At 60.1% G+C, this 57,119-nt stretch carries 45 protein-coding genes, 2 tRNA genes and 1 other RNA gene (1 of these 48 cut by a window edge); 22 read left to right on the top strand and 26 right to left on the bottom strand.

Annotated elements, in window-relative coordinates; all coding sequences use genetic code 11:
- Window positions 1-414: 414 nt before the first annotated feature.
- The 9 genes from rlmB to ROTMU0001_RS08860 form a co-directional block, all read right to left on the bottom strand.
- Entirely contained in the window at window positions 415-1,401 is a 987-nt protein-coding gene (rlmB, locus tag ROTMU0001_RS08900; protein WP_005509305.1) for a 23S rRNA (guanosine(2251)-2'-O)-methyltransferase RlmB, read from the bottom strand.
- 95 nt (window positions 1,402-1,496) lie between these two features.
- Window positions 1,497-2,915 carry a cysteine--tRNA ligase gene (cysS, locus tag ROTMU0001_RS08895; protein ID WP_005509303.1) on the bottom strand — a complete coding sequence of 473 codons (1,419 nt, stop codon included), beginning with the start codon at window positions 2,913-2,915 and terminating at the stop codon, window positions 1,497-1,499.
- Window positions 2,916-2,997: 82 nt separating this feature from the next.
- Window positions 2,998-3,480 (bottom strand): 2-C-methyl-D-erythritol 2,4-cyclodiphosphate synthase, encoded by a 483-nt coding sequence (ispF, locus tag ROTMU0001_RS08890; RefSeq protein WP_005509302.1) that lies wholly within the window; start codon window positions 3,478-3,480, stop codon window positions 2,998-3,000.
- Between the two features lie 73 nt (window positions 3,481-3,553).
- Window positions 3,554-4,297, bottom strand: coding sequence for a 2-C-methyl-D-erythritol 4-phosphate cytidylyltransferase (gene ispD / locus ROTMU0001_RS08885; RefSeq protein ID WP_005509301.1), 744 nt, complete (start codon window positions 4,295-4,297; stop codon window positions 3,554-3,556).
- A 15-nt stretch (window positions 4,298-4,312) separates the two neighbouring features.
- The gene (locus tag ROTMU0001_RS08880) at window positions 4,313-4,996 is read right to left on the bottom strand and encodes a response regulator transcription factor (protein WP_005507150.1); all 684 of its coding nucleotides are present in this window, start codon (window positions 4,994-4,996) and stop codon (window positions 4,313-4,315) included.
- A 41-nt stretch (window positions 4,997-5,037) separates the two neighbouring features.
- Window positions 5,038-6,180 carry a sensor histidine kinase gene (locus tag ROTMU0001_RS08875; protein ID WP_245534305.1) on the bottom strand — a complete coding sequence of 381 codons (1,143 nt, stop codon included), beginning with the start codon at window positions 6,178-6,180 and terminating at the stop codon, window positions 5,038-5,040.
- Window positions 6,181-6,347: 167 nt separating this feature from the next.
- Entirely contained in the window at window positions 6,348-7,085 is a 738-nt protein-coding gene (locus ROTMU0001_RS08870; protein ID WP_005507152.1) for a phosphoglyceromutase, read from the bottom strand.
- Window positions 7,086-7,306: 221 nt separating this feature from the next.
- Window positions 7,307-7,624, bottom strand: coding sequence for a DUF2516 family protein (locus ROTMU0001_RS08865; protein WP_005509299.1), 318 nt, complete (start codon window positions 7,622-7,624; stop codon window positions 7,307-7,309).
- 48 nt (window positions 7,625-7,672) lie between these two features.
- A complete protein-coding gene (locus tag ROTMU0001_RS08860; RefSeq protein ID WP_005509298.1) occupies window positions 7,673-8,875 on the bottom strand; it encodes a trans-sulfuration enzyme family protein in 1,203 nt (400 codons plus the stop codon).
- Between the two features lie 160 nt (window positions 8,876-9,035).
- Here ROTMU0001_RS08860 and tmk point away from each other — a divergent pair, with 160 nt between their 5' ends.
- Complete coding sequence (tmk, locus tag ROTMU0001_RS08855; protein ID WP_005509297.1) at window positions 9,036-9,752, top strand: dTMP kinase; 717 nt, start codon at window positions 9,036-9,038, stop codon at window positions 9,750-9,752.
- The gene (locus ROTMU0001_RS08850; protein WP_005509296.1) at window positions 9,749-10,891 is read left to right on the top strand and encodes a DNA polymerase III subunit delta'; all 1,143 of its coding nucleotides are present in this window, start codon (window positions 9,749-9,751) and stop codon (window positions 10,889-10,891) included. The genes tmk and ROTMU0001_RS08850 overlap by 4 nt, the downstream gene beginning before the upstream one ends.
- 148 nt (window positions 10,892-11,039) lie before the next feature.
- Here ROTMU0001_RS08850 and ROTMU0001_RS08845 read toward each other — a convergent pair whose 3' ends face one another.
- The 3 genes from ROTMU0001_RS08845 to manA form a co-directional block, all read right to left on the bottom strand.
- Complete coding sequence (locus ROTMU0001_RS08845) at window positions 11,040-12,395, bottom strand: PFL family protein (protein ID WP_005509295.1); 1,356 nt, start codon at window positions 12,393-12,395, stop codon at window positions 11,040-11,042.
- 9 nt (window positions 12,396-12,404) lie between these two features.
- Window positions 12,405-12,674 (bottom strand): ACT domain-containing protein, encoded by a 270-nt coding sequence (locus ROTMU0001_RS08840; protein WP_005509294.1) that lies wholly within the window; start codon window positions 12,672-12,674, stop codon window positions 12,405-12,407.
- Window positions 12,675-12,972: 298 nt separating this feature from the next.
- The gene (gene manA / locus ROTMU0001_RS08835; protein WP_005509293.1) at window positions 12,973-14,160 is read right to left on the bottom strand and encodes a mannose-6-phosphate isomerase, class I; all 1,188 of its coding nucleotides are present in this window, start codon (window positions 14,158-14,160) and stop codon (window positions 12,973-12,975) included.
- A 137-nt stretch (window positions 14,161-14,297) separates the two neighbouring features.
- On the opposite strand from manA, the gene ROTMU0001_RS08830 reads away from it, so the two are divergent.
- Window positions 14,298-15,704: a phosphomannomutase/phosphoglucomutase gene (locus ROTMU0001_RS08830; protein WP_005507160.1), complete on the top strand. Its 1,407-nt coding sequence runs from the start codon at window positions 14,298-14,300 to the stop codon at window positions 15,702-15,704.
- 154 nt (window positions 15,705-15,858) lie between these two features.
- Here ROTMU0001_RS08830 and ROTMU0001_RS08825 read toward each other — a convergent pair whose 3' ends face one another.
- From ROTMU0001_RS08825 to ROTMU0001_RS08810, 3 genes are all read right to left on the bottom strand, one after another.
- Window positions 15,859-17,040, bottom strand: a complete 1,182-nt coding sequence (locus ROTMU0001_RS08825; RefSeq protein WP_005509290.1) for an FAD-binding oxidoreductase — start codon at window positions 17,038-17,040, stop codon at window positions 15,859-15,861.
- A 657-nt stretch (window positions 17,041-17,697) separates the two neighbouring features.
- Entirely contained in the window at window positions 17,698-18,168 is a 471-nt protein-coding gene (locus tag ROTMU0001_RS08815; RefSeq protein WP_005509289.1) for an RrF2 family transcriptional regulator, read from the bottom strand.
- A 359-nt stretch (window positions 18,169-18,527) separates the two neighbouring features.
- Window positions 18,528-20,378, bottom strand: a complete 1,851-nt coding sequence (locus ROTMU0001_RS08810) for a phosphoenolpyruvate carboxykinase (GTP) (RefSeq protein WP_005509288.1) — start codon at window positions 20,376-20,378, stop codon at window positions 18,528-18,530.
- A 500-nt stretch (window positions 20,379-20,878) separates the two neighbouring features.
- On the opposite strand from ROTMU0001_RS08810, the gene ROTMU0001_RS08805 reads away from it, so the two are divergent.
- The 5 genes from ROTMU0001_RS08805 (at window position 20,879) to ROTMU0001_RS08785 (ending at window position 25,702) form a co-directional block, all read left to right on the top strand.
- Window positions 20,879-20,954, top strand: a tRNA-Arg gene (locus ROTMU0001_RS08805).
- Window positions 20,955-21,321: 367 nt separating this feature from the next.
- Window positions 21,322-22,917 (top strand): hypothetical protein, encoded by a 1,596-nt coding sequence (locus ROTMU0001_RS08800; RefSeq protein ID WP_005509287.1) that lies wholly within the window; start codon window positions 21,322-21,324, stop codon window positions 22,915-22,917.
- Window positions 22,917-24,170 (top strand): hypothetical protein, encoded by a 1,254-nt coding sequence (locus ROTMU0001_RS08795; RefSeq protein ID WP_005509286.1) that lies wholly within the window; start codon window positions 22,917-22,919, stop codon window positions 24,168-24,170. The genes ROTMU0001_RS08800 and ROTMU0001_RS08795 overlap by 1 nt, the downstream gene beginning before the upstream one ends.
- A 279-nt stretch (window positions 24,171-24,449) precedes the next feature.
- Entirely contained in the window at window positions 24,450-24,770 is a 321-nt protein-coding gene (locus tag ROTMU0001_RS08790; RefSeq protein ID WP_005509285.1) for a 2Fe-2S iron-sulfur cluster-binding protein, read from the top strand.
- A 2-nt stretch (window positions 24,771-24,772) separates the two neighbouring features.
- Window positions 24,773-25,702 carry a DUF4232 domain-containing protein gene (locus ROTMU0001_RS08785; protein WP_005509284.1) on the top strand — a complete coding sequence of 310 codons (930 nt, stop codon included), beginning with the start codon at window positions 24,773-24,775 and terminating at the stop codon, window positions 25,700-25,702.
- 142 nt (window positions 25,703-25,844) lie between these two features.
- Here the strand turns inward: ROTMU0001_RS08785 and ROTMU0001_RS08780 are convergent, their stop codons facing one another.
- Window positions 25,845-26,432 (bottom strand): malonic semialdehyde reductase, encoded by a 588-nt coding sequence (locus ROTMU0001_RS08780; protein ID WP_005509283.1) that lies wholly within the window; start codon window positions 26,430-26,432, stop codon window positions 25,845-25,847.
- A gap of 147 nt (window positions 26,433-26,579) precedes the next feature.
- On the opposite strand from ROTMU0001_RS08780, the gene ROTMU0001_RS08775 reads away from it, so the two are divergent.
- Window positions 26,580-32,165, top strand: coding sequence for a DEAD/DEAH box helicase (locus ROTMU0001_RS08775; protein WP_005509282.1), 5,586 nt, complete (start codon window positions 26,580-26,582; stop codon window positions 32,163-32,165).
- 281 nt (window positions 32,166-32,446) lie between these two features.
- On the opposite strand, the gene ROTMU0001_RS08770 is transcribed toward ROTMU0001_RS08775, so the two are convergent.
- Window positions 32,447-33,031, bottom strand: coding sequence for a TetR/AcrR family transcriptional regulator (locus tag ROTMU0001_RS08770; RefSeq protein ID WP_005507171.1), 585 nt, complete (start codon window positions 33,029-33,031; stop codon window positions 32,447-32,449).
- A gap of 570 nt (window positions 33,032-33,601) precedes the next feature.
- On the opposite strand from ROTMU0001_RS08770, the gene ROTMU0001_RS08765 reads away from it, so the two are divergent.
- The 5 genes from ROTMU0001_RS08765 (at window position 33,602) to ROTMU0001_RS08745 (ending at window position 39,187) form a co-directional block, all read left to right on the top strand.
- Window positions 33,602-34,753, top strand: coding sequence for a pseudouridine synthase (locus ROTMU0001_RS08765; RefSeq protein WP_005509281.1), 1,152 nt, complete (start codon window positions 33,602-33,604; stop codon window positions 34,751-34,753).
- A gap of 163 nt (window positions 34,754-34,916) precedes the next feature.
- Window positions 34,917-36,179 carry a glycoside hydrolase family 76 protein gene (locus ROTMU0001_RS08760; protein WP_005509280.1) on the top strand — a complete coding sequence of 421 codons (1,263 nt, stop codon included), beginning with the start codon at window positions 34,917-34,919 and terminating at the stop codon, window positions 36,177-36,179.
- A 102-nt stretch (window positions 36,180-36,281) separates the two neighbouring features.
- Complete coding sequence (locus ROTMU0001_RS08755; protein WP_005509279.1) at window positions 36,282-37,220, top strand: Dyp-type peroxidase; 939 nt, start codon at window positions 36,282-36,284, stop codon at window positions 37,218-37,220.
- A gap of 114 nt (window positions 37,221-37,334) precedes the next feature.
- Entirely contained in the window at window positions 37,335-38,645 is a 1,311-nt protein-coding gene (gene tgt / locus ROTMU0001_RS08750; protein WP_005509278.1) for a tRNA guanosine(34) transglycosylase Tgt, read from the top strand.
- A 32-nt stretch (window positions 38,646-38,677) separates the two neighbouring features.
- Window positions 38,678-39,187 carry an SRPBCC family protein gene (locus ROTMU0001_RS08745; RefSeq protein ID WP_005509277.1) on the top strand — a complete coding sequence of 170 codons (510 nt, stop codon included), beginning with the start codon at window positions 38,678-38,680 and terminating at the stop codon, window positions 39,185-39,187.
- A 149-nt stretch (window positions 39,188-39,336) separates the two neighbouring features.
- Here ROTMU0001_RS08745 and ROTMU0001_RS08740 read toward each other — a convergent pair whose 3' ends face one another.
- The 6 genes from ROTMU0001_RS08740 to ROTMU0001_RS08710 form a co-directional block, all read right to left on the bottom strand.
- Window positions 39,337-40,056, bottom strand: coding sequence for a hypothetical protein (locus tag ROTMU0001_RS08740; RefSeq protein WP_005509272.1), 720 nt, complete (start codon window positions 40,054-40,056; stop codon window positions 39,337-39,339).
- A 229-nt stretch (window positions 40,057-40,285) separates the two neighbouring features.
- Window positions 40,286-41,407, bottom strand: coding sequence for a hypothetical protein (locus ROTMU0001_RS08980; protein WP_005509270.1), 1,122 nt, complete (start codon window positions 41,405-41,407; stop codon window positions 40,286-40,288).
- Between the two features lie 112 nt (window positions 41,408-41,519).
- Window positions 41,520-42,044, bottom strand: coding sequence for an acyl-CoA thioesterase (locus ROTMU0001_RS08730; RefSeq protein WP_005509268.1), 525 nt, complete (start codon window positions 42,042-42,044; stop codon window positions 41,520-41,522).
- Between the two features lie 346 nt (window positions 42,045-42,390).
- Window positions 42,391-43,896 (bottom strand): amino acid permease, encoded by a 1,506-nt coding sequence (locus ROTMU0001_RS08720; RefSeq protein ID WP_005509266.1) that lies wholly within the window; start codon window positions 43,894-43,896, stop codon window positions 42,391-42,393.
- A gap of 233 nt (window positions 43,897-44,129) precedes the next feature.
- Complete coding sequence (locus tag ROTMU0001_RS08715; protein ID WP_005509265.1) at window positions 44,130-45,584, bottom strand: amino acid permease; 1,455 nt, start codon at window positions 45,582-45,584, stop codon at window positions 44,130-44,132.
- A 107-nt stretch (window positions 45,585-45,691) separates the two neighbouring features.
- The gene (locus tag ROTMU0001_RS08710) at window positions 45,692-46,420 is read right to left on the bottom strand and encodes a queuosine precursor transporter (protein WP_044143872.1); all 729 of its coding nucleotides are present in this window, start codon (window positions 46,418-46,420) and stop codon (window positions 45,692-45,694) included.
- Between the two features lie 234 nt (window positions 46,421-46,654).
- Here ROTMU0001_RS08710 and ROTMU0001_RS08705 point away from each other — a divergent pair, with 234 nt between their 5' ends.
- Window positions 46,655-47,707, top strand: a complete 1,053-nt coding sequence (locus tag ROTMU0001_RS08705; protein ID WP_005509263.1) for an alpha/beta hydrolase family protein — start codon at window positions 46,655-46,657, stop codon at window positions 47,705-47,707.
- A gap of 109 nt (window positions 47,708-47,816) precedes the next feature.
- Entirely contained in the window at window positions 47,817-48,512 is a 696-nt protein-coding gene (locus ROTMU0001_RS08700; RefSeq protein WP_005509262.1) for a TetR/AcrR family transcriptional regulator, read from the top strand.
- A 125-nt stretch (window positions 48,513-48,637) separates the two neighbouring features.
- On the opposite strand, the gene ROTMU0001_RS08695 is transcribed toward ROTMU0001_RS08700, so the two are convergent.
- From ROTMU0001_RS08695 to ffs, 3 genes are all read right to left on the bottom strand, one after another.
- Window positions 48,638-48,961, bottom strand: a complete 324-nt coding sequence (locus ROTMU0001_RS08695) for a type II toxin-antitoxin system VapB family antitoxin (RefSeq protein WP_005509261.1) — start codon at window positions 48,959-48,961, stop codon at window positions 48,638-48,640.
- Window positions 48,962-49,081: 120 nt separating this feature from the next.
- Window positions 49,082-49,170 (bottom strand) — tRNA-Ser (locus ROTMU0001_RS08690).
- A 396-nt stretch (window positions 49,171-49,566) separates the two neighbouring features.
- Window positions 49,567-49,663: signal recognition particle sRNA small type (ffs, locus tag ROTMU0001_RS08985), an RNA gene on the bottom strand.
- Between the two features lie 191 nt (window positions 49,664-49,854).
- On the opposite strand from ffs, the gene ROTMU0001_RS08685 reads away from it, so the two are divergent.
- From ROTMU0001_RS08685 to ROTMU0001_RS08660, 6 genes are all read left to right on the top strand, one after another.
- Window positions 49,855-52,728 carry a DNA polymerase III subunit gamma and tau gene (locus ROTMU0001_RS08685; RefSeq protein WP_005509260.1) on the top strand — a complete coding sequence of 958 codons (2,874 nt, stop codon included), beginning with the start codon at window positions 49,855-49,857 and terminating at the stop codon, window positions 52,726-52,728.
- Window positions 52,729-52,906: 178 nt separating this feature from the next.
- A complete protein-coding gene (gene recR / locus ROTMU0001_RS09255; protein WP_005509259.1) occupies window positions 52,907-54,049 on the top strand; it encodes a recombination mediator RecR in 1,143 nt (380 codons plus the stop codon).
- Between the two features lie 201 nt (window positions 54,050-54,250).
- The gene (locus tag ROTMU0001_RS08675) at window positions 54,251-55,546 is read left to right on the top strand and encodes an aspartate kinase (protein WP_005509257.1); all 1,296 of its coding nucleotides are present in this window, start codon (window positions 54,251-54,253) and stop codon (window positions 55,544-55,546) included.
- Between the two features lie 233 nt (window positions 55,547-55,779).
- A complete protein-coding gene (locus ROTMU0001_RS08670; protein ID WP_005509256.1) occupies window positions 55,780-56,250 on the top strand; it encodes an excisionase family DNA-binding protein in 471 nt (156 codons plus the stop codon).
- Entirely contained in the window at window positions 56,244-56,888 is a 645-nt protein-coding gene (locus tag ROTMU0001_RS08665) for a PIN domain-containing protein (RefSeq protein WP_005509255.1), read from the top strand. Before ROTMU0001_RS08670 ends, ROTMU0001_RS08665 begins: the two co-directional genes overlap by 7 nt.
- A gap of 52 nt (window positions 56,889-56,940) precedes the next feature.
- Window positions 56,941-57,119 carry the 5' portion of a hypothetical protein gene (locus tag ROTMU0001_RS08660; RefSeq protein ID WP_005509254.1) on the top strand. It continues 775 nt past the right edge of the window, so 179 of the gene's 954 nt are visible here — the first part of the coding sequence; the start codon lies at window positions 56,941-56,943; the stop codon falls past the right edge of the window.

Below are 57,119 nucleotides of genomic sequence, written 5' to 3'. Positions count from 1 at the left end.
CACAGGATAAGCTCCTCAAAAGTTCTTTGAAAAAAGTTTAAAAACCTTCAAAAGACCCCGAAAAATCTGCAGAAGCTCCCTATAGAGCCCATATAGAAGGGCAGAAGAGCCCCTCAGCATCAAGAAGATAGGAAGAGAAGACGGGAAGAAAAGATGGGAAGAAAAGATGGGAAGAGGGGCTCCGCCCCTCCCCCATCTCTGTATCACCGCATCTCTGTATTTCATACCGCCGTATTTCTGTACCGCTGCACTCCCCCGTTCTGCACCTCCCCCTCCTCTGCAGCCTCCCTATATATGAGCACCTACATATGGGGAGAGCGCAGAAGAGCACAGAAAAGGAGGGCACCCCTCACGGGGGCGCCCTCCTTATTCAAACTACAGAGCTACAGGCTGTAGCTCGCTAGCTTCAAAACTTTAGTTCGCGGAAGCGCGACGACGAGAAACATCGTACAGAGTAATGCCCACAGCCATCGCCGCATTCAAAGACTCCATCGCAGAATCAATCGGAATCGACACAATCTGATCGCAGTTCTCAGTCACCAGGCGGGACAGACCCTTACCCTCAGAACCAACCACCACGCACAGCGGCTCATTCGCAAGCTCCAGAGCCGGTAGCTCAATATCGCCACCGCCATCCAGACCAATCACGAAAATACCCTGCTCCTTGGCCTGCTGAATCACGCGAGTCAGATTAGTCGCCATCGCAACAGGAATACGAGCAGCCGCACCAGCACTAGTCTTCCACGCACCAGCAGTCACAGCAGCCGAACGACGCTCAGGAATAATCACGCCATCACCGCTAAACGCGGACACGCTACGAATAATCGCACCCAAGTTACGCGGATCAGTAATACCGTCCAAAGCAACAAACAGCGGCGGAGTCGACAGCTTACCCGAGTGCCAACGCTCCATAGTATCCAGCACCAGGTCAGTAGCGTCCGGGTACTTGTACGGCGGAATCTGCATCGCAACACCCTGATGCACAGAACCATCAGTCAAACGATCCAGCTCGCTACGCGGAATCTCCAGCATCGGAATATTGCGCTTATTCGCAATAGTCATAATCTCGCGAACGCGGTCATCAACCTCAACACGGCTCATGATGTACAAGTGCTTCGAGGGAATCTCAGTACGCAGAGCCTCAAGCACCGCATTACGACCAGTCACCAGCTCATCGCTAGCACGCTTACCGCCCAGACGAGTCTGGAACTTACGGTTCGTACCGGTAGCAGCACGACGCTCAGCCGCACGCTTCATCTTATGCGCCTTGTGATAAACGCGGTCCTCAGCCTTCGGAGTAGGACCCTTACCCTCAAGCGCCTTACGACCGTGACCGCCAGTGCCCTTAGTAGCACCCTTCTTCTTGGTGGTAGCGCCCGGGCGCGAACCTGCCTTAGCCATTCTTCTCTTCCTTCGTCAAAGTAATGAATACGAGTCTACGCGAGAGAAACCCGCGCGACCTAAGCCTTACGCACAAACGCGGGGCACATCACCCTCTAGCCAACGCTCCAGCTCGAACCATTCGCGCCATCCTTCACCTGCACACCAGCAGACGCCAACAGATCACGCATCGCATCAGCCTTCGCCCAATCCTTCTGAGCACGAGCATCAGCACGCTCCGCCAACACAGCCTGAATCAGCGCATCCAGAGCCTCATGCTCAGCACCCGAAGTGCCCTCAGCATTAAAGCTCATCAGCTGCGCCAGGCCCAGAACCTCAGCCATAGCCATCACAGCGTTCGCCGCCTCCGAAGCATCCTCACCGGCAGCAAGCGCCGCATTACCCGCACGAGTCTGCTCATGCAGAACCGCCAGAGCACGCGGAATATTCACGTCATCATCCATAGCCTCTGCAAAAGCCTGCGGAACCTCACGACCCGGCTTCAGCACATCCTGAGTTGCAGCAAGGAACGCCTCAACACGCTCAATAGCGGTTGCCGCCTCCTGCAGAGACGACGGACGGTAATCAAGAATCGAACGATAATGCGCACTACCCAGGTAATAACGAACCACCAGCGGACGGGCCATCTGCAGCATCTGCGCCGGCGAAATCGTATTACCGATAGACTTCGACATCTTCTCACCCTCATAGGTGACCATGCCGTTATGCATCCAGAAATTCGCGAAATCATCGCCAGCTGCAGTCGACTGCGCCAGCTCATTCTCATGGTGCGGGAAACGCAAATCCAAACCGCCACCGTGAATATCGAAACGCGAACCCAAATACTTACCAGCCATCGCCGAGCACTCCAGGTGCCAGCCCGGACGGCCGCGACCCCACGGAGACTCCCACGAAGCAGTCAGCGGCTCACCCTCCTTATAGCCCTTCCACAGGGCAAAATCGCGAGGGTCACGCTTACCGCGCGGATCAGCATCCGCAGAATCCTGCATATCCTCAACGCTCTGATTCGTCAGCGCACCATACTTATCCCACGAACGCACATCAAAATACACGTCACCAGAATCATCCAGTGCAGGATACGCGTGGCCACGATCAATCAGATGCTGAATCAGAGCAAACATCTCCGGAATATGACCGGTCGCGCGCGGCTCATACGTCGGCGGATCAATACCCAACGCCGCATACGCCTGAGCAAAAACCTTCTCAAAACGATACGCGAGCGCCCACCACTGCTCATTCGGGAACTCACCCTCAAAACCGGGCTCCATAGAATCAGCAGACTTCGCCAAAATCTTGTCATCAATATCAGTGACATTGCGGACCGTCGTCACCTTCAAACCGCGGTAACGCATCCAACGGCTCAACTGGTCAAAAACCAACGCCGAACGGATATGGCCCAGGTGCGGTTCACCCTGCACCGTAGCACCGCAATAATAGATACGCGCCTCACCGGGCACGACGGGCTCAAACTCGCGAATAGTCGCGGAAGCTGAATCATAAAAACGCATAGTCACACTCTCATTCTACGGGGTCGGCTCAGACGCCGGGTCGGTAAATCAGCGATAGGTTACAGAATGGCTCGAAGCAGCCAAACACCTACGAACGCGGGTACACCAGCGCCGTCGCAATAGCAGCCACACCCTCGCCGCGGCCCGTCAAACCCAGACCGTCAGTAGTCGTCGCAATCACCGTCACCGGAGCACCCGCCGCCTCGCTCAGCACACGGTTCGCCTCATCACGGCGCGGAGAGAACTTCGGGCGGTTACCCACCAGCTGAACACTCACATTACCAATCTCAAAACCAGCAGCACGCACAATCGCCGCAGCCTCAGAAAGAATACGAACACCAGAAGCGCCCTTCATATCCGGGCGGTCCACACCAAAATTAGAGCCCAAATCCCCCGTGCCGGAGGCGGCAAAAAGAGCATCCGCGGCAGCATGAGCCACAACATCACCATCAGAATGGCCGCTCAAACCACGCTCACCCGGCCAATGCAGACCAGCAATATACAGAGGAGTGCCCTCCTCACCAAAAGCGTGGACATCAACACCGGTACCAACACGAGGAATAACAGTCATCACAGGACCCTTCAATCGATCAAACATCTTCTCAGCAGCAACACCTCGGCAAAAGAGGCATTAGGCGGCAGGGTTAGGCAACAGAAACACCAAACAGCGCGCGAGCAACCCGCAAATCCATCGGAGTCGTCACCTTAAACGCATCCGCATCACCGGCAACCGTCAACACCGGCTCGCCCGCCGCCTCCATCGCCATCGCATCATCAGTCAGCAGCTCAGCCTCCTCAGCAGGCAGGGAACGGCTACGCTCATGCGCCGCCAACAAGGCAGCCACCTCAAAACCCTGAGGAGTCTGCACCGCACGCATCTGCGCACGCGAAGGAGTACCCGTCACCAAACCAGCAGAATCCACAGTCTTCACCGTGTCCACCACCGGCAACACAGGAATCACCGCACGCACAACACCCTGCGGGCTCTCAGAACCCAAACCCTCAAGCACACGGTGATACACCTGCGGCGGAGTAAAAGCACGAGCGCAATCATGAATCAGCACATAATCCACCGGAACCTGCGCATCCTTCAAAGCATCCAACGCCGCAACCACCGAAGCCGTACGCGTATCACCGCCGGCAGTAATCAACGCACCGGCACGGCGGGCATCCTCCAAAAGCTCCGGGCAACTCACCGAACAATCAGCAGGAACAGTCACCACCACATGCTCAGCAACACCCGAAGCGAGCACACCCTCCAACGCATAATCCAGCAAAGTACGACCATGAACACGCACAGCAGCCTTCGGGATTGGCTCACCCAGGCGAGTACCCGAACCAGCCGCCAAAACAATCACAGCAGTATTCGCCGCAGAAGCAGAACTCATCAGTCTCAAGCCCGCCTACGCCTCGAACTTATAGCCCAAGCCGCGAACCGTCACCACATACTGCGGGGCAGAAGAATCCGGCTCAATCTTCGAACGCAGACGCTTAATGTGCACGTCCAGGGTCTTCGTATCACCCACATAGTCAGCGCCCCACACGCGCTCAATCAGTTGGCCACGAGTCATCACACGACCCACATTGCGCAGCAGAATCTCCAGGAGCTCAAACTCCTTCAGCGGCATAGAAATCTCTTCACCATTAACCGTCACCACATGGCGGTCAATGTCCATACGCACCGGGCCGCCCTGCAGCACCGACTCAGTAGCAGAATCAGTCTCCGCCGAACGACGACGCAACACCGCGCGGATACGAGCAATCAGCTCACGCGCAGAATACGGCTTCGTCACATAGTCATCAGCGCCCAGTTCCAGACCGAGCACCTTATCCAGCTCAGAATCCTTAGCGGTCAGCATGATAATCGGGACCGAAGACACCTCACGCAGCTTGCGGCACACCTCCATGCCGGACATGCCCGGAAGCATCACATCCAGCAGCACCAAATCCGCGCCCTCGCGGTCAAACACCGGCAGAGCATCCAGACCGTTGTCCACAACAATCGTCTGGAAACCCTCACGACCCAGCAAAAACGCAAGGGGATCCGAGAGGGCCTCTTCGTCCTCAACAATCAGAATTTTAGACATCAATAACTTCCTTCGATTCCATAAAACCTATACCGCTAACACTACACTGCGGCCGGAGCCTCATTCAGCGGCAACGCCAACGTAAACGTCGAGCCCTCCTGCGGCATCGACCGAACCGTCACGCTGCCACCGTGCTGAGTCATCACGTGCTTCACAATGCTCAAGCCCAAACCGGTACCGCCCGTCTGACGCGAACGAGCCGGATCAACCCGGTAAAAGCGCTCAAAAATACGCTTCTGCTCGTCCTCCGGAATACCCACGCCCTGATCAGCAACCTCAACCAGCAGCTGATCCGCCACACGGTGCACCCAAATATCCACCTTTGTATGCTCCGGCGAATAACGCACCGCGTTCTCCACCAGGTTCTGCACAGCAATACCGAGCAGCTCGGCGTCACCGTACACCTCGGGAACCTCCTCAATGCGGGTAGAAATCTGAATGTCCTTCTCCTCCGCCACAATATGCGAACGGTCCACCGCATCAGTAACCAAAGAAGGCACCGACACCGGACCACCACGCGCAATCACGTCGGTCGACTGCAAACGCGAAAGCTCAATAATGTCACGCACCAGCGCAGAGAGGCGGCGAGTCTCCTTATGTAGACGACCCACAAAATACTCGATAGCCTCCGGGTCATCACTCGCCTGCTCAATAGCCTCCGCAAGCAGACTCACCGCACCCACCGGAGTCTTCAACTCATGCGACACATTCGCCACAAAATCATTACGCATACGCTGCACACGAGAAATTTCAGTGCGGTCATCCGCGAGCACCAGAATGTACTCGTCCCCCAGCGAAGCAACACGCACATCCAAGACCAGCGCCTCACCCTCGCCGCGGTCAATCTCAAAAGTACGCTCCGCAAAAATACCGCGATGACGCACCGTGCGAATCATATCCGCCAACTCATCAGATGCCACAGTATGACCACGCACCAGACCCATCGCATACGCACCCGGAGAAGCCTGAACCACGCCGCCCACCTCATCAATCACCAGGTAGGCGCGACCAATCACAGCAAGCACCTGAGCGGCACCATCACGCAGCGCCGGCGCCGACACCAAGCTACGCTCCTGCTCCCGCTCACTACGCGCCACCGCATTCATGCTCAGGACGCCCACCAGCAGACCTATCATGCCCGCAATAAAGGCGATCAGACCGGCATCCATGTACTTCCCTTCCATTCGGGTACCCCATAAGTATAAATGTGGCGGATACCCAGTACTCAGGCGAATGCTCTTCTTCTCAGGCACGCTCCCCGTACAGAAACCTTGCAGACAACGCAATGAGCCGCCCACCTTACCGGTGAACGGCTCATCACAATGACAGGGGTGAAACCCTGCCGGAGGTATTACTTACCCTGGTTTGCTACGGCAGCAATAGCGTCCTTAGCAGCCTCGGGGTCCAGGTACTCGCCGGGCTTGACGGGCTGGAAGTTCTCATCCAGTTCGTAGTACAGCGGAATACCGGTGGGGATGTTCAGGCCAGCAATGTCCTCGTCGGAAATGCCCTCGAGGTGCTTGACCAGCGAACGCAGGGAGTTACCGTGTGCAGCAACCAGAACGGTCTTGCCTGCTGCGAGGTCGGGCTTGATGTCCGACTCCCAGTAGGGAAGCATACGGCCCAGAACGTCCTTCAGGCACTCGGTGCGAGGAGCGTTCTCGACATCCGCGTAGCGGGGGTCGTGTGCCTGCGAGTAGGGGTCGTTGTCATCCAGCGGGGGCGGCGGAACGTCGTAGGAACGACGCCAAGTCATGAACTTCTCGTCGCCGTATTCCTCGCGAATCTCGGACTTGTTCTTACCCTGCAGAGCGCCGTAGTGACGCTCGTTCAGGCGCCAGGTGCGCTTGACAGGAATCCACAGACGGTCTGCTGCATCCAGTGCAAGGTTTGCGGTGTTGATTGCGCGACGCTGCAGGGAGGTGTGAACAACATCGGGGAGGATGTTGCGCTCTGCCAGCAGCTCGCCGCCGCGCTTAGCCTCAGCGCGGCCCTTATCGGTCAGGTTAACGTCCACCCAGCCGGTGAACAGGTTCTTCTCGTTCCACTCGGACTGGCCGTGGCGCAGGAGTACTAGTTTGTAAGTCATACCTCTATTTTTTCATTTACCCGCCGGTTTGTCATGCCTTAGAGCCTAGAAAATATGCATTCTCCCAAAAATTTATAAGGGTCTTTTCTACCAGAACGAAAGGCTCAAAAACCCCGCCAGAAATAGGGAAAAGCCCCGCACACCATCCGACCGGGACAAACCCGTCAGACAGCGCACGAGGCTTCACCATCTATCGCACAAAGCGAGCGCACAAGCTAACGCTAGAAACGGCGGCGACCCACCGAAGGCCACACACCAGCCAAGAACACACAGCTAATCACAGCAGCAATCAGCTGAAGAATCAGTACAGTATTACCGCCGCCAGTCACCGCAGCAAAAACGCTAAACAGCGACACCGCAGCAGAACCACCGGTCAAAGCCAGCCACGTGTTCTTCGGGCGCTTACCGGCAAAATCGTACGCGTTCGCCGGAGACATCCACGCACGCACAAAAGCCAGCACACCAACCACAGCGCCGGCAACAGCCAGTAGCACATCGATAAGAGTGGTCACATAGATGACCAACAGAATAGGAGACATAGTATTCCTTAGAATCAGCAGCTTCTCTAGACAACCCTAGCAAAGTGCCTAGCGGACAACCTTAAAGGCCTCAACCAAGTCATTGTAAAGGTCATCCACGTTCTCAATACCCACCGACAGGCGCAGCAGAGACTCCGGAATCGAATCCGGCTCGTTACCGTGGCGACGACGACGCTCCACGAGAGACTCCACGCCGCCCAGAGAGGTTGCCGGGGTCCACAGCTTCAACGCCTCCACGACGTTACGGGCACCAGCCGCATCGGTATCCAGGGTGACGCACAAAATCGCACCGAAACCGTCCATCTGCTTCTTCGCAACCTCATGACCGCGGTCGCTCTCCAGACCCGGGTAACGCACCTCAGTCACGAAGGGGTGCTCGCTCAGACGCTCCGCGAGAACCTGCGCGTTCTCTACAGCACGCTCCACGCGCAGCGCCAGGGTGCGCAGACCGCGCAAACCAAGCCACGCCTCCACCGGACCGGGGATTGCGCCGTTGGTGATGCGGTGGTGCAGCATCGCCTTGTACAGCTCCTCATTCGAGGTCAAGGTCATACCCAGCAGAACATCAGAGTGACCCGCCAGGAACTTCGTTGCAGAGTGAACCACAACGTCAGCACCCAAATCCAGGGGACGCTGCAGAATCGGGGTCGCGAAGGTGTTGTCCACCGCGGTCACAATGCCCAGGCGGCGGGCAGTAGCCAGCAGGGCAGGCAGGTCAGCGACCTCGAGCATCGGGTTGGTGGGGCTCTCCAGCCATGCCAGGGCCTTCGGTGCCGAGTAGTTCACGTTCTCCGGGGTCACGCCGGCGCGGGATGCGGCATCCTCCATAGCAGCGATAACGCTCTCGGTGTCTTCAATGTCCACACGAACGAGCTCAATGATGCCGCGGCGTTCCAAATCCTTGCACAGGGTCACCGATGCCATGTATGCGTGCTTCGGAATCAGCACAATGGAACCAACCGGCACCAGGTCGATGACGGCAGCAACGGCAGCCATGCCGGAGGGGAACAGTAGACCCGGCTGGGTAGCGTTCTCCAGCTTCGCCACAACCTCTTCCATGCCTTCCCAAGTGGGGTTCGAGAAGCGGGCGTACACGCGGTCCTGCTCAATGTTCACGGCGTCCACGCCGCGGTAGGTGGAAGAAAGAACAATCGGGGGGTTCACCGGCGCGTCATGCTCGTGTGCCGGGCGGCCGCCAGAGACGACGAAGGTCTCTGCGGAGTAATTCATGTCGTGGTTATCTGCACTCATGTCTTTAAGCCTGGCACACCCGCGCCCAGAACGCACGCCCGCACGGGTGACGGTACGCAGGATTTACATGTTTTTTACCTTGATACGAGCTCAATCCCACGCGGAGGTATCACCAAAACCGCACCGGTGCAGCTAAGAGACCCGGTACCCTTAAGAAGTGATGGATACTCTCAGCTACACCCCCGATGCGCAGACTCTTCCCGCCGACCCGACCGGTCGCCGCGGGCTTTTTATCGTGGTCGAAGGAGGCGACGGCGCCGGCAAAACCACCCAGCTCGCTCTGCTGGATGAAGCACTACGCGGCCGCGGATACCGTGTCATCACCACCCGCGAACCCGGCGGCACCGAGATTGGCGAAAAGCTGCGTGCCCTCGTCCTTGAAGCGGGTCAGGGTACCATTGACGACCGCACCGAGGCGCTGATTTTCGCGGCATCCCGCGCGGCTCACGCCTCCCAGTTGATTCGTCCCGCGCTCGCAGAGGGCGCCATCGTGCTGAGCGACCGCTATATTGATTCTTCTGCCGCGTACCAGGGCGTAGGCCGTGACCTGGGTGTTGAAACCATCGTCGATTTGAGCCGCTGGGCTACCGCCAATCTGGTGCCCGACGCGACCCTACTGCTGAGTGTGCCGTTGAGCGCCGAGCAGGAGCGCATGGATCAGCGCGGCACCGTCGACCGTATTGAGGCTGAAGGCACCGCGTTCAAGGCCCGCATTCACGGTGCGTTCGAGCAAATCGCCCGCGAGGACGCTAACGGCTCGCACCGCATCATTGATGGTGTGGGCACGATTGAGCAGGTGCACGCGCGCGTGCTCGAGGTGATTGAGCCTCTACTTGCCCTCCGCGAGCTGGTCCGCACCGGTAAGGAGGACTCATGAGCCTCTGGGATACCCTGCTGATTCCCGCCGATAAGCTCCAGCAACTACGCACGGATACCGCCGCCAACCGCCCCACACACGCTTGGCTTTTCACGGGCGCGACCGGTGCGCCTCACCGTGAGTCTGCAAAAATTTTCGCTGCCGCGCTCCTGTGCGAGCAGCCCGACCCGCAGAACCGCGGATGCGGCCAGTGCAAGGGCTGCGTGACCGTCATGAACGGTTCGCACGCAGATTTTACGCACTTTAGTACCGAGGCGACGCACATCAGCATTGATGAGGCGCGCGAGCTGGTCATGAAAGCTCAGGACCGCCCGACCGTAGGTCGCTGGCGCGTGATTCTGGTTGAGGACACCGAGCGCATGCCGGAGCGTACCTCCAACGTGTTGCTCAAAGCGATAGAGGAGCCGCCGCCGCATACGATTTGGCTGTTGACGGCGCCCTCCCCCACCGATGTGCTGGTGACGATTCGTTCGCGGTGCCGTCCGGTGCAGTTGCCGGTTCCTACCGATGCGCAGGTGCACGAGTATTTGTTGGCGCACGGTGTGGTGGATCCTTTGGCGCAGCGTGCGGCGCGTCTGGCTCTGGGTGATGCGCAGGAGGGGTACCGTTTGGCGACCGATGAGCAGGCGATGGCTCGTCGGGAATTGATTACCTCCCTGATTCTGAATGTTCGTTCTATTTCTTCGGCTTTCAACGCAGCAGAGAAGCTCACCGACCTTGCCGACCAGGACGCACAGGCTGTCTCTGCTCTCAAGGATGAGCAGGAACGCCAGGAGCTTCTGGCTCTGCTGGGTATTCGCGAGGGTGAGCGCGTTTCTCCGTCCTTGCGAGCGCAGGTTCGCCGTCTGGAGGAGCAGCAGAAGCGCCGCGCTAAGCGCGTTTCCTCCGATACGCTGTTGCGTTCCGTGGCGCAGGTTCAGACGGTTCTGCGTGATGCGTTGACGGTGGCTCTGTCGGCGCAGGCTCCGCTGGTCAATGAGCATTTGCGTGAGCCTCTGGAGGCGTTCTGCACCCGCCGTTCCGCCCAGCAGCTGCTGGAGGATGTGCAGGCGGTCGAGCTGACTCTGCGTCGTCTGCGGACGAACGCGAATGCGCGTTTGGCGCTTGAGGCGTTAATGAGCCGCTTCGTGTATCAGTAGTTTCTTAGTAGCTCATACAACGAAGGGGGAGGCGCCGAAGAGATAATCTTCGGTGCCTCTCCCTTTTTCTATTGGTTCTCAGCGCACCTAGGGCTTAGTTACAGAAGCGAGATTAGTTGCGGATTCGAGCTTAGTTACGGAATCAAACTTAGTTGCGGAAACCGTGAACCGGCGACGGAATACGACCGCAGCGGGCGATGAACGCCTCCGCGCTGGGGGTGTGGGTGGGCATGACGGGTGCTCGACCGAGCAGGCCGCCGAACTCAACCATGTCGCCTACGCCCAGACCAACCGCCGGGATGACGCGGACCGCGGTGGTCTTGTGGTTCATCACGCCGATTGCTGCTTCGTCGGCAATCATTGCTGCGAGGGTGGCGGCGGGGGTATCGCCGGGAACCGCGACCATGTCCAGGCCCACCGAGCAGATGGCGGTCATCGCTTCAAGCTTATCGAGGCTGATGTGTCCGGCGGCTGCGGATTCAATCATGCCGATGTCCTCAGAGATCGGGATGAAGGACCCGGAGAGGCCACCGACGTTCGAGCACGCCATGAGGCCGCCCTTCTTCACCGCGTCGTTGAGCAACGCGAGGGCCGCAACAGTGCCGTGGGTACCGACGGTTTCCAGACCCATCTCTTCGAGGATGTGTGCGACCGAGTCGCCAATCTCTGCGGTGGGTGCCAGAGAGAGGTCGATAATGTTGAACTGCACGCCAAGGCGTTCAGCGGCGAGGGTACCGACCAGCTGACCGACGCGGGTAATCTTGAAGGCTGCCTTCTTGATTTCTTCGGCGCAGGTGTCAAAGGATTCGCCGCGGACCTTCAGCAGGGCGCGGTGTACCACGCCGGGGCCAGAGACACCTACGGAGATGGTGGTGTCTGCCTCCTGCACGCCGTGGAATGCGCCCGCCATGAAGGGGTTGTCGCTGACGGCGTTCGCGAAGACGACGAACTTGGCGCAGCCGAAGCCGTGTGCGTCCGCGGTCAGGTCTGCGGTGGCGCGGATGGTTTCACCCATGAGCTTGACGGCGCTCATGTTAATGCCGGCGCGGGAAGATCCAATGTCTACGGAGGAGCAGACCACGTCGGTCTCTGCGAGCGCTCGCGGGATGGAGCGAATCAGCTTTTCATCGGCGGGGGTCATGCCCTTGTCGACGAGAGCGCTGAAGCCACCGACGAAGTTCACGCCGACTGCCTTAGCAGCTGCGTCGAGGGTGCGGGCGAACTCCACGTAGTCCTCATCGTTGGAGGCGCCTGCCACCAGTGCGATGGGGGTGACGGCGATGCGCTTGTTGACAATCGGGATGCCGAGTTCGGCTTCGATACCTTCGCAAACGCTGACGAGGTTTGCCGCGCGGCTGGTGATCTTGTCGTAAATCTTGCGGCGGGCTACTTCGCCGTCGGAGTCGGCGCAGTCGAGCAGGGAGATGCCCATGGTGACGGTGCGAATGTCGAGCTTCTGCTCCTCGATCATTCGGATGGTTTCAAGAATATTGTCATTCATCATGGTGGCTGCCTAGATGGTGTGCATTGCCTTGAAGATGGATTCTGCCTGGATGCGAATCTGGACCTTCTGTTCGTGCTCAACACCAATCATGGCTTCCTGCAGGTCGATGAGGTTCTGCTGCTCTTCGTCGAAGGAGCAGTGCATGATCATGGTGAAGTATTCGCCCATGATGGTCTGGGAGACGTCAAGGACGTTGACCTTGCGCTCGGCGAGGGTTGCGGTCACGGCGGCGATGATGCCTTCGTGGTCGATGCCTGTGACAGTGAGGATAATCTTCACGGTGTTCTCCTAGTGGTTTGGGGCTGCGTACCCAATGAAGAGGTGCATAAAGGCACAGGTATACGCATATTTATAAGAGCAATTATAGGTTACCCAGAACACACTGTGTAAGGTAGACACAAAAATATCCCCTGCATCCCATATTCGGGGCATAAAAAATCCACGCCTTCCCGGTCTGAATAAATACAGGGAAGAACGTGGATTCTTTATTATGTGCCAGTCTTGAAGTATCTTTCGACACTCCTTATATCTGGCTAGTTATAACTATCTAGAAGTTTTAGTTATCGAGGATTATTTCCTAAACATAAGAAGCGATGTACAGCTCACCGCTACCGCTCAGGGTTGCCTCGGAGGGCTCACCCACGTGCAGTACCGACTCGGTGGCGCCCAGCACGAACTCTTCGGAGCCGTTGCCATCTGCTGCGTGAATAGTGATTTTGCCGGATACGCTCAGCGCGGCGCTAATGCCCTCGAAGGTGTATTCCTGCGGCTTGCCCTCTTCAACGCGGATGCGGGTCACGCTCATGCGCTCGTCCCACATGGCATAGGTGCCGACGGGTGCATTCTCGGGGGTGGGACGCTGAATAACGGGTGCATCCTGGCCCTCGCCGAGCACCTTGATGAGCTCCTCGGTGTCGATGTGCTTTGCGGTCAGGCCCGCGCGCATCACGTTATCGGAGGGGTTCATCAGCTCAATAGCGGTACCGGAGACGTAGGCGTGCACCTGACCGTCGGGGGTGAAGGCGGATTCGCCCGGTGCCAGGTGAACCAGGTTCATGACGAAGGCGACGAGCAGACCGCGGTCACCGGGGTACTTGCCGGCAACGATCTGCACGAGCTCAGCTGCGTCAGCGATGCGTGCGTTGTCGGAGCCGGTCAGCTGTGCTGCCGCCTCAACGAGCTGCTCAACAGCCGCGGTGGCGGTCTCTTCGGGCATGCGAATAATCTCGGTCAGCAGCTGCTTGGGGGTAAGCTCCACACGCTCTGCCAGCCAGGCGGCCTTGAATGCCTCGGCAAGCTCTGCCAGCTGCTCGGAGGTGCGCACACCGGTGAGCACGCGCATCTGGGTCAGGGCGATGACGGTTTCAGGCTTGGAGTAGCGGTCCTTGTAGTTGCGGTGCGGCGCGTCAATCGCGATGCCGCGCGCCTGCTCATCCTCGAAGCCGGCGATAGCCTGCTCGGGGGTGGGGTGCACCTGAATCGACAGGGGGGCGTCAATCGCAAGGATCTTAAAGAGGAAGGGGAACCAGTCGGAGGTACGGTCCGGGCGCAAGAAACGGGACGGCTCAGCCTGGATCAGCTCGTTGAGCGGGGACTCGGTGCCGTCAACGGTCGCACGGGAGGGCGCAGCCGGATGCGCGCCAACCCACACCTCAGCTTCGGGCTGTTCGGTGGGGACGGGCACGCCACGCATGCGTCCGAGAATTTCGCGGGAACCCCACGCATAATTCTGAATCTGGTTTTTTAGGGGAAAAATCTCACCCATGGGGGAAAATACCTCTCGACGTGAGTTGTTTGAAGCAAGTGACGTGATAAAAAACCCATACATTCAGCGGAATTTATAAGGTTTTACCTGCCCATTATAGAGGCTAGTTGCACTTCTTTACCGCTAAAATAAAAGGCGTGACTACTATTAATCTACATGACTCATTCAAAGCGTACGACGTGCGTGGCATCGTCGGCGAGACCATTACCGCAGAGACTGTTCGCGCTACCGGCGCGGCTTTCGTAGACGTTCTGGGCCTGGAGGGCCAGACCATTCTGGTCGGTGGCGACATGCGCCCCTCCTCCCCCGAATTCATGGATGCATTCGCCCAGGGTGCAACCGCTCGCGGTGCAAATGTTGAGAAGATCGGCCTGATCTCCACTGACGTTCTGTACTTCGCATGTGGCGTTGAGAACGCTGCCGGTGTTACCTTCACCGCTAGCCACAACCCCGCAGAGTACAACGGCATGAAGATGGCTAAGGCTGGCGCTGTTCCGCTGTCTTCCGAGTCCGGTCTGTTCGATATTCGCGATCTGGCTCAGAAGTACCTGGATTCGGGCGAGATTCCTTCGGTTGAGAAGGTCGGCACCGTTTCTGAGAAGGACATTCTCAAGCCTTACGCAGAGTACCTGCGCAAGCTGGTTGATCTGTCTTCCATCCGCCCCTTGAAGGTTGTTGTTGACGCTGGTAACGGCATGGGTGGTATGACCACTCCCGCTGTTCTGGGCGACACCATCCTGCCGGGCCTGCCCCTGGAAATCGTTCCCCTGTACTTCGAGCTGGACGGCACCTTCCCGAACCACCCGGCTAACCCGCTGGAGCCGGCTAACCTGGTTGACCTGCAGAAGGCTGTTGTTGAGCACGGTGCTGACATTGGTCTGGCATTCGACGGCGACGCTGACCGTTGCTTCGTCATCGACGAGAAGGGTGAGCCCGTCACTCCTTCCGCTGTGACCGCTCTGGTTGCTGAGCGCGAGATTGCTCGTGCGAAGGCAGAGGGTAACGAAGAGCCCGTCATCATCTACAACCTGATCACCTCGAAGGCTGTTCCTGAGCTGGTTGAGAAGCTGGGCGGCCGCGCAGTGAAGACCCGCGTGGGCCACTCCTTCATCAAGGCTGTTATGGCTGAGGAGAACGGCGTTTTCGGTGGCGAGCACTCCGCTCACTACTACTTCAAGGACTTCTTCAACGCAGACACCGGCATGCTCGCTGCAATGCATGTGCTGGCTGCTCTGGGTGGCGGCGACAAGCCCCTCTCCGAGATCAGCGCGAAGTACTCCCCGTACGTTGCTTCCGGTGAGATCAACTCCGAGCTGGAAGACAAGGCTGCCGCTGTGGACCGCGTGCGTGCACACTACGCTAACGCTCCCGTGGTTGTTGAGGACTCCGACGGCACCACCTTCACCAACACCGAAGAGGGTTGGTGGGTTAACCTGCGTCCTTCGAACACCGAGCCTTTCCTGCGCCTGAACCTTGAGGCACCGGATGTTGCGACTATGGAGCGCGTCCGCGACGAGGTTTTGGCTCTGGTTCGCCAGGGCTAAGCACTAGCTAGCTACTAAAGATCCCGCCCGCAGATTGTTTCTGCGGGCGGGATTTTTTATTTTGGGTTCTAAAAACCCGGCTAGGTTCTTCTGTCTAAGAGGAGAACCTAGCCGGGTTTAAGAAACCTAGCGGACGAGCCGGCTTACGAGGTTTTTACGCCTCGCGTGCCTGGTCGTGGAGCATCCACTGGTCGGGGCCGAAGATTTCGTAGTTGATGTTCTTGCCGGGAACGCCTGCCTCCACCAGTGCGGAGCGTACGCCCTGCATGAAGGGCAGCGGGCCGCAGAGGTAGACGTTAGCGTCGGAGGGAACGTCCAGCTTGGACACGTCGACACGGCCGGCGAAGTCGCCGCCCTCACCCTCGATGAACGAGATGAGGCGTGCGTTGGGCAGCTTGTTGACGAGCTCGGCGAGCTCTTCGCGCAGGGGCCAGGTGTCCAGGCGGCGGTCTGCGTGGACCACAGTCACGGGGCGCTCGGAGCCCTTCTCAACCAGCTCGGAGAGGAAGCTGAGCATGGGGGTGGTGCCGATACCTGCGGAGAAGAGGTACAGCGGTGCCTCGGGGTCGCCGAAGCCTTCCAGGGTCAGGTCACCGTAGGGGTTGGAAATCTCGACGACTGCGCCGACTTCCAGCTCGTGCAGGATGGAGGTCATCTCGCCGTTGGGGTCGAGCTTCACACCGATGCGGCGCTGGTTCTTTTCGCTGGGCAGCAGGGTGTACTGGCGTGCCTGGCGCAGGCCGTCGCGTGCGGGAACGATGATGGAGATGTACTGGCCGCCCTTGGACTCGGTCATGGGGGTCTCGTCGGCGGGCTCGAAGGTCAGCACGACGACGTTCTCGCCGGTTTCCTTGCGCTCAACGAGCTTGAAGGGTGCGAACATGACGTCGTTTGCCTGGGAAGCGTACAGGCCCTTCTCCAGCTTGATGAGGGCGTTGCCCATGAGCCAGTAGACCTCGGTCCATGCCTCAACGATTTCGGGGGTAGCCAGGTCGCCCAGGTTAGCGGCGATTGCCTCGAAGAGGTACTTGTAGACGGTGGGGTACTCTTCTTCCTTCAGGCCCAGGGATGCGTGCTTGTGTGCAACGCGGGAGAGGACCTCGTCGGGGTAGGAGTCCGGGTTCTGGACGATGTAGGAAGCGAATACTGCGATGGAGCCTGCCAGTGCCTTGGGCTGGGTGCCTTCGAGCTGGGAGGAGCGGGAGAACATGCCGTCCATCAGGTCGGGGCGAGCTGCGAACATTCGACGGTAGAAGTCGGGGGTGATGTCGTTAATGCGCTCAGCAATGATGGGCAGCGTTGCCTCAATAATGGGGCGGGACTTCTCGGAGAGCATGTCTTGCCTTCTTCCTGTGTGGTCACCTGGTCGTTGTGATGATGCCCTTGATATGTGTGATGCTGGGGCGTTCACTCGGACAGCTCAGTTGGTGACGAAGTGTTTATAAAGCACCCTTACCGTAGCATTTTGCGGGGTGCTTGCGCTGTGTGCAGGTCATGCTCTGAGGGTTATTTGGCACTGTGGATGCGACTTATGGTTCACCCTGACTCAAAGATAGAGTTGCGCGTCACACTATATATTTTCAGCCGCACTTCTACAATCGGCGGGTGACCAGCCTGGAAACATGTATAAAAATACCGGAGTGAAAATATATTTACCCAGGAAAGTATGCAGTGTGGTGCAAAAATGAATATGGTCACATTTTCTGCATTTGAAAAGCAAATTTGCAATATTCTGCATTTACTGCATAAATTTAGGACTCACGCAGGTTCCAGCAGTCACGCAAGCAGCGGCAAAATACTCCCCGGTCCCCTCGAAACCCCTGCAAGAAACCCCTGCAAGAAACCCCTGCAAGAAAGCCGCGCGACCCCCGCGTGAACTGCCCAGCAGCCCCCGCATCAACCGCAGAAACACCCTAAACTTCGTGTTAAAAACTCTATGGAGCCTCCCGCCGGAAAGCTCCACAGGTACCACGTATTCCTTTAGCGTGCAGGCTTAGCGCACAGTCAGCGCATTCTCCGGAGGCGCGAAGCCTAGCTCCACAAATACCGGACCAACAGGGCGCGCACCAGCGGTCAGCTCGCTAATGATGACCGAATCAACCGATGCGTAGAACGCCTCACGAGCCTTCGCCAAAACATTGCGCAGGCGGCAGAACTTATCCAACGGACAGTGGCCATTCTCATCCTCGCACTCAATCATGGGAATATCACCCTCAGTAGCACGAAGAACAGTGCCGACGGTCGCAGAGCGGCCCGCATCCGAGAGCATAACGCCGCCGGAACGACCGCGGGTCGAATCCAAATAACCCATGTTCACGAGGAAGGCCACAGCCTTCGCCACATGGTTGTAGGGGGTATCCACTCCCTCAGCAATCTTCTGGGTAGAAAGCTTCTGACCGGGCTCCAGGGCAGACAGGAGCATCAGAACGCGGAGCGAGACATCCGAGAATGCTGTCAAACGCATGGATACTCCTTCTATCTTTCTCGTGATACCGCCGCTTCTACATCGACGGCAACAAATGCTCCGAACCAGCCAAGGCACAGAGCGCTCAAAATCTTACATTGGAATTGTATAGGGGCGGCAAGAGAGGCAAGAAATTATGAATAGCCACTTCTGTGCCAAACCACCCCGGTGAGGATTTTAAAGTATTTCTCAAGAACAAGTGGACTGCATAGCCTTACACTCACACCTTTGCGAGAAAATTTATCACTCCCCCAACTGACGGGGATTCAATTTTCCCCCAAACAGAAGGAAGAGGCGGAATCTCATCGAGAGATTCCGCCCCTTCAAGGCGCTAAACCTTAGGTATTAGCTGGAGTTTCCTAGTCCTCCAGAGCCTTCGCCAGAGCGTCGCGCTGTTCGCGAACCTCAGCGGGCAGCTTGTCGCCGAACTTCTCGAGCCACTCGTCGATGCCGGGCAGCTCAGCAGCCCACTCGTCCTTCGAGACAGCCAGAGCAGCCTTCAGCTCGTCCTCGGAGATTTCCAGACCGCTCAGGTCCAGGTCTTCCTTGGTGGGAACGGTGCCCAGGAAGGTCTCCTGGCCGCCAACCTTGCCGTCGAGGCGGTCGAAGATCCACTTCACAACGCGAGAGTTCTCGCCGAAGCCGGGCCATGCGAAGCCACCGTCGGGGGTGCGGCGGAACCAGTTGACGTAGTAGACCTTCGGCATGTTCTCGGTGCCGTGCTTCTTGCCCAGGTCCAGCCAGTGCTTGAAGTAGTCACCAGCGTTGTAGCCAATGAAGGGCAGCATTGCCATCGGGTCGCGGCGAATCACGCCGACAGCGCCCTTAGCAGCCGCGGTGGTCTCGGAGGAGAGGGTAACTGCACGGAAGACGCCCTGCTCCCAGCTCTCGGACTCGGAAACCAGCGGGATGGTGGTCTTACGGCGACCACCCAGAACGATAGCGCTCAGCGGCACACCCTCGGGGTCGTAGTACTCGGGAGCGAGCATGTCGACCTGGGATGCGGGGGTGCAGAAACGGGAGTTCGGGTGAGCTGCCGGGCGGCCGGACTCGGGGGTCCAGTCCTTACCGGTCCAGTCGGTCAGGTGTGCGGGAGCCTCGTCGGTCTTGCCCTCCCACCAGACGGAGCCGTCGTCGGTCAGAGCAACGTTGGTGAAGATGGTGTTGCCCTTAGCAATAGCCTTCATAGCGTTCGGGTTGGTGGAGTAACCGGTGCCCGGTGCCACGCCGAACAGGCCAGCCTCGGGGTTGACCACGCGTGCCTGGTGGTTCTCGTCGAACTCGATCCATGCGATGTCGTCGCCGACCATCTCAGCCTTCCAGCCGTCAATGGTGGGCTCCATCATTGCGAAGTTGGTCTTGCCACATGCGGAGGGGAACGCTGCGGAGATGTAGCGAACCTTGCCCTCGGGGTTGGTGACCTTCAGGATGAGCATGTGCTCTGCCATCCAGCCCTCGTCGCGACCGATAACGGATGCGATACGCAGCGCGTAGCACTTCTTACCGAGCAGAGCGTTACCGCCGTAGCCGGAGCCGAAGGACCAGATTTCGCGGGTCTCGGGGAACTGGACGATGTACTTCTCGGGGTTGCAGGGCCAGGGAACATCTTCCTGACCGGGCTCCAGGGGTGCACCAACACTGTGCAGAGCCTTGACGAAGAAGCCGTTGGTCTCGTTCAGCTTGGCAAGAACGTCCTTACCGATGGTTGCCATGATGCGCATGGAGCAGACAACGTATGCGGAGTCGCTGAGCTCAACAGCAATCTTGGGGTTCTTAGCCTTCAGAGAGCCCATGACGAAGGGAATGACGTACATGGTACGACCGCGCATGGAGCCCTCGAACAGGCCGGTCAGGGTCTGCTTCATTTCAACGGGGTCGCGCCAGTTGTTGGTCGGGCCTGCGCCTTCTTCGGTCTCGGAGCAGATGAAGGTGCGCTCCTCGACACGTGCAACGTCGTCAGGATCGGAGAAAGCTGCGTAAGAGTTCGGGAATTCGTGATCGCTGAGGCGAACGAAGGTACCGGCGTCAACCAGTTCCTGTGCCAGGCGGTCATATTCTTCCTGGGTGCCGTCGACCCAGTAGATGTGTGCGGGCTGGGTCAGGGCCGCAACTTCGCGAACCCAGTCCAGAAGGCCCTGGTGGGTAGTGGGTGCGCTCTGCAGCTCCTTTTCGAGCTCAGCAGAGAGAGTACGAGTTGAGGTGTCAGCCATTGACATTTTCCCCTTCAATCGGTGGCCCGGATACTACATTGATCCGGTTAGGTCTGCGGTAACAAAGAAGCAGTTAAACACTACAAGCGTGCAAACAATGGTGAATATGCACGCTTGGACAGTCTCCACTTCCTCGTGATGCTTACAGAATAACGCATTAATAGTCTGTAGAGCTTCCTATGACGCCATTTCTTAAGTTCTGCGCATCACATTCTTAGAGTACGAGAGGATTTCTGTAAAGAATTTTTAGGGCTTACGGCGGGATCCTCCGGGGGATTTCAGGGACCTGCAGCGCCGGTTTTAGGGTGCCGAGAAAATATTTTGAAAAAATTTTGCGAGCGCAAAAACCCCGGAATCATGCGGTAAAACGGGGTGCTTTCGATTCCTGCGGAGGGGATTTTGGGTAAATTTCGAGTTTTTCGGCTTGCGCACCTCTAACGACATCCGTATAGTAGTACCTGTTGCCGCGACGGATTGAAGAAATCCGAAGCGAGGAACATGCGCCTGTAGCTCAACGGATAGAGCATCTGACTACGGATCAGAAGGTTGGGGGTTCGAATCCCTTCGGGCGCACCAACAATCCCCGGTTCTTCGGAACCGGGGATTTTTTGTATCCCCAGAAATACGCTCAAAAAGTGCCCCACCGAAAGCGCCGAGTACAGCACAAGGCACCGCACGCGCGGCAGACGGCGCAGGGCTGAGGGCGCAGCGCGCAGAAATCACAGCACATAGAGATACCTATATAGAGGTGCAGCAATGATGCTCCACCAGCCGCTGCCGCATCCGCACCCAAAAACTGAGCTAAAAGTGCGCCTCAACCTGTGAATCCGCAGATTTACGCTCCCAGATGACGTGCTCCGGGGCACACCCGCCAAAAAACGCCTAGGATGGAAAGAAGACCCTCCACACATAGGCTGGAGAGCAGACAACGCGAAGGAGCACTATGGCACAGCTATCCATTCCGCAGTCCCTGATAGGTGCACTCATCGATATAGCCGACCTTGGAACACTCGACTACTTCCCGCCCACCGAACGATGCGCCCACTGGTCCCTCTACGACGCACAGCGCCAGGAGCTCCTCTGTCCCTGCGCACCCGCCGCCAACACCACCACGGAGAAGCTCTTTGAGGCCGCGGCAAAGATTCTCTACGAGAATTTCCCCCGATATATCGACTCTCCCGAGGAAATTATTCCTTATACTTCCCGTCAGGAACTCGTTGCCGCCCTGCGTCGCGGTGAGGAAGAGCCTGTTGATGAGGAACAGGGCGAGCTGCAAGAGCAGTCAGCTGAAAATACTGTAGAGCCTACGGCTGAGGTTGAAACTAGCCCCGCCGAACCTGCAGTAGTTGAGGATGCTGAAGTTAGCGCTTCTGTTGCGCCCAAGCCTGCAGCCCCGAAGCCTGCGCCTTCCCCCGCGCTCTTTGCGGCCCGCGCAGCGCAAGCCCCCAGCCCGGCTCCCAGCGTGCCGGAAGAAGCACCCGCAGAAAAGACCCCACCGGTGCCGAGCCCGGCAACGATTGCTGCCGCAACGTCTGTAGCAGCGGCACCCGAGCCCACAGTACCGAAGCCAGCTGCGCCCAAACCCGCAACTCCTACGTCTGCAGTGCCGAAGCCTGCCGCACCGACTCCCGGTGCCCCCTCCCCCGGTATGTTCCGCAAGTCCACACTCACCTACCGACCGCCGCGCATCGAAGAGTACCTGGAGGGTCTGCGCGCCCGTCAGCAGGCGGCCGAAGCTGCCGCCCCGGAAGCCGCGCAGTCGGTAGCAGGTACCGAGCAGGTATCTGCTGAAGAGTCGCCCGTGCTCAGCCAGGCTGCACCGATAGCTACGGTCCCGAAGCCTGCCGCACCGAAACCAGGTGCACCGATGCCTGCCGCACCCACCCCGAGCACTCCGGCAGCAGAACCGGTAGCCGCTACACCTCGCACCATTACCACTGAGGACCGCGAACGCAACTACCGACTGCGCCCGAGCCTGCGTGCCCGCCTCGAACGCGAAAACATCAGCGAAGAGCTCGTACGCACCATCCTGCGCGAAGGCGAAGCGGAACGCATCAACGACTGGACCATTCGCTTCACGCACGACGACTACCGGGTTGACGTGAACACCGCCTCCGCAGAAGTCATTACCGTCATCGACGAATACGACGCCGACTACAACGAGGCGGCACAGGCGTCCCTGGCTCAGGGCGAATACACCTCGCTCAACGCCCTGGAACTCGAATTCAGCGAGCGCGCTCGCACCTTCCTGAAGAAGAACCCGCCGTTCGTTTTCGATCTGATGCTTCAGGCGCTGAGCAGCCCCGAGAGCGTGCGCATGGCTGAAGGCTGGACGCGTATCTACGCGGCGCAGGGCCTGGAAATTGCGGTTTCGCCCGATGAGCGGACCGTTCTGGCCCTGGCGAAGACAGCGGATTTCCATGTTCTGCACGCGGAGAACCTGCGCAAGGTGCAGCTGGAAGAGCTCAGCAACACCCTGGCGAAACAGGCAGAAGATAAAGCAGCTCGGGCAGAAAACACCACCGAGGAGGAAAAATAATGTCCGCTAAGCAGATCACTATTCCTCTCGAGGTGTATGTTCGCCTGCAGGAGCTTGCCTCCCTCGCCGCCTATAGCTACCGGGACAATCAGGGTTCCGAAGAGAACAGTGCAAGCGATAAGCCGTGGGATTTGCTTTCCCAGGACGGCGCGTCCCTACTCGATGAGAACGGCGCGCTCAAGCCCGAAGCGGCAGAGCTCTACTTCACCCTCCTACCGCTCATTGCCCAGGAATTCATGGAGCAGCAACAGGCACTCGTGGACGCATACCGTCAGGCGCCCAAGCCTGCCGCCGCACGCGCCAAGATTCGCCCCTCCAACCAGCGCCTCATCCCGCTGACCGAGGTGCCGCTGGAGAACCAGCGTATTGCCGCGCGCATCGAGAAGGAATTCTACGGCGAGGTGCCGCCGCGCCGCCGCATCTACGGTGTGCTCCCCGGCGTGATGGACTATATGATGCGCCACGGCCTCACCTACGAGCTACTGCTGGACATCATCGAATCGCCCGCAAGCACCGTGGTTCAAGAGAGCGCGCAGGAGAACCGTTACGGCCGCGAAGTCACCCTCTACACGCATGAAGAGGAAGGCTACCAGGTGGTGCTCAACCCCCTGACTGCCGAAGTGCTCGCGCTGCGCCCGCTGCAGGCTCTGGCGGGAGGCTATCAGCTCTCCCCCGATGCTCAGGCACAGCTGAAGGCGCTCGGTCTGACCGGCGAGTACATTGCCCGCATCCTGGATGAGGCTGAGGACCGCCGCCCAATTCCCGGCAGTAGCCGCACCGTGTACTCGCTCAACGGCTACCAGGTGGAGTTCTCGCACTCCGACCAGCAGGTAATCCGTATTAGCCGCGGCACCGCGCCCAGCCGTAACCCCTTCGAGTCGCAGCCGAGGATGAGCGGCACAAAGAGGCAGCGCGGCCGCAAGATTCCGCACGATGTGGACGCATTCGTTCAGCTACTGCAGGAGCACGGCTTCACCATCACCATGGGCGGTAAGCACTACGACATTCGCCACGAGAAGCTGGCTCCGGGTCAGAAGGCGGTCACCTCGGTGACTCCGTCGGATTCGCAGCGCTGGCACCTGAATTCGGCACGCCAGATCCGCAATACCTTCGGTATCGACCTGCGCTACGCCGATCCGCGTGATAGCGTGCGCGGTATTGTGCGCGGCCCCGGGCGAAGCATCCAGAATGCCGATAACCAAAGCGCAGAAAAGCAGGACGCCGAGAAGACTGTGGAGAAGGAATCAAAGTAGGTCTTCGTCACCGTTGAGGCGCCTCTGCGTGCCGGTTCTTTATACTGCCCCCAGCATGTCTTTGCATCTGGGGGCAGTATTCATTAGCACCAATATCCCGCATTGTCAGGGCAATACGGGGTAGACTGGGGGCAATACATACATGCTATTCAGCATAAAAATTAATATGCGTTCCCGTGATATGCGTGACGGTAGGGTTGGGGATGCGCCACAAAGTACGGTGATTAACAGCCCCTACCTCTACAATAGAAACGCATCACTACAGAAGAAGGAGAACGCATGGGCGTAACGATTAAGGTCACTGACGAAGCAGGCGTAAACTACGACATTCAGTGGGAAGACCACCACACCCTCCTGGAAACCCTCCAGGCTAACGGTGTGCCGGTCCTCGCAACCTGCGGTGGTAACGCATCCTGCGCTACCTGCCACGGCTTCATCGACCCCGAGCACTTCGAAGCTTCCGGTGAGCGCACCGAAGCTGAGCAGGATCTGCTCGACATGGTCGATGACGTCGCCAACGAGTACTCCCGCCTGTGCTGCCAGGTCGAGTACGCCCCCGGTATGGACGGAGCAGAAATCCAAATGCAGGCGGCGATGTAATCATGTTTAAATCGGCTCAGGTACTCGCATCAACCACCCTCCTCTGCGGCGTGCTAGCGCTCAGCGGATGCGGCGCGTCCCAGGCCGGTCAGGAAGCTGAAGGCACCTCGGCGCAGCCGAGTGCTTCGGCTTCGGTCAAGCCCGGCACGATTCGAGTAGCCTCCGACGGGGCTACCTCTTCGGTGACCCCGGGCTCTATTACCGTGGTGAACTCCCCCGAGGCGGAGAACCACGGCTCTTCCTCTGAGCACTCCGATTCCCATACTGAGACTCACGAGTCGAAGCAGAACTCGGACTCTCACTCTTCTGGGTCCTCCCAAGAGGGTTCCGAGCAGAACAAGTCAGACGACTCTGCAGATTCTCAGCAGGATTCCCAGAAGAGCTCAAACTCGTCTTCACAGTCGGATTCTCATTCGTCGAACGGATCCTCCCATTCTTCGGAGTCTTCACGTTCGTCGAGCTCATCGAATTCCTCGGATCGTTCTTCGAACTCCTCCAACAACACTGCTGAAGGCCCCGGCCAGTGCGATCTGGACGACCTGAACATTTCGGTGTCCATTGGAGATGGCTCCCCCGGCGCCCGAAACTACACCCTGTACTTCCAGAATTCTTCGGATTCTTCCTGCACCCTGCGCGGCTACCCGCGCGTGGTGCATGCGGGTCCTTCGGGCACCTGGGTCGGTCGTGAGGCTTCCACCTCTGATGAGTACATGAACTCTGCGGGCGTGACCCTCAACCCCGGCGATAGCACCACCGCGGTACTGCGTTCGGTGTACCCGGCACGCTTCGGCGACGCATGTGGTAGCCGCCCGGTTCAGGGCTTCCTGGTGGGTCTTCCCTCCGGTTCCGGTGGCGTGATTGTTCCGCTGGATACGACCGCGTGTTCCTCGTCTGTTCCGCAGCTGTCGGTGGGTCAGTTTGGTGCCCGCTAACGCGGCATTTCAGGGTTAAGAAACCGGCGCGTATAACGCACATATGGTTCAAGGGCGGTTCCCCGTGATGGGGAACCGCCCTTGAACTGTCTATAAGCCTAAATCTAGGGTTTAGCTTTAGTCATGCCGTAGGCGCGCACTCTTAGAGGGAGCGAGCAACCTCATCGTGGCTGAAGCGTGCACCGCGCGAGTATGCGGGAGCCTCGCCGTGGCCGATGTTGACGATCAGGAAGGGGATCTCTGCGTTGTCCGCGAAGAATTCCTTCTTGATGCCGGCGAAGTCTGCGCCGGTCATGGGGCCAGCGTCCAGGCCGAGGGCGCGGATTGCGGTGATGAAGTAGCCTGCCTGCAGGTGAGCGCTCAGCTCGGCGGCGGGGGTGGCAAGCTCCTCGGTGGTGTAGAAGCCCTTGATGAAGCCGGCAGCGTTGGGGTTGAAGGTGTCGGCGTGCTCTACCCAGTTCGCGTCTGCGGAGAGGATTGCGGTCACCGGTGCCGCCTGGGTCTTAGCCTTGTTGCCGTCTACCAGGTGTGCGACGAGGCGCTCGCGCGCCTCGGGGCTCTTGACCCAGGTGATGCGCAGGGGCTGGCTATTGAAGGCGGTGGGGCCATAGAAGGTCAGTTCCTGGATGCGGCGCAGCTGCTCGTCGGTGACGGGTTCCTCGGTGAAGGAGGAGACGGTGCGCGGCTCGTGGAAGAGGCTGATGAGCTGTTCTTCGGTCAGGCGGGTCATGGTGGGGCTCCTTTGGGTTGTTTCTCAGTCAATTACTTTACGGGTAAAACATTACATACTCTGTAAAGGCACTGTCAAGCACATCTTCCTCCCCCAACCCCCAACAATTCAAGAGGCGCACACCATAAACCCCGCCATAATAGATACATGACCGACGCACTCTCCCACTTCTCCGCCCCCGTACGCGACTGGTTCCGCGCCGCCTTCAGCGCACCCACCGCCGCCCAAGAAGGCGCCTGGGAGAGCATCCGCAACGGTAACAACACCCTCATCATCGCCCCCACCGGCTCCGGTAAAACCCTCGCTGCCTTCCTCTGGGCACTCGACGCCCTGCACCGCGAATACGAAGCCGGAACCGCGGGCGGCACGCGCATCCTTTATATTTCGCCACTCAAGGCACTCGGCGCCGACGTCGAACGCAACCTACGCGCACCACTGACTGGAATCACGCGCCTGAGCGAAAACAACACGGGCGAACCGAACATCAGCGTGGGCGTGCGCAGCGGCGACACCCCCGCACGCGAACGCCGCCAACTCATCAGCAACCCGCCCGACATTCTCATCACCACCCCCGAATCCCTCTACCTCATGCTCACCAGCGCCGCCCGCAACACCCTCGCGGGCGTCACCACCGTGATCGTGGACGAGATTCACAACCTCGCCGCCACAAAACGCGGCGCACACCTGGCGGTCTCCCTCGAACGCCTCGACGCGCTCCTCGAAAAGCCCGCACAGCGCATTGGGCTCTCCGCAACCGTCGAAAATCCGGAGGCGGTCGCCCGCTTCCTCGGCGGCATTCAGCCGGTGACCATTATGAGCCATCCGGTCGCCAAAGAATGGGACCTGCGCCTGAGCGTGCCCGTACCCGACATGGCGGCACTCGGAGGCGCCAACGACTACGGGCAAGGACTCTACGCGTCCTCAGAGATGCAGGGAGGCGGAGGCTCAGCTTCTACGAGCTCGCCGGTAAGTGCGGCACAGCCTATCTCTAGTGCAGCAAGCACCCCGGCGAGCGCACCCTACACGCTGGAAGATGCCATTGGCGTATTCCCCGGGCAGGCAAACCCAGCGCAGGAACCCGCGCAAGAAACGGGGCAAGGAAACCCAGCGCGACAGGGCGATACCGCCGCACCCAAAAATACGCTCACCATCCCGGAAGAGGCATTGCGTGAGGGAGCGCTGCACGAAGGGGCACTGCACGAAAAGGCGCTGCACGAAAAGGCGCTGCGAGACACCCCCGATAGCGAGCGCCCGGAGACCTCCATCTGGCCGCGCGTACAGGAGCGCATCGTCGACCATATTGAGAACAACCGTTCTACGATTGTTTTCGTTAACTCGCGTGGACTAGCAGAAAAGCTCACCGCGGCACTCAACGATATTCATCTACGCCGCGTGCTCGCAAAGCAGGGAATCAACCCCGAAGACTATGCGGCAGGCATCTGCGACATCGCCGAGGTGCCGCCGCTCGCCCGCGCGCACCACGGCTCCGTGTCCAAGGAACAGCGCACCCTCATCGAGGAGGCGCTCAAGGGCGGAACCCTGCGCTGCGTGGTCGCCACCAGCTCCCTGGAGCTGGGCATCGACATGGGCCACGTGGACCTCGTAATTCAGGTGGCGGCGCCTCCCTCGGTTGCCTCCGCACTGCAGCGCGTAGGTCGCGCCGGACACCGCGTGGGCGAAATTTCGCGCGGATTCTTCTACCCCAAGCACCGCGGCGACCTGCTCGGCGCAACCGTCACCCTCGCCGGCATGCGCAGCGGAACCCTCGAGCCGCTTGCCATCCCCACTAACCCCCTGGACGTACTCGCACAGCAGACCGTCGCCGCCTGCGCGTTAGGCCCCATCAGCGTGGACTCCTGGTACGAGGCGCTACGCCGCAGCGCACCCTACGCCGAACTGCCGCGCGCCCTCTTCGACTCCGTACTCGAAATGCTCGCCGGACGCTATCCCTCCGACGAATTCGCTGAATTGCGCCCGCGCATCATCTGGGATCGCACCCCCACCGAACAGGCGCCCTCCGGCAGTATTGAGGGCCGCCCGGGTGCGCAGCGCCTCGCCGTCACCAGCGGCGGCACGATTCCCGACCGCGGGCTCTTCCCCGTCTACCTGGTCAGCGGCGATGAGGAGCGCGGCCCCAAGCGTGTGGGTGAGCTCGACGAGGAAATGGTGTACGAATCCCGCGCCGGCGAGGTCATCACCCTCGGCGCGAGCAGTTGGCGCATCGAAGAAATTACGCATGACGCGGTGCGGGTCTCCCCCGCACCCGGTCAGCCCGCACGCCTGCCCTTCTGGCACGGCGACCGCATGGGCCGCCCCTACGCCCTGGGCGTGCAGACGGGTGCGTTCACGCGCGCCCTCTCCAGCCTGGACGCCACCGATAGCGCCGCCGCCCGCCAGCAACTCGAACAGCTCGGACTGGACACCTGGGCAGTCGATAACCTGCTCGCCTACCTGCGTGAGCAGCGCGAATCCACCGGGGCGGTCCCCTCCGACACCCGCATGATTGTGGAGCGGCACCGCGACGAACTGGGCGATTGGCGCGTGGTCCTGCACTCGCCGCTCGGCTACGGGGTGCACGCACCCTGGGCGCTGGCGGTGCGCGCCCGCATCGAAGAGCGGTACGGGGTGGACGCCTCCGTCATGGCGAGTGATGACGGCTTGATTCTGCGTCTGCCCGCGATGGAGGATGTGCCGCCCGGCGCTGACCTGTTCCTTTTCGACCCGGACGAGCTGGAGGCGATTGTTACCGAACGCGTGGGCGATTCGGCGCTTTTTGCGTCTCGGTTCCGTGAGAATGCGGCGCGTGCCCTGCTGTTGCCGCGCCGTGATCCGGGTAAGCGCACCCCTCTGTGGCAGCAGCGTCAGCGTGCGGCGCAGCTGTTGGATGTGGCGCGTAAATACCCTGATTTTCCGGTGCTTTTGGAGACGGCGCGCGAGTGTCTGCAGGATGTGTACGATGTTCCGGCGCTGGTTCAGGTGCACCGTTCGTTGCAGTCTCGGGCGGTGTCTATGCTGGAGGTTGAGACGAACGATCCTTCGCCTTTTGCGCGCACCCTGCTCTTTGAGTACGTTGCCGAGCACCTCTACGACGGCGATGCACCCGCCGCCGAACGTCGCGCTGCCGCGCTGTCGCTGGACCCGGCGCTGCTGGCTGAGTTGCTGGGTTCGAGCGGTCTGCGTGACCTGCTGGATCCGGCGGTTCTGGTGCAGACTCAGCAGCGTCTGCAGCGCACGGGTGAGCGTTACCGTGCCTGCGGTGTGGAGGGCGTGGCGGATCTTTTGCGTCAGCTGGGTCCGTTGAGCGCGCGGGAGTTGAGTCTGCGCTTGCGTGCCGACAACCTGCGGGCTGAATCTGCGCCGCACGGTTCTCAAGATTTCGGCGAGTCCGAGGACTCCGAAAACTACGGCGAGGAGTACGGCGCGCATGCCAGCACGGATCAGGCGCGCGCCCTGGCGGAGGAGCTGGTACGCTCGCGCCGTGCCTTCTCGTTCATGGGAGCAGCCGACATGGGAGCTGCCGACGGTTCCGCCAAGCCGCAGCTGTACTATGCGGTGGTTGAGGATGCCGCGCGTCTGCGCGATGGGCTGGGCATTATGCCCGCCGCGGCGCTTCCTACCATCCTGTTGGAGCCGGTCGCGGAGCCTTTGGAGGATCTGGTTTCTCGCTATGCGCGCACCCATATTCCCTTCACGGCGCAGCAGGCGGCGGAGCATTTTTCACGCCTGACCCCGGTGGGCGTGGGCGTGCTGACTCCGGTGTTGCAGCGTCTTCAGCAACAGCGCCGCCTGAGCTCCGGCGAGTTCCTGCCCGAGGTGCTGCGCACTCCCGGGTCTGCCGGTGTTGAGTGGGTGGATGCGCAGGTTTTGCGCACGATTCGTGCCCGCTCTCTGGCGGCGTTGCGTGAGGAGATTGAGCCGGTATCGGCGCAGGTCTATGGTGTATTCCTACCCTCGTGGCAGAACGTTCGTTCTTTATCCGTGCGGGTTGCACAGACCCTGCCGGAGGCGAGCGCCTACGGTGCGTTCATACCCTCCCGCCGCGCCGCCACGGTGATGGGCGAGAGGGTGGCACCCCTCAGCACAGCGGCACCCAACCCGTTGGCTGAGCACGGCGCAGAACATACAGGACAGGATTCCGCCTCCGCCACGGAGGATCTGCTCACCGCCATCGACCAGCTGGCGGGTGTGCGCGTACCGGCTTCCGCGCTGGAGACGCTGATTCTTCCGGCACGCGTGCCCGGCTACCAGCCGCACATGCTGGACGAGCTGATGGCAAGCGGCAGGGTGTTCTTCACCGGCGCCGGGCAGCTCGGCGGCGGTAGCGCGCAGAAGTCTGACGGCTGGATTCGCCTGCATTTGAGCGAGAGTTCCTCGCTGACTCTGGGTGAGGACTACCCGGAGCAGCTGTTGCGCGCGGAGAACCCCGAGCTCTGGGAGGCACTGCAGGCTCCGGGCACGCTCGAGCACGCCATCTATGAGGCGCTGGCTCACGGCGGCCTGTTCGTGCCGGCGCTACGTGAGCGGGTGGCGCAGCTGATGAGTGCGGCTGCACCCGCCGGTCAGGTGGTGACTTTCCCGGATACGGCGGAGATTTCGGCGGCTCTGTGGCGTCTGGTGTGGGCTGGTGCGGTGACGAACGATAGTTTCGCGCCGGTTCGGGCGATGCTTGCGGGTGTCCGCAGTGCGCATCCGACTCCGGCGACCCCTGCGCGTCTGACGCGGGTGGGCCGCCGCGGTGCGGGGCGTATTGCGGCGGCGCGCGCCTCCATGGGTAACGGCTTGGCGGGCGGTTACGGTGCTGATAGCTATGGTTCCAGCGGCTACTCTGCGCCTGCCGCCGGGCGCGGTCTGCGTTCCCTGCGCGGCGGGCTCCATGCCGTCGCTCCCGCCGTTGCCCCGCAGGACAGCGGCCGCTTCTCGCGCGTAGACACACTACTACAGGAGCCTGTGGAGGCGACGGTTACGGCGCTCGCACGCGCCGACCTGCTGCTGGACCGCTACGGTGTGCTGACTCGCGGGTGCCTGCAGGTGGAGGATTCTGCCGGTGGGTTCTCGCAGCTGTACCGGATCTATTCGGCGGCTGAGGATCGTGCGCTGGTGCGTCGCGGCTACTTTATTGAGGGTTTGGGTGCGGCGCAGTTCGCCGCCCCGGCGACGGTGGATCTACTGCGTTCTACCGCCGATAGCCTCAGTATTCCCGCAGGTTCGCAGGGTTTTGGTGCGACACAGGGTTTTGGTGCGAGCGCCTACGCCCCGCAGCGTACCGATACCGAACAGGTGTACGGCACATTCACGGTGACCCTGCTGGCGGCGACCGACCCGGCGAACCCGTACGGTACGGCGCTGAGCTGGCCCGCGATTCCCTCCTTTGCACACGAAGGCGAGGGGACTGTGAAGCACCGTCCGGCACGCAAGGCGGGTGCCTGCGTGGTGCTGGTGGACGGCGCACCGGTGCTGTACGTGGAGCGTGGCGCGAAGACCCTGCTGGCTTTCACCACCGACCCGGTACTTCTGGAGGCGGCGGCCCCCGCCCTGGCTCGCCTGGTGTCCGCCGGTGGTGCGGAGAAGATTTCGGTGGAGAAGGTTAACGATGTGGAGCTTTTGGGCACGCATACCTTGAGTGTCTCCGGCGGCGAGGTTATGGAGCATCCGGTGGAGGCGCTGCGTGCGGCACTGCAGGCGCAGGGGTTCTACGCGACGGTTCGCGGACTGTCGCTGCGCCGTTCCATTTAGCCCTCTCCAGAAAGAGCCTCAAGCTCAACATAAGATTAAATCAATTCCTTTAACCTCAACCTGAGCATCATAATGCCCCGCACCTTCATGGAAGAGGGTGCGGGGCATTATGTTTCCCTACTCACGAACCGGGTGGTGTTCCCGGAGTCCACCACGTCGCAAGCGGCGTAGCGGAGGAATAACCGCCCGGATGTCCACGTCGCCTTTGCCGTGGAGCACATAACCAAACATCGGAGCGGGAAGTCCTACGCTGACCTGTTACCTCTTAGGGTGACAGGTGGCTAGTAGCCGCCGGTGAGGGTGTCCACGGCCCCCAGACACAGGTCGATAGCTTCTTCAAGCCCGAGCCCGCGGGAGCGAACGGTGCGCTGATCGCGGGGGTTGAGCTGCACGACGTGCATGGCGAAGTAGTCAACGAGCTGCAACCAGCCTCCGAGGATGACGCGAGTGCGGTCATTAATCGGCATGCCGGTGCGTTCAAGCATCCATTCGAGGTAGTCGGTAGGGTTGTTCGGGAAGTCCTCCCCACCGGGGGTGGGAACGCCGGCTACAACGAGGAAGTACGTGCGTAGCGCATTGCGCAACGCCTCTTCGGGGTTTTCGTGATGCTCGCCCAGGGCCTCAAGGACTGCGTTGGCTTCGCGTCGGGTGACAGCGGCCGCCAGGGAGTCCTTGCCGGGGAAGTAGTGGTAGAGCAGGGCGCGGGTAATGCCTGCATCGCGGGCGATAGCGCTCATGGAGGCACCGAGCACGCCGCGGCGAGCGAAATGTTCTGCAGCGATTTTCAGAATTTGCTCTTCGCGTTCGTGCGGCTCCATACGCAGGGCACCGGTGCGAGGCTCCGCATTCTTTTGTGAATGTTCCATAACCTCTCCTATCGCATTTTCCGGTGCTTTGGAATTGTCCGATTGCACCGCTGTATTTGGGAGTGTTCCTTTAACCTCTGCATCCTTGCGCTGTTTCTGTCCCATTTCGACCCCTTCGTTCGAAATATCGAACTTCTGTGTCTTAATCGTACCGCTTTAAGGCTACTTTCAGCCTTTATTAAGGCGTTTATGACGTAGGGTGCCCAGGTTAGCATGTCTTTAATTGCTTTACATCTTTTATACTTAGAAAAACCAAAGGGGCTAAATTGAGGGTTATTGATTTATGATTTGACAGCATTTTCGAAAATACCGCACTTAAACGCTGTTTTTTGTAAAATTAATGTAGTTTTTTTAAATTAAATGTCCAATAATTTCAAAAATTTGTGAAGTTTTCGTTTTCTGTTCCACATATTCGCACAAACATTCATGAGTGTCAGACAAAACTGTCTTCCGCAACCCCACACCCAAGCCCACGGCAATATTTCCACCCGCACGTAGCTCAGCCCAACTCACTCAGTACGCCTCCAGCTTGCCTCCGAGCCAACCCCGCGCAGGCGGTAGAGTAGAGCCATGCCCGCACAGAACACCGCACGCCCACAACCCAGCTCACAGCCCAGCTCTCAGCCCAAAACACAGCAGGGAATACAGCCTGCTGCCTACCAAGCGAAACCGGCACGCCGCACACACCGCCGCCTACTGACCCCTCCGCTGGTTCAGAAGAACGGTATCGACCCAATTCAGCTGATCCTGCCGCGCGTGGAGGAGCTCCCGGCTGAACTCACCCCGAATGGCACGGCTCCGGCAACCATTGCGGACTATCTGATTACGCGCTTCTACCCGAACGACCCGCAGATTATTCACGCCCGCTTTAATACCGGTGAGGTGCGCCTGGACGACGGCACGATCCTGACCGGCGATAGCCCCTATATGCCGGGTGAGCGCATCTGGTATTTCCGTGAGCTTGCGGATGAGCCGCAGCTACCCTCTGACATGCCGGTGCTCTACGAGGATGAGCACGTGTTGGCGATTGATAAGCCGCATTTTCTGCCGACCACCCCGCGCGGCGCCTATATTGCGCAGACCGCGCTGACCAAGCTGCGGGTGCGTGAGCAGAACCCGCTGCTGATTCCGATTCACCGCTTGGACCGTCCGACCGCGGGCGTGCTGCTTTTTGCCAAGACCGTAGAGGCGCGCCGCCCCTTCCAGATGATGTTTCAGCACCGTCAGGTGTCGAAGACTTACCGTGCCGTGGCGCCGGTTCCCGCCGATGCTGCCGCCGCCGAGCAGGCGTTGAGTGCGGAGGGCCTGCAGGTGCGTTCGCATATTCAGAAGATTCGTGATCAGCTGCAGGTTCAGCAGCTTTCTGAGCAAGAGTGCGCGGCGCAGGGTGTGGAGCCGAATACGCTGACGACCGCGAAGATTCTGCGGACTTTTACCCCGAGCGCGCAGGCGGTTGCTGGTTGGCGCGCGGAACCGAATAGAGAATGGGCGCTCTATGATTTGGCGCCTCACACCGGCAAAACGCACCAACTGCGGGCGCACCTGAATATGCTCAGCTCCCCCATTCTGGGCGATGTGCTCTATCCGCAGGTGCTACCCGACGCGCCAGACCGCCCCGAGTACCCACTGCAACTACTGGCGTACAGTCTGCATTTTGAGCATCCCATCACCGGCGAGCGAGTGGATCTGTACAGCGGGCGTTCGCTGACTGCCGCCTCCTAACCGGTTTTTGAGTGGCGTTCACTCCGTTCCCTGCGGTGCATGTTCTCGGCGGGCTCTTGAAAAGGAATCACACCCGAGAGCCCGCCCACAGTATTCGGGCGTTCAGAGGGCAAAAAGTGGGATAATTTCAGACGTAATACTTCACCGCAACTACAGAGGGTCCATGAATTCCCAGCCGTCTTCCCACAACGCGCAGTCTCTGGAGTCGATTAGCGAGTACGCCGAGCGCACCTCCTCGCATGCCGCTGCCGCAGCCGCCAGCGTCACCGACACCTTCGTGCACCGTATTCTTGGCGTTCCCGGCGCCCTCATCGGTTCGGTGCAGGTGCCCGACCCGCGACCGCTGAGCCAGCGCCTGAACGCTTGGCACTACTGGTGGCAGGCGCACCTGCTGGATTGTGTGATTGATGCCGGTCAGCGTCACCTGCGCGAGGGCGATATTACTGCCGCCCAGGAGGAGCTACACCGTGCCCGCGCGCTGTTGCGCGGCATTAACGTGCGTAATTACGGCCGCTTCGCGAACGACTACTTTGACGATATGGCGTGGCTGACCCTCGCGGTGGGCCGCATGAACTCCTTCTGCATTGAGCTGACCGGCGCGAATGATGTTGCCGCCCAGGATGCTGGCGCGGCCCTCTTTGAGCAGTTGGCGAAGGGTTTCTCCCCGGTGGGTGGCATGAGTTGGCGCAAGTCCAAGCGTGATTTTGTGAATGCTGCGGCGACCGCGCCGACTGCTCTGGCGTATGTGCGGGCGGGCGACCCGAAGACTGCCGCCGCGCTCATGGATTGGATGAACGAAACCCTCTGGGATGCAGAACGTTCACTCTATATTGACGGCGTGAACGTGCGCGGCGACGAGTACGAGTACGAGCGCAGCGAATTCACCTACAACCAGGGAACCGCCCTGGGCGCCTTGCTGAGTTTGGCGGCCTCCGGTGTGCCCTGCGAGGTGGACCCCGCCGAGCGCGCCGAGCGCCTCATCGTCGGCATCGTCAAGCACATGACCGAAGAGGTGGAGTTCCTCTCCGGTGCGCGCCGCCGCATCCTCATCTCTCACGGTGACGGCGACGGCGGCCTGTTCACCGGCATTCTCGTGCGCTACCTGGGCATGGCGGCATCCTCGCCGCTGCTCAGTGATGAGGCGCGAGCGCTCGCCTCGACCCTGGTGTACTCGACCGCACGCGCCCTGTGGGAGGGTCGCCGCGAGTTCGACCCCGACCTGCCGATGAATGAGTACGACATTGACCCGAATGAGATTCGCGGTAAGGCGCTCGTGCAGTTCTCCCCGCGGTTCACCGAGCCGATGAGCAAGGTTGTGAAGCCCGGTGCGCCGGTGGAGCTGTCCGCTCAGGTGCAGGCGTGGACTATTTTTGAGACGGCGGCGCGTCTGTCGCATGCGCGGCACCTCGCCTCCCACGGCTTCTAAAGCACGGCTTTTATATTCCCAGCCCTAATCTTCTCCGTTCAGTGCAGAAGGTTAGGGCTAGATTCATTGCAGGGGCGTACACACGGGCGTACGGTGAGTTTTATGTTTGCACCAGAATCACAACAGGTCACTGCCAGCCCGAACGCTAACACCATTTTCATGGTGTGGAAGTTCAAGGAAGACATTGCTCACGATGCACTCATCGAGGCTTTCCAGAACCTCTGCGGGCTCGTCATTAACCTCAACCACACCGCCGCGAACCGCTACTCGCCCGAGAACGCCAGCGTTGTACTGGGTATCAGCCACAGCGCGTGGCTGACCCTGGATCTGCCCAAGCCGCTGCCGCAAGAGCTCGTGGAGTTCGAGGAGATTAGGGGCCCTAAGCACACCGCGGTGTCCACTCCCGGCGATCTGCACTTCCACATCCGCGCGACCCAGCCGTCCGTCGCCTACGATATGGCGTCCGCTATTACCGCGGCTCTGCGCGATATTGCTGAGGTACTGGATGAGGTGCACGGCTTCCGCTACTGGGACGGCCGCTCCATCATCGGTTTTGTGGACGGCACCGAGAACCCGCAGACCCCCGCGGCACGCGAATACTTCGGCATCATCGGTGACAGCGACCCCATGTACAAGGGCGGCAGCTACCAGTTCGTGCAGAAGTACATCCACGACATGACCGCGTGGAATAGTCTGCCCGTCTCCGAGCAGGAGAAGGTCATCGGCCGCTCCAAGCACGACGACATCGAGATGAGCGAGGACGAGAAGCCCGCCAACTCGCACTCCGCTATCGCCAATATCGGTGACGATTTCAAGGTTATTCGCGACAATATGCCCTTCGGCACCGTGGGTAACAACGAGCTGGGCACCTACTTCATCTGCTACGCCAGCACCTTCTCGACCGTCCGGAAGATGCTCATGAACATGTTCATGGGAGTGGACGGCGCTAACTACGACCGTCTGCTGGATTTCAGCACCGCGGTGACCGGCACCCTCTTCTTCGTGCCGACCGTGGATATGCTCGGCGACTTCGCAGGCTAAGATCAGCTACCCTCAGCTAAATTCTCGTGAACCCCGCCTCCGGCAAGAGAGGCGGGGTTTTCCGGTAGGCTAGGGTATAGACATTCAGACGGAAAGCAAACAATCGAGAGAAGAATGAGCGTTCTAGATAACTCTTTCCCCACCGAGGACTTTGGCTTCACCCTCACCAGCCGCCTGGCGGACACCGCCTCCCCCAGTGCTGAACGTGTAGAAGCCAACGGCGGACAGTTCCGCGGACGCGCCGGTGTCATCACCACCCCGCACGGACAGATCCAGACCCCCGCCTTCACCCCCGTGGGCACCAAGGCAACCGTCAAGGCGGTCCTGCCCGAATCCATGAAGGAGCTCGGCGCTCAGGCTCTGCTCTCCAACGCCTACCACCTGTACCTGCAGCCCGGCCCCGAAATCCTCGACGCGGCAGGCGGCCTGGGTGCGTTCATGAACTGGGACGGCCCCACCTTCACCGACTCCGGCGGTTTCCAGGTCATGAGCCTGGGCTCCGGCTTCAAGAAGGTGATCGACATGGGTACCGTCGCGGGCGCTAAGGGCGCCGACGGCCGCCCCCTCGGTGACGACGACGTGGCAAAGGGCAAGGAACGCCTCGCCCACATTGACGACGACGGCGTGAACTTCAAGTCGCATATTGACGGCTCGATTCACCGCTTCACCCCCGAGGTGTCCATGCAGGTTCAGCACCAGATCGGTGCCGACGTCATGTTCGCCTTCGACGAGCTGACCACCCTCTACAACTCCCGCGGCTACCAGGAGGAGGCGCTCGAACGCACCCGCCTGTGGGCGCTGCGCTGCATCGCTGAGCACCAGCGCCTGACCACTGAGCGCGTGGGCAAGCCCTACCAGGCGCTGTTCGGCGTCATTCAGGGTGCACAGTACGAGGACCTGCGCCGCAAGGCATGTCAGGACCTCGGCTCTATGCCCTTCGACGGCTTCGGCATCGGTGGTGCACTCGAGAAGGAAAACCTCGGCACCATCGTGCGCTGGTGCGCCGAAGAGCTGCCCGAATCCAAGCCCCGCCACCTGCTCGGCATCTCCGAACCCGACGACATCTTCGTCGGCATCGAGAACGGTGTAGACACCTTCGACTGCGTCTCCCCCACCCGCGTGGCACGCAACGCCGCCGTCTACTCCCCCACCGGCCGCTACAACATCACCAACGCGCGCTTCAAGGCGGACTTCTCACCCATCTACGAGGGCTGCGACTGCTACACCTGCACCCACTACACCCGCGCCTACCTGCGTCACCTCTTCAAGGCGGATGAGCGTCTGGCGGCGACCCTCGCCTCCATCCACAATGAGCGTTTCATCGTGCGCATGGTGGACGACGCCCGCGAAGCCATCAAGGACGGCACCTACTTCGAGTACCGCGACGAGTTCCTCGGCAACTACTACTCCGGCAAGAAGCCCTAAACCCGCTCTTCAACCCGTTTAAGGAGAACCCTATGAGCATCACTCATGTTCCCGATGAGGAGCTTCTCGTCTTCGACCACGAGATCGCAGCCCCGGTCGAGGACGTCTTCGGCGCCTACCTGGACCCCGAACTGCTGGTCCGCTGGTACGGCCCCGCAGGCTGGCACGTGCGCCCCACCGACGTTGTCGTGGAGCCTGTCGTCGGCGGCATGCAGCGCCTGTCCATGATCAACGAGGTTGACCCCTCGGTGTCCTGTATTCTGCAGAGCCGCTTTTTGAGCATTGAACCGTTCAAGGAGCTCGAATACGCCGAGCAGCTGCCCGACCACCTGGGCAACCCCGGTAGCGTGCTGGTGTACCAGCGTCACCGTTTCTTCCCCGAAACCGTGATTACCGCCGACGGCGTGGGTTCCGGTACCCGCATCGTCATTGAGATTGGTCCCATGCCCGCCTCGGTCCACGAGGAGGTGCGCACCACCTGGCGTTCGACCTTCGCCCGCCTGGATGACGTGCTCGCCACCCGCGCACACGGGGAGCTCTAAAACCCGCCGCGCCAGCTGCTTGAGATAGCTTCGAGACACGAAAGCGCCGCGTTGACGAATGATTCGTCAACGCGGCGCTTGTGTTTAACACCCGTGCTTTGCGGGGGGGGTTCCTTCTGGGGTGTGCCCTGCCGGGTGTGAGTCGTAAACTAGTTGGTCAGCTTCACGGTAATGACGGTGCTGCCACCATCCAGGGACACGCACTCGGGGGTCGCACGATCCGCGCCGTCGCCCGGCTTCCAGTAGCAGCGCGCCGACATGACGGTACGCTCACCATTCGCCTTATCGGTCACCTCGGCGGGGTTCTGCACCACAAACTGGCGGATCAACTCACGCGCAAACAGGCAATCCACCGCACCCGAGGCCACCTGAACCGTAGCATTGTGCTTCAGGTAGCCGGTAGCGTCCATGCTGCCGCAGCTACCGCCCGCAGACTGAACATCCGAGCTGGACAGGCTTGCGGTGCTCGACGCCTTCGCCACTGCACTCGCTGAAGTATTCGCCTTAGCCGATGCGGAAGGGCTCGACGCCGCGCTCGCCTGCGCGGTCGCCGTGGGGCTTGCGGTGGTGATGGTTCCGGGGCTCACGGTAGCCGCCGCGGTGGGGGTGTGCACGGTACCGGCAGTCGGGGTGCTTTCAGTGACCGTTGCGGTGCGGGTGGGGGTGGCGGTTGCCTTCGCGCTCGTAGCGCTGGGGCTAGGGACTACGGTAGCGCTCGGGGAGGCGGTGGTTGCGCCTCCGGAGCATGCCGACAGGGCCAGCAGGAGCGTGGCACCGAGCGCCACAGGGCTGTAGCGCTTAGCGGTGCGGAGCGTAGTAGAACGAGCCTGGGTAGAAGTCTGGGTAGAGTGCTTCTGTGCCGGATGCATGGTGACCTTTCTGCGTCATCGGTTCGGGTTCCTAACCAGTATTCTAAAGACGCTACCTGTGAGCTAGCTATACGGCATCTTAGGAACCCGCAGGGTGCCCCCGCTAGGACACAGCGGGTAGAGGCACAGCGCAATAAGAGGGGCTCCCCGGCAGTGCGGGGAGCCCCTCCTTAGCTATTCACAGCTCATTGATAGCTCGTTAGCAACTCAATAATTCTGACGCGGACACTTAGCCTTCGTGCCTGCCGCCCACCGTAATAGTGTGGCCGTTTCCGTCATGGCAGGTCATCGAGCCAGTCTCAATCTCGCCGAAGCAGGTCAGCTGCTTACCCTCAGCAGCGGGCACAGTCACCACATCCAAGGCGTGCATCATCTTTGTGTTTGCGGTGGTGGTTTCCGCATGCAGAGCCGAGGACTCATTCACGGTATTCACCTCGCTGGCGCCGGTCTTGAAGTTCATGCGAGTTACCTCCACCGGGCCGGCAAACGTACGACCGACCGCGCCGTTACCGTTGCCGGTCTGCTCGCCGATGCGGCGCTCGCACACCAGGGTTCCGTCCGCGGGGTTCAGCTCGCAGAGGGTGCGCTCGTCATCGCTCTTGAAGCGGTAGTAGCCGGCACCGGAATCGTAGTAGGAGGGCTCCATGAGGAAGGGAATCGGGGGAGCATCCGGGTTTTCCAGACGAGCCACGAAAGCGACATCCTCGCCAATGGTGCATTCGGGGGCGCCGCGATCCTCACGACGGTTCTCAGCCATCTCGTACTGCGGGTTCCAGTAGCAGGTGGCGTCCTGAACCTTCGCCACCTGGTGCTGGGTCAGGTTGTCGTCGGCACGCGGGGTGGTGACGTATTCGGTCAGCACGTCTAGGGCGTGGGCGCAGTCCACGGTACCGCGTAGCACCATGATTTCCGCGCCGGTCTTCAGGTAGCCCTTGCGTCCGATGTGTCCGCAGCGCTCGCCGGCGGAGGCGCGCTCAGCCTCCACCTTTTCGGGCGCGCGGGGAGTGTCACCGGTGGGGGTTGCTGCTGCGACGGGGTTTGCCTTCGCCTCAGCGGGTGCGGAGGATTCGGACGCCTTCGCCTCGGCGCTCTCGCTGGGGGCGGGTGCCTGAGTCTCGGTGACGGTCGGCTCGGTCTTCTTCGTCGGCGTCGGGGACGCGGTGGAGGAAGGAAGCGGGTACTTCGAGTGGTTAGCCGTACTGGAAGGGCTGGGGGTCGACGAGGAGTTTTCGCTCTGAGAACCGCCGAAGCAGCCGGTCAGAGCGAGGAGCAGGGCGGCGGCGCATCCGGTGGCGCGCATCGTGCGGCGACCCCAATCGGCGGGGCCTGCCTGAGTGTGGTGGAACGACATCGTTATCTCTCCCAGGAATGAACCTTTTGCACCCTTTGCAGAAGGTATTTAAAGCATACGCTTATCCCCGTTCAAGATTCGGTTTATTACAGCGGAGCGCCGGTATCTACCCCTACTTCTGCGGCAGGTAGGAGCTCAGCAGTTCACGCTGCTCGGGGCTGAGTCGAGTCAGTCGCCCCGCCACGGAATCCCAGAACGCCAGCACGGTGAAGGCACGCACGCATTCGCGGCCGTCCACCGGGGAGAGAATCGAGTAGCCAATCCGCACGGATGCGGCGCTGACCTTCTCCACGCTCAGGCGCACGGGTACGGGCTCACCGGTGTAGGGCAGCTGAGCCAGGTAGCGGATGCCGTGCTCGGCAATAAGCGCCTGCACGCCCTCGGCAACCAGGTCGAAAAGCGGAATCGGAGGCTGCGGTGCCACGGTGGGCTTCTGCCCAGAGGAGGGCGGCGGGCCGAAGAGCGCCACACGGGCTTCTTCCATGACCGAGAGGATGGCAACGTTGTTGACGTGCCCGTAGGCGTCCATATCGCCCCAGCGTGCGGGTACGTGCACCAGCAGTTCGTCGGTGGTACCGGCCTCAGAGGCGGGGGTCTTTTCGGGGGTGTTTTCGCGGTTTTTTTCGTGGCTTTGCATGGTTTTAACTCTACTCCCCCACCGCTGTGAGGGGACTATTCGTACGAATCCGCAAGGTACAGCAAATGAATCAGCTGATGATGATTCGGGGGCTAGAAATATATTTGGTAGTTAAAGCGATGAGGCTCGAAAGCTACGATGCTTTCGAGCCTCATCCAACACACAGACATTTGAACGCATACAAGATCATACGGTTCACTGTCTATGATAGACCCCACTCTGAGGGCCAACTGCATTTTTACGGTTTTATTACGAGGAATTCCAGAAATTTTCCGTATTTTTCGTTTATTACTGTGTTGGAGTCTCTGCAGGCCCCAACACCGGCTCTCCCGGCAGCTACAGAACCTTAACGGCCCAGCTTAGCCGCAGTCTCCAGGGCATGATCAGCGTCGTACTTCATGGCGTCATACTCGGCAGTTGCCTGCTGAGCCTCAACAAAGGTCTGCTCATCAATCATGTGAGTGTGGCGGATACGAGCAAAGTACAGCAGGCTCAGAACCACAAAGTAGCCCACGCCCACAATTGCCGGAACCATAGAACCGCGCACCATGAAGAGCGCAACCCACACCGCAAAGAGCAGCAGAACGCCAACCGCCGCGGTGAACTGGCCACCCCACAGGCGGAAACCATTGGTTGCAGGCTCAACACGCTTGTACACGATGTAGGCGAACAGAATCAGAACCCACACGGTCAGCGCGCACACCATAATCACAAAAATCATGGAGAGGAACGCTTCCTTCGGGCTATACAAAGCCAGCAGAATAGCAATGACCATGCCGCTGGTCGACAGCCACACCGCACGAGCCGGAACACCAGCGCGGTTCACCTGAGCCAGCTGGCGAGGCGCCATACCGTCAGCCGCCAACGAGTGCAGCAGACGCGCACCCGCGTACAAGTTCGCGTTCGCACTCGACAGTGCCGCAATCAGCACCACAAAGTTCACGAAGTGTGCCACACCGTGAACACCAAGCTGTTCAAAGACCAGAACGAACGGGGATGCCTCCACAGCGTCGCCCAGACCCGATGCCGAACGCCACGGAATAACAGCCACAACAATTAGAACCGCCAGCACGTAGAAGGTCGCCAAACGAACCATCATCGCCTTCGCCGAGGAACGCACCGAACGGGAGGGGTCCTTCGCCTCCGCAGCAGAGATCGAGATCATCTCAATACCACCGAAGGAGAACATCACAACAGCCAGCGACAGCCACACCGACTGGAGGCCGTTCGGCATGAAACCGCCATCGTTGAAGAGGTTTGCGGTACCCACCGCAGCGTGACCGGGCAGACCGAAGAAAATCAGGCACAGGCCCACCAGCAGGAAGGCAATAATCGAAATGACCTTAATCGAAGACAGGAAGAACTCCAGCATGCCGAAAGACTTCACGCTGGTCAGGTTCAGCACAATCAGCGCCACACCAAACGCGGCAATACCCGCCCACAGCGGAAGCTGCGGCCACCAATAATTCAGGTAAGTCGCCACAGACACCAGCTCAACGCCAGCAATCAGAACAGTTGCCGTCCAGTATGCGATGCGAGTCAAAAAGCCCGCGAAGGGGCCCAGGTAGCGGGTAGCAATAGTACCGAAACCGCCGCGGACAGGGTAGCGAACCGCCATTTCACCGGTTGCCGCGCCAATCACCGAAGCGAGCGCAGAACCAATAGCGTAGGTGAGAATGACCGCGGGACCAGCCATCGCAATGGCGGTGCCCGAACCCAAGAAGAGGCCCGTACCGAGCGCGGAACCCATCACGATCATGGTCATCTGTCCGTGGGACAGAGAACGCTTCAGGGTGCGCGATCCGGCGGTCCCCGCTGCAGCGTGGCTGCGGGTATCGTCGTTGTGGGACACGAAGGTGCCTTCCGTCAGTACGCCTTAGGGGCGTGATGTGCAATGTGTGCTCGCACCCGGCTTCTGCGGCTTCTAGCCGCGTTGACGGGTACGAATAGTTAACTATTCTACGGGCACACTCACATCGCTCAGAACGGCGCCGTCTAGAGTACAGAAGCGAAAAGGCACCGAACGGGGGTGCTCCCCCCATCCGGCGCCTTTTATGTTTTAGCCTAGCGAGGCTTTCACGCTATTTAGTGCTGTGCCGCGTTGGTGTTCTCGTCGGCGTGCATCGCGTCCAGGTCGGGGCGCTCATAACCGCCCTGAACCTTCGACGAGATGGCATAGCCAATAGAAATCAGCACGAAGAAGATGATACCGACCATGATGGATTCCTGAACGCCCGAGCCGGGCAGCATGAACATTGCCGCCAGGGTCGCCAGGACACCCGCCAGAGCCAGACCTGCGGTGACGCGGCCACCCAGCACGGTGAAGGAGGAGGCGTCCTTCTGATCCTTCTTGTACGCCTGGTAGGTCAGCAGAATCATGATCCACACGACCAGGATGCACAGGGTCACCAGCGCCATGAGCAGGGCAAAGATGTCGCCAATCTTAGCAACAGCCATCACGGTCGCCACAACAACGCCGGTGAAGGAGATGAGCAGAGCCACGACCGGCACGCCGCGCGAGGAGGTGCGGGCAGCCACTGCGGGAGCCATGCGGTCAGAGCCCAGGGCGTGCAGTAGGCGAGTTGCCGCGTACAGGGAGGCGTTAGCGCCAGAGAGCGCAGCAACAAGCACCACGAAGTTCATGATGTCCGCCGCGAAGGGGATACCCAGTTCAGAGAAGACCAGCACGAACGGCGACTCGGTCAGCTCCGAGTTCTGTGCGGCGGTCTGCCAGGGCACCAGGCACAGAATAATTGCCATGGACACCACGTAGAAGGTGGACAGGCGCCAGATCATTGCCTTCACGCTGGTTGCCACCGAGCGTGCCGGGTCCTTCGCCTCCGCTGCGGAGAGGGAAATCATTTCCACACCGCCGAAGGAGAACATGACAACAGCCATCGAAATCCAGATGGATGCCGGGCCGTTAGGCAGGAAGCCGCCGTCGTTCACGAGGTTTGCGGTACCCGCAGCGGTGTGACCGGGCAGACCCACGAACACCAGCAGTACACCAATCACCATGAACACGATGACGGCAGAAACCTTAATCGAAGAGAGCAGGAACTCCAGGGCGCCGAAGGACTTCACGCTCACCAGGTTCAGCACCAGAATAATCGCCCCGAAGAGAGCAACGAACACAGCCAGGGGAACGTCCGGGAACCAGTACGCCATGTAGTGACCAACCGCCACCAGCTCAGCGCCAGCCAGCGGCACGGTGCACGCCCAATACGCCCAGCGAGTCAGGTAGCCGCTAAAGGGGTTCAGGTATCGGCTCGCAATGGTGCCGAAACCGCCCTGGACGGGGTGACGCACGGACATTTCACCCGCACACGCAGCAATGGTTGCCGCAATCATCGAACCAATAGCGTAAGAGAGGATTGCGCCGGGGCCCGCAATTTTAATGGCGGAGGAGGAGCCCAGGAACAGGCCCGTACCCAGCGCCAAGCCCATCGCAATCATGGTCAGCTGGCCGTGGGAGAGGGAACGATTCAACGAGTCGTTCTTCTCCGACTGCTCGGGGGTGTTCCCCTGCAGTTTAGACATAACGTATCTCTTTCTTAGACATGCTGTGTATTGAATAAAGCTGAAATGGCAATGCCGCCCGGTCGTTGGGCCGGGCGGCTCTGCACATCAGCTGTCAGGAGGTTAGCTTATGCCACGTACTCGAGTTCGTGACGCTTGAACCAACCAATAATCGGGTAGCTGATTGGCATGAGGAGCACCTCGACCAGGCACTTGTAGATATAGCCGATCAGTACGTAGTTGATGAATGCTTCCATGGTGTCGATGCCGAGCACCGGTGCCGCAATGGAGCAGAAGATGACGGTATCAAGCAGCTCACCGACCAGGGTGGAGACGATCATACGCAGCCACAGGAAACGGCCCTTGCTTGCCTTCTTCATTGCCACCATGACCCAGGAGTTCAGGGTCTGACCGAAGAGGTAACCGAGCAGGGAGCCCACAAAAATCTGCCAGACCGGGCCGAGAACCTGCGCGAACGCCTCCTGGCCGGTGTAGAAGCTCGCAGCGGGCAGGTGCACGATCAGCAGGAAGCACAGGGCAGCAAAAGCGGCTGAGGCGAAGGAGGCCACAATCGCACGGCGGGCACGCTTGAAGCCGTACACCTCAGAAAGAAGGTCGCCAATAACGTAGGCGAGAGGGAAAAGGAAGAAACCACCGTCGGTGACGATGGTGTTACCAATGAGGGGCAGTTCGAAGGGCAGCGGACCGAACTCCACGCCCTTAGTTGCACCAATATTCGAAATGATCAGGATGACGCAGGATGCGCCCAGCAGCAGATCAAAGTAGCCGCGGCGACCAGCCCAGGGCACCTTGACGGTGCTCGTCTGAGCCTTAGATTCGCTAACGGGTTTAGCCATTACTTTCCCCAAGTCTTTCTTCATGCGATGTGTTTCTTCACGTAGGGTACGAGCCCTCACGTGTGGTGGGTGAGTGCGCTATGCAGGGCGCTACTCACCGGCTCGTCTGCCACCCGAGCCTATCTAATAGTACCTATATGCCGTGGCGGCGGCAGGTTTACGGGCTTCGTTCAAGAGTGTGGACGCTCATGACCACCCCGCCAGCCTTCCTGACCGCACATTTACAATAAATGTATGAAGAATCTGGGCCACGGAATTCACCGCACTGAGCAGGTGGTATCCCTGCTGGGGGCGGGGCGTGCGCTACGCGCCTCGCTTCGGCGGTCGGTACGGGGTTCTTCACAGCAGGTGCGGAGGCGGCGGCACCGTAACCAGCGGCGGCTGAGCGCGCATATTCCGCGTCTGCATCCGCTGTTCACCTATGCGGCGCAGGCTGTGCGCACCGGAGCTTCCCTGCTAGAGCCAGTGCTTCTGGCTTCGTCTGAGCTGCTCGGTTACCGATCGTTTACGCATCGCGGGCGCAATATCTACTATCGGGTCGATAACCTGTATCTTCTGACCGATTCTGAGTCTGCGCCCGGTGTGCTGTTCTATTTTGATGGCGACCACCTCTCCCGTGTGGGTAGCCGCCTGTTGCGCCGCGACTCCCCGTTGCGTGCCGAGTTGGCGCAGGTGGCGGCTGAGTTCAACATGCTGTCGGTGCCGGTGCTGTCGCCGGGTAGTTTGCGGGAGCCGCGCCTGGCCGATGGTGATTCTTATGCGCCTCCGCTGACCTATAACTGGTGGGTTCGGGCCCGCTCGAACGGCAGGATGGTTCGCGCCCTCATTGAGGAGATTGCCCTGGCGTACGGGGTGGATACGAGCCGTATCTGGCTTGCGGGCTATTCGGGTGGCGCCGAGTTCCTCAGCTACGAGCTGCTGTCACACGATATTGAGTGGATTCGTGGAGGTGGCGCCACCTTTATCGGTGGCGGCGGCGCTGACGGCGTGCCCGTGCGGGTGCGTGAACAGGCTGCGCTGAATCCTTCCTCGCATGAGCATCTGTTGATGAGCTGGCATGTGGGTGTGCTGGATGGTCGTTCGCCGTCGGCTCGTCGGCGTATGGCGACGAGTTCTGAGGGGAGTTGGTCGGCGCGGATTGCGGTGCAGGAGGGTAGTGCGTTCTACGAGGGTTTGGGGGCGCGGACTTTGTTGCAGGTGACTCCGGGGCGTGGCCATACGGGGTATCCGATTGCGTCGTTGGTGGGTGCTGATTTGGCGGCTGCTACGCGTTTGGGCTTCTTGTAGTGCCGGTCGTTCTGTCATATTTGTGAAAATTCGCATGGATTGGGCAAATTTCTTGGTGACACATTCAATAAATTCGTCATTTGATGACGTATTAGGGTAGAGTGTCACTATGCCTCGTATTTCTGCAGCAACCAACGCCGCCCAGCGCGAAAACACCAAGCGCGCCATCCTCAACTCCTTCGGCGAGATCCTCTACAACCGCGGCCTCTCCGGCCTGACCATGACCGACGTCGCCAAGAACGCCGGTATCGGCCGCACCGCGGTCTACAACTACTTCGCCGACATGGGCGAACTGTTGGTCGCCTATGCCCTGGACGAGACCGAACGCTTCCTCAACGAGCTGCGCGTCGGCCTGGAGGGCATCGAAAACCCGATCGACCAGCTCGCGGTCTACATTCGCTTGCAGATCAACGACCTGGCGCGCCGCCACCTGCCTCCGGGCCCTGCGATGCGCTCCATGCTCTCCCCCGAGTCCTACGCGAAGCTCGGCAAGCACGTTCACGAGCTACAGATGGTGCTCGCACATATTCTTTCTGCCGCCATTGCCGAGAACTACATTCCGAAGAACGACATTCGCGAACTGGCGATGCTTGTGCACGGTTCCCTCTCCTCAAGCGCCGGTCGCGCCGAGGATGCACCGGATGAGGAGACTCGCGAACGCCAGATTCTGAATACTATCCGTTTTATTCAGATGGGCCTGGGCGCGCGTTTCGATGCCGAAGGTAACCCTGTTCGTCTGGACTCCGAGGAGTCCCTGCCGGAGCAGTCTCCGGTGCAGGAGGCGGGCCTGAAGGTCGCATCCTAAGCGTGGCACCTCTGAACCGTGGAACCTGAACCGCGGAACGTAGCTCAGTTATACGTCACAAAAATGCCGCGGACCTGATGCTTCTTTGCATCGGTCCGCGGCTTTTTCTGTATTCGGGTGGGTTTTTACACGCCGGGCAGTAGCGCCGGTGAGATGGAGTCCAGGTCCAGTACACGCGCGTACATGACGGCGCGGCGGTGCAGGGCGTTACGTAGCGCGCGGTGCACGCCGTCTTCGAGGTAGAGTTCGCCGCCCCATTTGACCACGTGCGGGAAGAGGTCACCGTAGAAGGTGGAGTCTTCGGCGAGCAGGGTCTCGAGGTTGAGGGTTTTTTGGGTGGTGATGAGGGTGTCGAGACGTACCTGCTGCGGCGGGATTCCTCCCCAGTCGGCGTGGGTCATGCCGTGTTGGGGGTAGGGGCGGCTGTCGCCTACTTTTTTGAAGATCATGGTGGTGCTTTCTGCAGGTGTGGGGCGCCTCGGCGGCGCGTGGACCCGTGGGGGTTCTGAAGAAATAGTACCAAGGGGTATAAAAAATCCCCGGTCTTAGAATTTAAGACCGGGGATCGGTGGCGGAGGATGGGGGATTTGAACCCCCGAGGGCTGTTAACCCAACACGCGTTCCAGGCGTGCGCCATAGGCCGCTAGGCGAATCCTCCAGCTATGTTTTCTACGCATTGCGCAGGCAACGAATAAAACTTTACTACGCTTTTGCCGGGCGCGCAAGCCCTGAGCAGTAAAAGTAACAGAAAGCACATTTGTGGTTGCTTGTGTCCTCGCTTTTGGACGAGGCGGAGCGGGCACGTAGTGCATATGACGGGTGCGAGCTACCCAGGTACCCGTTTTTGGGTAAAAAAGACCTCCTACGCAACCGCTGAAACTCAGGATTCCGAGCGAGCGAACTGAGGCGCAGGATTCCGAGCGCGCGAGGTAATAAATCCTGCGTCGAAGCCGCCGAGCCCTAACGAGGCGGAATCCTGGGTTGAAGCCGTCGAACGGCAGTGAGACGGACATGACGGGTGCGCGTTCTCAGGAGAAAGGCTTGTTTTCGGGCATAGAAAAACCTCCTACGCACCCGTCATAGCTCGAATACCCTTGCTACCTTCCGGTCCTGGGGGAGTTTTCCAAGATAACGCCACGTAAGAGGCAAGAACCAGTGTACCGGATTTTTGGGCGCTTGGGAATTCCGTGCGTGCACAGTATTTCTGTGGGCGTACGGACTGCCCGATGAGAATCCGTGACGTGTGCGTGTTCGCCGGTGACTGTTGACCACTCGCGCCGAGAGTGGAGCGTCTAAAATGGTAGGGATTGTCCTATCCGCACCCCGAGTTGAAGAGGTTGCTGTGAGCACTGCCCTTTATCGTCGTTATCGCCCCGAGACCTTTGCTGAGGTTATTGGGCAGGAGCACGTGACCGAACCTCTTATGGTCGCTCTTGAGAAGAATCGTGTGAATCACGCGTACCTGTTTTCGGGTCCGCGTGGTTGCGGTAAGACCACGTCGGCGCGTATTTTGGCGCGTTGCCTGAACTGTGCGCAGGGTCCGACTCCTACTCCGTGTGGTGTGTGCGATTCGTGCCGTGAGCTCTCGCGCGATGGTGGCGGTTCTCTTGACGTGATTGAGATGGATGCGGCGAGCCACGGCGGCGTGGATCATGCCCGTGACCTGCGTGAACGCGCGACTTTAGCGCCGGTGCGTGACCGTTACAAGATCTTCATTATTGATGAGGCGCATATGGTGACCCGTGAGGGTTTCAATGCGCTGCTGAAGATTGTGGAGGAACCGCCGGAGCACGTGAAGTTTATCTTCGCGACAACTGAGCCGAATAAGGTGCTGGGTACGATTCGTTCGCGTACTCACCATTACCCGTTCCGTTTGGTTCCGCCGGAGGTTCTTCTGCCGTTCCTGCAGGGTCTGTGCGATCAGGAGCAGGTGGCCGTTGAGCCTGGCGTGCTGCAGCTGGTGATTCGTGCTGGCGGCGGTTCGGTGCGTGATTCGCTGTCGATTCTTGATCAGCTGATGGCTGGTGCGTCGTCGCAGAACGGTATTGAGTATGACCGTGCGGTGGCGCTGCTGGGTTATACCCACGCGCAGCTTCTGGATGAGGTCATTGAGGCGTTGGGTGCGAAGGATGCGCCGACTCTCTTTGGTGCGGTGTCTCGTGTGGTGGCGACCGGTCAGGATCCTCGCCGTTTTGTGGAGGATCTGCTGGAGCGTCTGCGTGATTTGATTGTGGTGAAGGCTGTTCCGCAGGCTGCCAGCCAGATTTTGCAGGGTGTTCCGCAGGATCAGTTGGAGCGTTTGGCTCAGCAGGCTCAGGCTTTGGGTGAGCGTGAGCTGACGGTTGCTGCGGGTACGGCGAATGAGACTCTGAATGGTATGACGGGTACGGCGAATCCGCAGCTTCAGCTGGAGTTGCTGTGTGCTCGTCTGCTTCTGCCTGCGGTGGAGGGTTCTGCCGGTGGCGCTGAGGTTGCGGCGTTGGCTTCTCGCCTGCAGGTTTTGGAGCGTCGCGTGGCTTCTAGTGCTGCTGGTTCGGCTCCTGCTGGTTCGGTTCCGGCGCAGGGTGGCATGTCTGCTGCTCGTGCGGCGGGTATGGCGGCGGCTGGTCTGATGCCTAAGACCCAGGCACCTAAGACCCAGGCGCCTAATACACAGACTCCTAGCGCCCCGGTTCAGGAGGCAGCTAAGCCCGCGCAGCAGGCAGCCCCTCAGCAGGGCAGTTCTCAGCATGCCAGCGCGGGTGCTCCCCCGCTGGCGGGTGCGCCCCTTAGTGCTGCACATCTGGCACCGACTGCGCAGGCCCCTGCAACTCAGGCACCTGCACCTGCGGCTGGTGCTCCCCTAGCGGGTAATACCCCGGCGGTACCTCTTGCTCCGGAGGCGCCGAATGCCCCGGCTTCTGCTGTAGCTGATGCCGCTGCGACGGGCACCCCCTCCGCGCCTCTGAAGCTTGACCCGAACGATCCTCTGGCGGCGGTTCAGGGTAATTGGCGCGCCATTCTTAACCGAATGAGCGTTCCCGGTGCAGCGGAGCAGCTGATGAAGGTTCGCCCCGCCCGCATGGACGGCGCAACCCTGTACGTGAGCGGCGACATTGCGACTTTGCGCGCGGTCAAGGGCTTTGTGCCCGAGCTGACCGCCCGCGTGAGCGAGTTCCTGCGCCGTCAGGTGACCATTCACGCTCAGGTGGCGAAGCCCGGCGAACAGGTCAAACCTGCAGCTCAGCCTGCAGCGCCCAGTGCTCCCGCAGCTCAGCCTGCAGTTCCGGCGGCTGTTGCCCCGCAGGTGCCTCAGCAGCCCGCTCAGCCGGCGCCTCTGGCTGATGGTCCGCGCGGCGGTGAGGATGCGTGGCGTCGCCACGGTCAGCCGCTGACCGGTGCAAACACCCCCGAGTCCACGAGCGTGGATGCGCCCCTGGGCGCGTGGGAGGTTGCCCCGATTCCACAGAGCGCCCCCGAGGAGGCACCTCAGCAGGCTGCCCCGGCTGTACCGGCTGCGCCACAGGCACCGGCTGGTCCGCTTGCGCCTGAACCCCCGGTTGCTCCGCAGGTTCCGGCAGGTCAGCAGGTTCCGGTTGCTCCGGCGGGCGGTTTTGGTGAGCGTGATTCCTTTGCCGCATCCGGTAGCGGAGTTCCGCAGCAGGAGAGCGCTACTGAATCCCAGCAAGCACAGGACCCCCAGTATGCGCAGGAGCCCCCGTTCTCGCAGGAGCCTCCTCACGCAGAGGAACCTCCGTATGAGGAGGAGCCCCCTTTTGAGGATGAGCCTGCCTACGCTGAACCGGTTGAGGCACCCACCGCGCCCGCAATGCCTGTTGCGCCCGCAATGCCTGCTCAGCCTGTAGCACCGGCAGGCCCACTTGCTACTCCGGTTGAGCCTGCTGGTCCGCTCGCCGCTCCGATTGCGCCTGCTGGTCCCCTCGCCCCGGCTGGTCCGTTGGCAGAGGCACCGCAGGCGGCTGCGGCTGATACTGCTCCGGCAAGTGATGAGAAGCCCGCAGCGCAGACTTCTAACGCACCTGCCACACCGATTCCTAGCGCGCCGATTCCTAGCGCACCGGCGGCACCGGCTCACCCGGCACGCGCCGCGTCCGATGAGGACTACGTCTCTGAGGATGACGAGAAGGTCGAAAACAGCACCTTCATCGGTCTGCGCGCTATCGAAAAAATTATTGGTGGCACCGTCATCGACGAACGCCCCCTGCACCAGCCCTAATCCAGGGTTGTAGGTGCCGCGCCCGCCATCGCACCGATGGCGGGCGCACTCATTCCAGCCGCATACTCGCTACGCGAAACGCCCCTAAACTGTCAGGGGTTGGGTGCATACTCATAACGTCGCCCAAGAACAGCGCACCAACGCACCAGCACAACACACCTCATCTGAAGGAGAAGCCATGTACGAGGGAGCAGTTCAAAACCTCATTGACGAGCTCGGCCGCCTGCCGGGTGTGGGCCCCAAGTCGGCTCAGCGCATCGCTTTTCACATTCTGAATGCGGATGCTGCCGATATGGCGCGCCTAGCCAACGCCATTTCCACGGTGAAGACCAGCGTCAGCTTCTGCGAGGAGTGCGGTAACGTCTCCGAGACGAAGCTGTGCACGATCTGCCGTGATGAGCGCCGCGACCCGTCCGTGCTGTGCGTGGTCGAGGAGTCGAAGGACGTGGTGGCGATTGAACGCACCCGTTCCTTTACCGGCCGCTACCACGTACTCGGCGGCGCCATTAACCCGCTGGCCGGTGTGGGCCCGGAGCAGCTACGTATTCGTGAGTTGGTGTCCCGCCTGGCGGATGAACGTATCCAGGAGATTATTCTGGCGATGGACCCGAACCTTGAGGGCGAGGCGACCGCAACCTACCTCTCGCGCATGCTCGTGCCGCTGGGTGTGCGTCTGTCGCGTCTGGCCTCGGGTCTTCCGGTCGGTGGCGATCTAGAGTACGCGGACGAGATTACCCTGGGCCGCGCGTTGGAGGGCCGCCGCGTCATTAGCGAGGGCACCGCGGCGGCGCATACTGCCGCCGAGGATTTTGAGCGCGTGAACCGTGAGGAGGAGCAGGAGCGTGAGCAGGCGGCTCAGGTTCAGGCTCAGGAGGCGAAGCAGAGTCGTCGCCGCTGGAATTCGAGCATGTTTGATGACCTGGATTCTGAGGATTCTGCCGTTTCCGCCCCGGCGGTGCCCGCCGCTGAGGGTGTGCAGGGCACGGTGGATGAGCAGCTGATCGAGCGGGTTCTGCAGGAGGCTGAGAAATCAGGCGATGAGGACTCCCCCGCTGGTTCTGGTGCGGGCTCTACGACTGAAGCCACAGAAGCAGAATCCGCCCCTGACCTGGGCGAAGATTCCGCCGAGGAGGCTCCTGCGAGCGCCGCCTCCGAACCCACTGAGGCACCCGTAGCCGAGCAGGCGGAAGATGCACCGGAAGTGTTCCGCACCCCGGACTATGAGGAGAAGATTCGCTCGATTCAGAACGCCCCGTTGCGCACCCCGAAGCCGGATGTTCCGCCACTGCCGGGCGTCACGTACGTGAACCCGTGGACCTAAAAACTAGCCCTCTCAGGCTTGCTGTGCCCGCCTCCGCGCCTTCGCCTCCATACCCTGCATCGCCACCGTGTAACACTACGTAATATTTCACGGGGCAATACATACGGGTGCACAGTTCGCCACTTGCACTGAACGCCGTCTACTATAAATGAGGAGCCGGCGTCTGCCGGTGGCACACAAGTAACTGACCTGGAGAATTCTATGAGCCTGATCGTCCAAAAGTTCGGCGGTTCCTCCGTAGCTGATGCGGAGGGCGTCAAGCGCGTAGCCCGCCGCGTCGTGGACACTCAGAAGGCAGGTAACGATGTGGTCGTCGTGGTGTCCGCTATGGGCGACACCACCGATGAGTTGCTCGACCTTGCCGCAGAGGTCACCAGCAATGTCGTTCCCTCGCGTGAGCTGGACATGCTGCTGACCGCCGGTGAACGCATTTCGACCGCCGTCCTGTCGATGGCCATTAACGACCTGGGCGCTAAGGCGCAGTCCTTCACCGGTTCGCAGGCTGGCATGATTACCGACGGCGTGCACGGTTCGGCGCGCCTCGTGGAGGTTCGCCCCGATCGCATCCGTGAGTCCGTCGAGGCCGGAAATATCGCGATTGTGGCCGGTTTCCAGGGCATGAACCGTCAAAGTGGCGACATTACGACCCTGGGCCGCGGCGGTTCCGATACGACCGCCGTTGCGCTGGCCGCCGCGCTGAACGCCGATGTGTGCGAGATTTACTCGGACGTGGACGGCGTGTTCACCGCCGACCCGCGCATCGTGCCGACCGCGCACAAGCTGGATACCATCACCAGCGAGGAAATGCTGGAGATGGCGGCGAACGGTGCAAAGATTCTGCACCTGCGTAGCGTCGAGTATGCTCGTCGTTTTAACTTGAAGCTTCACGTGCGTTCTTCGTTCTCGGACCTTGAAGGCACTATCGTGGTTCCGGAGGAGTCCGCGGAACTGACCCCCATTCATCTGAAGGAGATTCCCTTGGAGCAGCCCCTGATTTCCGGTGTCGCGCACGATCGCACCCGCGCAAAGATTACCGTTGTTGGCGTTCCGGACGTTCCCGGTTCGGCCGCTAAGGTGTTCGGCCTGATTAACGAGGCGAAGGTGAACCTGGACATGATCGTTCAGAACGTTCCCACCGACCGCCCCGGCGTGACCGATATTTCCTTCACTCTGGATCAGGCTCAGGGCGATGCTGCGCTGAAGGCGCTGAAGGCTGCGCAGGCTGAGTTGGGTTTCCAGGAGGTTATTTACAACGAGTCGGTTGGTAAGCTGTCGCTGGTTGGCGCGGGCATGAAGACTAACACGGGTGTTTCGTTCACTTTCTTTGAGGCGCTGTCTAACGCTGGCGTGAACATTGACATGATTTCGACTTCTGAGATCCGTATTTCGGTGATTACTGAGCTGAGCAAGCTGGATGAGGCTGTTCGCGCGGTGCACACTGCGTTCGGTCTGGACGCTGAGGGCGAGGCTACTGTTTACGGTGGTACTGGCCGCTAGGGTTTAGCTCGTTTGTGAGCTGTACGCTTCGGGAGGGGCGGTGCTGGTTTGATCCGGCGCCGCCCCTCCCTTTTGTCTGTGTATAGGTGAAATAACTGAAACGCTTTACAGTTATTTCAGATAGGGGTAGGGTTGTATCAACCACAATGAGCCTCCAACCGAATGATATGCACCCCACCGACGTGGCATCTTCGGACGTTGACTCTGCCGGCAACAGCACCAAGGAGAAGATAATGACCACCACCCTAACCAACCCCCTGGAGGAAGATACCCTCAGTCAGGCTCGCGCAGAGGCGCGGGAGATTCTCAAGAATTCTGAAGAAACCACCATTGAGCTGACCGTTTCGGGTCGAGAAAGCCAGCAGCTTGGCGATGCCCTCAACCAGGTCATTCAGCACGTCCTGCATGCCTTGGCTAACGGGCAGAGTATTGATGTTCAGCCTGTCCCCCAAGATTTGACGACGACCGTTGCGGCGCAGCGTATCGGTATTTCACGCCCGACACTCATGAAGGCTATTCGCTCTGGTGACCTCCCGGCGCATAAGGTGGGTAGCCACTTCCGTATCCGCACCGAGGATGCTGATGCTTTCCGTAAGGGACTTCTCAAGAAGACCGTTGCTCAGAAGGAGCAAGCTCTCAAAGAGCTCTGGGAACTCGAGGATGAACGCGGTCTTGTTGATGCCCTCGGAGGGCCCGCATGGTAGCCTCCAAATATTCTGTTCTGCTGGATACAAATATTCTGATGTCCAAAACTCTTCGGGATTGGATTTTATTGTTGGCGGTGAAGAGTGAATACGAGTTCTTTACGCCTCACGTCTCCAGTGGAATTATGGATGAGTTCGGCTACCATGTTCGTCGAGCCAATCCATCGATAAGCGATGTTGTCCTTGAAAACTGGAAGCAACAAATCATCAGGTCCTGCATCTCGTGCATCTCCGGGTTTCCTGTCGAAGCTCCTGTTTCCTTCCCCGATACGGATGATCTTCACGTACATGCCGCTGCCCAACATGGCGCCATGCACGCATTAGTCACTGATGACCGCAAACTGCTCGATTATGCTTCCACGGAAGAAGCTCAGAATATTCAAAATTATGAGACGCTCAGCGCGGATGATTTTCTGATGCAGCTCACCGAATACGCTCATCCCTCCTTATTTGCGGAGGTCTATCTTTTCCAGGAATCCTACGCTCGCTCTAAGGGGTTCACGGAGATTGATATTCCTCGCGCACTTGAACGAGCAGGGGCGGGTCAATTTGCCCGATATCTTCGGACAGTGGTGATTAATAGCCCACAGTTTGTCGATTTTGAACGTGAGTTTAAAGCCCGGTCTTCTAATAAATAGATAGACATTGCTACGTCCCCTACCTTGTCGCGGCATCGTTTAGGCTAGAAGCATGAGTAGTGTTGTTTTTTCCCAGGTGATGGATGCCCGTCAATGGCGTGCCGTAGAGGCGGCGCATGAGGCGCGTGCCGGCCGCTACGCCGACCCGTTTGCGCAGCGTCGCGCCCGCCACGAAGTGCACCCCGTGGAAGACTTCCTCTTCACCTACTACACGCTCAAACCCGGCCAGTT

The organism is Rothia mucilaginosa ATCC 25296 (genome assembly GCF_000175615.1).
Lineage (GTDB): Bacteria > Actinomycetota > Actinomycetes > Actinomycetales > Micrococcaceae > Rothia > Rothia mucilaginosa.
The sequence above is the reverse complement of the archived record's forward strand: the minus strand, read 5'-3'. Positions and strand labels throughout refer to the sequence as shown.

Coding starts and splice junctions, on each gene's coding strand:
- rlmB (WP_005509305.1), bottom strand. CDS start 1,401: ATGGCTAAGGCAGGTTCGCGCCCGGGCGCTACCACCAAGAAGAAGGGT.
- ispF (WP_005509302.1), bottom strand. CDS start 3,480: ATGACTGTTATTCCTCGTGTTGGTACCGGTGTTGATGTCCACGCTTTT.
- ispD (WP_005509301.1), bottom strand. CDS start 4,297: ATGAGTTCTGCTTCTGCGGCGAATACTGCTGTGATTGTTTTGGCGGCT.
- ROTMU0001_RS08880 (WP_005507150.1), bottom strand. CDS start 4,996: ATGTCTAAAATTCTGATTGTTGAGGACGAAGAGGCCCTCTCGGATCCC.
- ROTMU0001_RS08875 (WP_245534305.1), bottom strand. CDS start 6,180: ATGGAAGGGAAGTACATGGATGCCGGTCTGATCGCCTTTATTGCGGGC.
- ROTMU0001_RS08870 (WP_005507152.1), bottom strand. CDS start 7,085: ATGACTTACAAACTAGTACTCCTGCGCCACGGCCAGTCCGAGTGGAAC.
- ROTMU0001_RS08865 (WP_005509299.1), bottom strand. CDS start 7,624: ATGTCTCCTATTCTGTTGGTCATCTATGTGACCACTCTTATCGATGTG.
- ROTMU0001_RS08860 (WP_005509298.1), bottom strand. CDS start 8,875: ATGAGTGCAGATAACCACGACATGAATTACTCCGCAGAGACCTTCGTC.
- tmk (WP_005509297.1), top strand. CDS start 9,036: ATGGATACTCTCAGCTACACCCCCGATGCGCAGACTCTTCCCGCCGAC.
- ROTMU0001_RS08850 (WP_005509296.1), top strand. CDS start 9,749: ATGAGCCTCTGGGATACCCTGCTGATTCCCGCCGATAAGCTCCAGCAA.
- ROTMU0001_RS08845 (WP_005509295.1), bottom strand. CDS start 12,395: ATGATGAATGACAATATTCTTGAAACCATCCGAATGATCGAGGAGCAG.
- manA (WP_005509293.1), bottom strand. CDS start 14,160: ATGGGTGAGATTTTTCCCCTAAAAAACCAGATTCAGAATTATGCGTGG.
- ROTMU0001_RS08825 (WP_005509290.1), bottom strand. CDS start 17,040: ATGCTCTCCGAGAAGTCCCGCCCCATTATTGAGGCAACGCTGCCCATC.
- ROTMU0001_RS08815 (WP_005509289.1), bottom strand. CDS start 18,168: ATGCGTTTGACAGCATTCTCGGATGTCTCGCTCCGCGTTCTGATGCTC.
- ROTMU0001_RS08810 (WP_005509288.1), bottom strand. CDS start 20,378: ATGGCTGACACCTCAACTCGTACTCTCTCTGCTGAGCTCGAAAAGGAG.
- ROTMU0001_RS08800 (WP_005509287.1), top strand. CDS start 21,322: ATGGCACAGCTATCCATTCCGCAGTCCCTGATAGGTGCACTCATCGAT.
- ROTMU0001_RS08795 (WP_005509286.1), top strand. CDS start 22,917: ATGTCCGCTAAGCAGATCACTATTCCTCTCGAGGTGTATGTTCGCCTG.
- ROTMU0001_RS08790 (WP_005509285.1), top strand. CDS start 24,450: ATGGGCGTAACGATTAAGGTCACTGACGAAGCAGGCGTAAACTACGAC.
- ROTMU0001_RS08785 (WP_005509284.1), top strand. CDS start 24,773: ATGTTTAAATCGGCTCAGGTACTCGCATCAACCACCCTCCTCTGCGGC.
- ROTMU0001_RS08780 (WP_005509283.1), bottom strand. CDS start 26,432: ATGACCCGCCTGACCGAAGAACAGCTCATCAGCCTCTTCCACGAGCCG.
- ROTMU0001_RS08775 (WP_005509282.1), top strand. CDS start 26,580: ATGACCGACGCACTCTCCCACTTCTCCGCCCCCGTACGCGACTGGTTC.
- ROTMU0001_RS08770 (WP_005507171.1), bottom strand. CDS start 33,031: ATGGAACATTCACAAAAGAATGCGGAGCCTCGCACCGGTGCCCTGCGT.
- ROTMU0001_RS08765 (WP_005509281.1), top strand. CDS start 33,602: ATGCCCGCACAGAACACCGCACGCCCACAACCCAGCTCACAGCCCAGC.
- ROTMU0001_RS08760 (WP_005509280.1), top strand. CDS start 34,917: ATGAATTCCCAGCCGTCTTCCCACAACGCGCAGTCTCTGGAGTCGATT.
- ROTMU0001_RS08755 (WP_005509279.1), top strand. CDS start 36,282: ATGTTTGCACCAGAATCACAACAGGTCACTGCCAGCCCGAACGCTAAC.
- tgt (WP_005509278.1), top strand. CDS start 37,335: ATGAGCGTTCTAGATAACTCTTTCCCCACCGAGGACTTTGGCTTCACC.
- ROTMU0001_RS08745 (WP_005509277.1), top strand. CDS start 38,678: ATGAGCATCACTCATGTTCCCGATGAGGAGCTTCTCGTCTTCGACCAC.
- ROTMU0001_RS08740 (WP_005509272.1), bottom strand. CDS start 40,056: ATGCATCCGGCACAGAAGCACTCTACCCAGACTTCTACCCAGGCTCGT.
- ROTMU0001_RS08980 (WP_005509270.1), bottom strand. CDS start 41,407: ATGTCGTTCCACCACACTCAGGCAGGCCCCGCCGATTGGGGTCGCCGC.
- ROTMU0001_RS08730 (WP_005509268.1), bottom strand. CDS start 42,044: ATGCAAAGCCACGAAAAAAACCGCGAAAACACCCCCGAAAAGACCCCC.
- ROTMU0001_RS08715 (WP_005509265.1), bottom strand. CDS start 45,584: ATGTCTAAACTGCAGGGGAACACCCCCGAGCAGTCGGAGAAGAACGAC.
- ROTMU0001_RS08710 (WP_044143872.1), bottom strand. CDS start 46,420: ATGGCTAAACCCGTTAGCGAATCTAAGGCTCAGACGAGCACCGTCAAG.
- ROTMU0001_RS08705 (WP_005509263.1), top strand. CDS start 46,655: ATGAAGAATCTGGGCCACGGAATTCACCGCACTGAGCAGGTGGTATCC.
- ROTMU0001_RS08700 (WP_005509262.1), top strand. CDS start 47,817: ATGCCTCGTATTTCTGCAGCAACCAACGCCGCCCAGCGCGAAAACACC.
- ROTMU0001_RS08695 (WP_005509261.1), bottom strand. CDS start 48,961: ATGATCTTCAAAAAAGTAGGCGACAGCCGCCCCTACCCCCAACACGGC.
- recR (WP_005509259.1), top strand. CDS start 52,907: ATGTACGAGGGAGCAGTTCAAAACCTCATTGACGAGCTCGGCCGCCTG.
- ROTMU0001_RS08675 (WP_005509257.1), top strand. CDS start 54,251: ATGAGCCTGATCGTCCAAAAGTTCGGCGGTTCCTCCGTAGCTGATGCG.
- ROTMU0001_RS08670 (WP_005509256.1), top strand. CDS start 55,780: ATGACCACCACCCTAACCAACCCCCTGGAGGAAGATACCCTCAGTCAG.
- ROTMU0001_RS08665 (WP_005509255.1), top strand. CDS start 56,244: ATGGTAGCCTCCAAATATTCTGTTCTGCTGGATACAAATATTCTGATG.